Below are 57671 nucleotides of genomic sequence, written 5' to 3' on the forward strand. Positions count from 1 at the left end.
TTTTCCTGTCAGGTATTTCCAGTCATCAGGATTGGTATCAGGAGGGAAGGTTCCTGCCCAGATGATCATCTTTTGGAATGGGATTTTGGCATGAGCTGCATACCTGCCCATGGTAGCTGTGCCCTGGGAAAACCCAAAGTAGATCAGTTGTTTATCTGAAATATCCCCGACTTCTTTTAGCACTCCATCTATGTATGAATACTGATTTTCTATTTCAGTTAATCGGTCTTCTTTGGTCATCCAGCTCGCTCCCACACGTCCTCACCTTATCCATTTCTGTCAGATCTAGGGTTCTTATATTTGAACCATTTCGGGTTAAAGAGAAGCCTGTTATAGTATTGGGTTAGTGGGTCAATTTGATAGTATTACTCCAAATCAGAAAAATTACATAAGAGGGGGGAGAAGAAGTAATAATCAAATAAAGCAGGAACACATAAAGTACCCGTGCATATCTCTATTTTAGTATAAAGTTTTAAACAATGAAGACTATAGGAGTTTTTACTTCCGGAGGAGATGCACCTGGTATGAATGCCTGCGTACGGGCTGTGGTGAGATCCGGACTGAGCCTGGGACTAAATATCTATGGCATCCGCTATGGATACAATGGGATCATCAATGGAGACATGGAATTAATGAAATCCTATTCTGTAAGTAATATTCTTCAAAAAGGGGGCACCATCTTAAAATCCGCCCGAAGCGAGGAATTTAGAACGAAGGAAGGCCGAAAGAAAGCCTTCGAGCAGCTCAAAGCCAAAGGAATAGACGGGCTGGTGGCCATTGGCGGGGATGGGACTTTTACTGGTGCCAATATTTTCTATGAAGAATATGGCATCCCGACTGTAGGAGCGCCCGGTACCATTGATAATGACCTCTACGGCTCGGATTATACCATCGGATTTGATACGGCTGTGAATACTGCGCTTGAAGCGATCGATAAAATTCGTGATACGGCCAACTCCCATGATCGGGTGTTCTTTATCGAGGTGATGGGACGGCACTCCGGGCACATCGCCATCCATTGTGGCATTGGTGGGGGTGCCGAATTAGTAATGGTTCCAGAAACCTCCACTACCATTCAGGATGTGATTGATACCCTGAATAAGGGTAGGGACAAAGAAAAAACCTCTGCTATTGTGATTGTGGCTGAAGGGGATGAGCAGGGCAATGCCCATGAGATTGCCAACAAGGTGATGGACAAACTTCCCAAACTGGACATCCGGGTATCTACGCTCGGGCACCTGCAGCGGGGTGGATCACCTACTTCGCTGGACCGGATTTTGGCCTCCCGGCTCGGGCTGGCAGCCGTGGAGGGGCTCGTAGATGGCAAGGCCAATGTGATGGCGGGTATTATAGATGACAAGGTTACTTATACCAGCTTCAAGCTAGCTATAAGCAAAACCAAGCCGATCAATAGCGAACTGATGCGGCTGGTGGAGGTAATGAATCATTGATTTTCAGTAAGGCTGCTACTTTATGGTTAAATTGGCTCTATGAAGCACATTTTACTTTCAGCACCTGTCTTATGCTTGGCATTCCTAGCCATCCTATTTTTACAGTCCGGCCTTGACAAAGTGTTTAACTACAAGGGAAATAAGGAGTGGCTGACCAACCATTTCGCGAAAAGTCCGCTAAAGAGTACCGTGGGATTGCTCATGCCTGTGATCACGCTATTGGAGACAGCCGCCGGGGTGTTTAGCGCATTTGGGATCATTTTTTACCTAATGGATGGGAGCACCCAGATGGGCCTTATTGGGGCTCAGCTTTCCTCGCTTTCTATTTTGGCACTATTCTTTGGCCAGCGAGTGGCACAGAACTATGCCGGTGCAGCTACGCTCACAACCTATTTCATCATTAGCATCATGACGGTGTATCTTTTGTGGAGTTGATATACCTGTAATCCAATCAATAAGCACAACTGGAAGAGCATGCAGCTAATGACGGAAGTTGGGATATTTCAAGAAATACTTCCATTTTTTTGCCCATATATGAGTTTCTGAAACTGTATGAAAACATCAGGGAAACCAGTGAACCTAAATGGGAGGAAATCAAAGTCGAGGTTTCTTACAGGTTGAGAAATTAAAGTAGAAAACAAAAACTGCCTATACCGGAATACGAAGCGGCTTCCTCATATCCCTTGGATTTGTTCTAAAATTAAAAACTGGATATTTCCCATAATCCGGCATTATTGTCGGCTTTTTTTATGCTCACAAAATGATCTTTTGACCTCATGATTTCATAAAAATTGATTTTATATATTGCGATTTCGTGAACTAAAAACCCTAAAAAAGTAAGATGAAGAAAGTAGTATTGATGATGTTTTTGTTGGCTGGATATGGTGTTGCCAGCGCACAGGATGAAATTTCTTATAGTTATGAAGAGCTGGCTAAATATGCAACCGTGATGGTATGGGCTGAGCTTGAAAAAGGCCGAATGACTGATATTTACAATGAATGGATCAACAACGATGAGACCTTGGCGGCAGCTCGTTTCGTGGAGATTAAAAATGCAGGAGTGGACTCAATAAAGCTTGAAGAAATGAAAGTAGCTGATGATGAGATGGTGGCGTTCGAGATGATTCAGACTAATTATGATTCCATGACTTCTTCATTCAAAGAAGTGTACATCGAGAAAATCAAGAGTGATATTGGAGCAGGACTTTATAATTCACTCAAAAAAGAGCTTAGATCAGATAGTGAAGTAAAGGGACGATATAAGGCTATCTATGATGGCTTGCTTAAGGAGCAATCTGCCGAAGATGGTGATGAGAGTGAAGATTAGCAATATCTGATGAATTGGTTATAAGCCTCACTTTTAAGAGGCTTATAAACCCAGTCCTTATCTTAGCCCCATGCAACCCATTTTATTCATTGACCGTGATGGCACCATCATTCAGGAGACAGATGATGAGAAAATTGAAACCATCGAGAAATTGGATTTTCTTCCTGAGGCTCTTTATTACCTGAAAAAAATAAAAGAAGAGACCAACTTCCTATTTGTGATGGTCACCAATCAGGATGGATTGGGTACCGTGGCTTTTCCTGAGCATGAGTTTTGGCCCGTGCAAAATTTCATTATGAGATTGCTGGAAAGTGAGGGAATCCACTTTGATGCCGTGCACATTGACGAGCACTATGAAAGGGACAACCATCCCAATCGCAAACCGGGAACAGGAATGCTCACCAAATACATGAAAGGGGATTATGACTTGGAAAATTCCTATGTAATTGGGGATAGAGCTACAGATGTACAGCTTGCAAGAAATCTTGGATGCAAAGCAATTTATCTTACATCTGCATACTCAGATGCCGAAACACAGGCTGAACTTAAACCAAAAAATTGGAAGGAAATCTATGAGTTTCTAGTTGCTAGAAACTCATAATATTTATAGAATACTTCTACCAGGCATAGTAGCAAGGCCTACCAGCACAAGCAAAATTGAGATCCCGAAAAAGATCGTCTGAAATCTGAATTTCACCTGAGGGTCATTGGATTTCTTGCTAATGGAGCGGCCTATCTGAGCGGCTGCCACAGCCAAAATCATCAATGCAATGTGCTCTACTGACCAATACCTCTCCACAGGATTGCCCATATTATAAGTCACAAAAGGACTGTAGAAAAAGTATAGGATAAGGCCAAGCAATAGCTGTAGATGCATCAGTCCAACATAAGATGGTGCCAGGATTTTATCAAACTTGCTATAAGAAGAGCCTCCAAACCAGCCAATGAATGACTTGATAATGACAACTACGGCTGCCAGTAAAACAAGGTATCTTAAACCTGAGTGAGCATTGAGTAAGAAACTATACATGTGTGATTTTTTGCCAAATATAGTTAACACCCAAAAGACAATCCCATTATGGCATCAGGATATATCCATAAAGTAATAGCCCGGTAGCGATACCATCATATATGCTTCTGAATCGAAACTTAACCGAGTGATCACTTGCCTTCTTGCTAATGAATCTTCCCGCTTGTGTGAGGATGGTTGCTAAAATGATAAGCGCAAAGTGTCCCATGGCTATCAGGCTTTCTTCATAACGATAGGTGGAAGTGAAGAATATCCACCCCTCCAGCAGGGTCTGGGTGTAAAGGGCCAGCAAAAAGCTCACTCCCAATGAACGATCCATAATCCCATATTCCACTCCGGAAAAATTGCCGTAGAGCGAACGAACAGTGAGTACAATCCCCAGCGTTAGTGAGGCATGACTGATTACAAGAATCAGTTTACTTATGGTTATTTCCATTTTTAGATTGGTTATTTCTGCTATCAACAGATTTACCAATCTTTAAAATGTCATGAGCGCGCTCATTAGCTTAATTCCATACCATAAATTTCCGATTCGCATGTTTTCATCTGCTGCATGCTGGTTGTTGTCATGGTTTGCAATGGGGACAATGATGGCTGGTTTCTTTAGCTCGTCTGTGAAAAGATAAAGTGGGAGTGAGCCTCCGAGTGTTGGCAACAAAATCAAGTCATCACCAGCCACTTCTCTTGATCGTGTAATAACATCCTGAATGATTGGCAGGTCCATGGAGGTTCTGGCGGCCGGATACCCTCCAGATCTGGTCACTTTGGCAATTTTCGGATACTTCATTCGTGTCTCATGATCCGGATCTTCCCGAACAATGTGGAATCCTTGACTTCTAATGTGTGCTTCCACCAGATCCTTTTGCTTTTCAGGATCACATCCTTTCACCAGTCGCATCCCAATTGATGCGATGGCGGTAGCGGGCACTACATTCCTGGCAAGCTTCCCCGTATTTCCGCTGCTAAGCCCTTTGATGGTAAGAGATGGTCTCAAAAGCCGCTCATTATATGATTCTCTTCCTTCCGGATCATTGATGCCCAACTCCTTTTTAAGGTCTTCGTCAACTAGCGGTATGTTTGCCAAGGCCTCTTTTTCCAGATCGCTCAGTGGCTCCACATCATCATAAAAGCCTTTGATCACCACATTGCCTTCATCATCCTTCATGCTGGCTATCAATTCCGAAAGTAGCTGTCCGGGCACAGGAGCCCAGTTCCCATAATGTCCGCTGTGAAGGGGCCGATTTGGGCCGTAAGTGGTGATTTCCATTCCTGTGACCCCACGAACGCCAAATACCAATTGAGGTTTTTTTGACTGATGGATAGGCCCGTCACAGAATAACCACAAATCGATTTCATCAACCAAATTGCGATTGTCTGCCAGGTATTGTTGTAGCTGCATCGAGCCTGCTTCTTCCTGCCCTTCGAAAAAAAACACAAGGTTTGATGAGATTTTAAGCTTATTCGCCTTGATCATATCCAGCGCTGATAGGATGGTGATAATTGGTGCTTTGTCATCACCCGCTGACCTGGCATAAATCCGATGTTCTTCATTTATTTCCTCGCTTGAGTTCGGAAAGCCAATTTCTTCTCCACCTTCGTAAAGCGCTTTTGAATAGTACTTAGGATCCCACGGATCATTGGTCCAGTTGGTCTTGTCGGCGGGCTGTCCGTCATAGTGAACGTAGAAGGCAAGCGTGCGCCTGGCACCTTTTACCGGATAGTATCCATAAACAATGGGAGGGGTGCCAATCATTCTCAAAAGCTTGGATTCTATGCCACGTTTTTCCAGTTCAGATTTAATGTAGTCAGCATTTTTGTTGATGCTTGGCAGATCATAGGCCACATTTGGGATTTCAAGCAAGGTTTTGAAGTCCTGAATGATCTGAACGCCATTTTCCTGAATGTACTCATCAGTCAGTTGGTTGATGTCCTGAGCATATGAAAGAGTAGTGGCCAGCAGCACCAGTGAAAGCAGGGTTGAAATTCTCATGAGGTAGTTAAATTTGGGTCGTGGCTAAAATTATTAAAATACCGTCTGTTTATGTGTATGATACCAAGGTAGTGGGTGTCTCAATGACTAATGAAGACGGAATTTCCCGGCAGGATATCATCAAGAGGGAGGTGGAAGAGGAGGATAAACTCTATATTGAACCAGAGCCTGAGAATGAGCATGATCCAAATGCGGTAAGAGTTCTTTCCAGAAACAAAAACCAAATCGGCTACCTCAACAAGGAGATGGCTGAAACGCTTTTGCCAGCCATTCGAAATGAGACAGACATTCGTGTAAAAGCCAGCTGGGTGAGCGGCGAAAGGATGTTGGGTGTAGGATTACGAATTGAGGTAGTGAGCTAATTGCGGAAAATAGCTAAATTGGGAGGCAATCGACATCTACCTAAATGAGCTCAAATTCTAAATTTCCCTTATACATCGCCTTTTTAGTCATTTTATCCATCGTCGGATATCTTATATACAATGCGTTTGGCTTCAATAAATTCCACACTCAAAATGTAAAACTGTTTTGCAATGAGTGGGTGGAAAATATCGGGGTGACGAATACCAGATCGGTTGAAGCACTGAAAAACTACGTTGCTGACAGGGAAAAATTCAACCAAATGGATTCTTTCAAAATCAAAAATTTCTTTGCCGATACCGCTCGTGTGCCAGGCTGCTCAGACGCTATCCTGTTTTCCAAAAGATACAATGGAGCAAGAAGTGTGAAAGTAAAAATGCTGGATAGCGAAGAAGTAATTACGGTACTTAGCCAGCACGTGGAGATCATTGAGGAATAGCCACTAAGAAAACCAAGGCTCACGTATATACTCCTCATTTCTGGCAGCAGCCTCACGATTGTACATTTGATAATGGTATTTATCTACCGTCACACTCCGGTATCCAAATAAGTGAAAGATGTCTTTCGCCATAAACCGGGCAATGCGCTTATTCACCTGCAGGATGGATTTCTTCTCATCTATCCATTTCACGCCTGGCAGAAAAGCAAGCATTCGATCCAGACGATGCTTTCTGGCAAATGCAGATAGCCGGAGGAAAATCCGCTTTATTCTTCGAATTGTAAAAAAGCCATCAGTCCCTTTTGACTGGTACAGCGGCATAAAAATTCTTCCCTTGCCCCGAGATAATATGGGATTGCCGTTGCTATTGGCCAGGTGTTGATTTTTTCTAATGGACTGAAAATTGTAAAATCCCGGCTGCATGCTGAACGCCTCATTTTCCCTGATCTGATACCTGAAATATATCTCATAGGTGTATTTAATGTCACCAGTAGTTTTGGCAAGACGGTCATGACATCTGTGGTAGTCAATCTCACTTTTGTCCATCGCTCCGGTGTAGATCAGGGATAGGTAGATGAAATCAATGCAGTTTTCAATTGAGGCCATTCCGTCATGCTGACCAGCCTCAAAGCCGAAGGCCACATAACCTAGTTCGTTGATATAACTGAGGATGGGTCCATCCAGGTACTCCTCAATCCCCAAAATGGTTGGTAGGGGATATTGTGAGGTGAAGGCCCGGTTTAGCAAGCTGTCGTTTACCGTGAGAAAAGGAAGCGTTTCACTGGAGGTTGTGTGTATGTCAAAAAAGTAAAACGGCCCATCGTCATCTTCCAGAATCTGCTCAATGATTGCATTGATCTCAATCTGCTCTGCCACATCTTCATTTGCAGCATCTTCCTTTGTGGCAGGTAGCCGCAGCATTCGGGATTTCGTCCAAAGCCTATTCAGGTCTTCAGTTGTATACCTTTCGCCCTTCCTGAGCGCATGGAGATTTCCACTTATGGCATAGATATTTCCTCGCAATCTTTCCGGGTTTAGTTGAGATATGACTTTGCACAATGCAAATACCCCGGCAGGTTCATTTCCATGTATGCCTCCCATAAAGATGAGAGTAGGGCCTTTTTCTTTTCCCTTTTTTTCGCCGATCATCCTGCTGACCTCAATTGAAGTGTTTAATGCTTTGCTATACACTTCAACCTTGGTCATACTGGCCGATATCTTTGATAGTGACTATTCCAATGAGCTGACTATTATGTACAACAGGGAGGCAGCCGATTTCATGCTGCTTCATGATTTGTATGGCCTCAGTAATTGGCATATCCTGATCTGCGAGGATTACATCTTTAGTCATGATATCCCCAACACTTAGCATTTCCTCACCGTGGTTCGTTTCCTTGAACCGCTCCATATGGGTCCAGGTCAGCAGTCCGGTGATTTCCCCTGCTTTGTTTTCTACTGGCACGTGATGGATATTTTTCCATTCCATCAGTTGGGTAGCCATTTCGGCCAGGTCATCCTCGAAAACAGTGAAAAGGCGGGTGGTCATAACGTGACCAACGGTACTGGCGAATTCATGTGTGTTGGGGTGCTCTGGAGCCTCTTTCCATTCATGCACAGGCTTCCCTGTCTGCTGAAATTGATACATGGTTTTGGTGAGTGCCAATAGTGCATCATCTTGCCGCATATTTTTTCTCAGCTTTCGGTAATTAGCGATAGACCATTGTGCACCGGTATTTCCTGCAGCTCTTTCGTGAATGATTGAAAGGAGTTTGTTGGAGGTTTCAGGGTCGATTTTCACTTTGTCAAGTCCATGTTTTGCTATGGGCAAGAGTTCACGGGTGACCAGATCCCTTACTGATATTTTTCGATCCCTCCATCTCATCACCGATTCCTTTCCGGTGCGGGCAGCTTTGATAAAGTTGGACTTTACATCCCTGAAATCCATTTCGGACGAGATGTTTTCATACCCCTTTGGCTTGCCCATCATCAACCCCACCCAAAAGGCGAAATTGGCCATCTGGTCGATGATTGTAGGGCCGGCGGGCAAATATCTGTTTTCGATTCGCAGATGTGGTTTTCCCTTGCTGATGCCATAACAAGGCCTGTTCCATCGGTAAATGGTGCCATTGTGGATATTCAGGGCTTCCAGTTTTGGAATTCCTCCTTCTTCGAGTATCTGAAGGGAATCGGTCTCCAACTGACGTGCCAGTAGTACTTTATGCTGAAAAATGTCATTTTTGAAAACATCTGCAGCATTTCCGGTCTCCCATGACTCCCCAAAACTCACCCTTGGGAGCTGATCCTTGAGTGCATAGGAGGAGATGCGTGTATCAATACTCTGCTGAAAAAGTGCGATCCTTGTTTCATTCCACAGCTCGCGTCCCAGCAGGAGGGGAGAATTGGCACAGACACCCAATACCGGCCCGGAGATAGCCTGGGCCCAGTTGTAGCTTTCAACAAAATCATCAGGGTCCAACTGCAAGTGAAGCTGAAAGCTTGTATTGCAAGCCTCCATCAATACCGAGTCATGGGTGATGGATAGCTCGTCTACCCCTTTGATGTGGAGGTGAAAGTCAGTGCCCCTGATTCCTTTCACCATTTCGTTCAGTGCCCAATATCTGGGCTGTGGGGTCATGTACTCAAAGGCCAGCTCAGCTTTGCTGATGGTGGGAAGTATACCAGTTAAAAGGATAAGTGTATCCCTTCGATCAGCCTCCAGTTTGGCCATGGTGAGCAGTTTATTCAATTGGTTTTCAATGATGGAAAAACAATCACCGTTCAGTTCTACTGGGTCCAGGTTTACCTCCATATTGAAGCGGGCAAGCTCGGTGGTAAAGTGAGGGTCATTAATGGCCTGAAGGATTTCTTCAGCATTCTTTTCTGGTCTCCAGTTTTTGGAGATCAGGCAAAATTCCTGCTCAGCCCCAATCCTCCGGATATCTGATTCTATCATCCCTTTTTCAAGCATTAATTCTAATGCCTTTACATCGTTGAGAAGGTGCTGTATAAAATGAGTGCGAAGCGCTCTTTCGGTGGCAGACTTGGCAAGATGATCCCCCATGATGAACATTTTAGGATCATAAAGATTGATGAATCTTACCTGGATGAATATGACCAATGACAGAACTGTCAATGATATGGATCAATATGAAAAATAGGAATATCTAGTCTTCGATGTAAAATTCAAGCGTGGAAACAATCCGTACTTTCTTCATCACTCCCGAATTTGGATCCAGATCCATGATGGAAAAAAGACCCTGATTGGCGGACTTGATTTTCCCAACTTTGGAGCCTGAATCTCGGGCAAATTTCTCTGCTGCTTCGCGTGCATTTTTGGTTGCTTCCTCTATCATCTCAGGCTTGATGTCATTGAGTTTGGTGTAGATATATTGCACGGGTTGCCAGGTGTTTTTAGACCCAATGACAAGACCCTGTCCAATGATGGTGGGGATCTTATACATAGCCTCACTCATTTTATTTAGTTTCGTTGTTCGTAAATTAAAGTCTACCTTGGAGATGTAGCGATCCTGGTTGTAGGCGTTTTGCCCGCCATAGAGTAGTGCCCGATTGTCCTGAATAGTGGGTGCGCCTACGGTGAGTTCGTCTTGAGTAAATTCCAGGTCAGCAAAAAAATCCTCCAGAATTTTCGTTTGGGTTTCCAATGTTTTTTGAAGCTGCCCCAGTTCATTTCCTGAGACAGTAAGCTCCAGTGGCCAGGTGGCTATGTCTGCCTGAACCTCTCTCTCGGCGAGCCCTTTTACCGTCACAGTTCGGTCCAGCTTTTTACCAGCGACATACGTTTGTCCCACAAAGTATCCAGCAAGAATTACTGACACGGAGATTAGAATAGAGGGGAGGAGGCTTTGATTAGACATGGCATTTACGATTTGATGTGAAGCTACAAAAATTCAATTGAAGAACGAGTGATTGTAGTGCGAATTGCATTTCCATTTTGATTACATATAATCTTTGATTTTGGAAAAATTAAATAGAAGTGATCAATTTCAACTTGACATCTAACTAATTGAAAACAAGCTATTTATGAGTAAATTTTATTCTTTGCTAAAATATTTAGTTTTTCATCCCAATGCACTCTTGTAGGCCTCCAAGCACCGCTCTCTGGCTGCCTTGTGATCGACTATAGGTTTAGGGTAATATTGGGTGTCTACCTCTGGCACCCACTTGTTGATGTACTTTCTGTCCTTGTCAAATTTTTCTGTTTGTGAATAGGGATTGAAAATCCTGAAATACGGTTGGGCATCCACGCCTGTGCCTGCCGCCCATTGCCATCCGCCATTGTTGCTGGCCAGCTCATAGTCCAGTAGTTTTTCTGCGAAGTACGCCTCGCCCCATCGCCAGTCAATGAGTAAATGTTTAGTCAGAAAACTTGCCACAATCATCCGTACCCGATTGTGCATGAAGCCTGTTTCGTTAAGCTCCCGCATCCCGGCATCCACGATCGGATATCCGGTTTTTCCTTTCTTCCATTTTTCAAATTCTTCTTCATTATTTCGCCACTTTACTCCATCATATTTTCGATTGAAATTGGTGTCTACTACCTGAGGAAAATGCCATAAAATTGCCTGATAGAAATCTCGCCAAATCAGCTCATTTAAATATTTCTCATTTAGCTGTTTCGCATGGTTTACCAACTCCCGAATGCTGACTGTTCCAAAGCGAAGATGTAGACTCATTCTGCTTGTTCCCCTGACGCCCGGAATGTCTCTGGTTTGGTCGTATTTTGTGACAATCTTTTCATCCAATTCACGGGGTGGAAATTCGATTCCTGCCGGTTCAAAACCTAGTGCCTCGAGTGACGGGATTTCCTTTGGAGTGGTTTGATGCCAATTTTTTTCATCCTCGGATTTGTAAGCACTGAGGTGTCGGCTTTCCAGCGCACTCTTCCATTTTTTGCTGTAAGGGGTATAGACCACATACGGTTCACCATCGTCTTTCAGGATCTCGTCTTTTTCAAAAATGACATGGTCCTTCTTCGCCCGATATTCGATCCCTTTTTCTTTGAGCAAATCGTATACTTGCTTGTCCCGATCCCTAGCATACGGTTCATAGTCTTTGTTGGCCCATACTGCTTTTATGTCATAGTCCTCAGTAAGCTTTTTCCATATTTCTATCGGCTTCCCAATCCGCACATCCAATGTCCCTCCCTGATTTTTAATCTCTTCTTGTAATCTTTCAATCTCCTGATGAATGAATTCGACTCGCGCATCTTTTTTTGGTAGTTCATCAAGGATGTTAGTATCAAAAATGAATATGGGTTGTACCGGATATTCTTCCTGATGTGCGTGATATAAGCTTCGGTTGTCGTTTAGGCGCAGGTCTCTTCGAAACCAGAAAATTGTGACTTGAGGTTTGGACATATTATTCGGACTTAGATTTACTCCCCTCCTTGGATGGAATTAGTTTCTTGGAATGATATCAGATTCCTTGCCATGTTCTTGAAAATGAATCCATGAAAAGGCAATACCAGGTACCAATAGAGTCTACCCCATAGCCCCAATGGCCTGAAGGTAGCTGTTTGGATCAGGCAATATTCATCATCACTTTTTTTGATCCGAAATTCAAGCCAGGCGTCACCAGGTAGTTTCATCTCGGCAAATAATAGCAGTCGCATCTCTTCTTTATTTGCATACAGTACACGCCAAAAGTCCAGCGCATCTCCACCTTTTAAATCTGTGGGACTTCTCCTGCCACGCCTGAGTCCAACTCCACCAACGAGCTTGTCCATTAAGCCTCTGATTTTCCAAAGAAAATTTCCATAATACCACCCCCGGTCTCCACCAATCGCCCAGATATTTTCCATGACCTGACCAGGTGCCCGATCGAATGGGTAACTCCTCTGGTCAATGAAGCATCCATGACGAGGGGCCTCAAGCTGCTGCAAAAAAGAGTAGTTAAAGTCAGGATTGGAAAAGGAGTCCTTCCAACTGGATACCACCTGTTTTTGATTGATGCGAAGGAACGTACGTTCCAGCGATTGCTTATAGCTAAGCTTATCGATAGGAACGATTTTTTCAATGCGATGATCCCGTGCTACCACTTCGTTTTTCATGCTATCCACCAGATTGCGAGCCAGTCGGTAGGAGGTGGAGGTGACCAGATAGAGCCACAGCGAAGATAGCTTGATGGTAAGCACGGGCACGGTGATGATATAGCGTTTGAGTCCGCGTACTTCTGCAAACTGAAGGAGCATTTGCTTATAGGTGAGGATATCCCTTCCACCTATATCAAAGGTTTGATTGAGTGTTTTCTCATTTCCAAGAACCCCTTTTAGATATTCCATCACGTTATAGATGCCGATGGGTTGGCACTTGCTATTGAGCCACTTCGGAGCAATCATGACAGGAAGTTTTTCCACCAAATCCCGAATAATCTCAAAAGATGCCCCCCCTGATCCGATGATGATAGCTGACCTAAGTACAGTTAGCGGGACGTTGGATTCTGCCAATATGGTTTCGACGTTTCTTCGAGAGGATAGGTGAACCGAGAGTTCTTTATCATTGGCAATGCCGCCAAGATAGATGATCTGCCTGGCCGTAGTGGAGTCCATGTAGTTTTTGAAGTTACTGGCGGTTTCCGCTTCCAGTTTTGAAAAGGCCTGGCTATTGGAAGTAAGGGAATGGATGAAATAATAGGCAGCATCGATATCTTTTGGGAGTTGGTCCAGACTTTCCGAATCCAGAAAATCACATGCAATAACCTGCACAGAACGGAGGAATTTTTCATCAAAGTCTTCGTAATCAAAACGTCGATCGTCCCTGACAGGACATACAACTTCATGCCCTGCTTCCACAAGTTCAGGAAGTAGCCTTCGGCCTATGTAACCCGTGGAACCCGTGAGTAGAATTTTCATTATAGTGGGCGTATTGCAGACATTCCTCCATCCAGTCCAATGATCTGACCAGTCATCCAGCCGGAATCATCAGATAGTAGAAAGTTAGCCATTTTTGCCACCTCTTTAGCTGTCCCTACCCTATTAAGTGGGTGACGTTTTCCAGACGTCTCTTTTTTCTCGTCCGAAGAGAGAATCCTACTGGCCAGCGGAGTATCCGTGATGGAAGGTGCAATGCAATTGACACGTATTTTAGGAGCAAGCTCGGCTGCCAATGAGCGGGTGAGTCCCTCGATGGCCCCTTTACTTGCCGCAACGGATGAGTGAAATGGCATGCCCTGCTGCACTGCCACCGTACTGAAGAAGACGATGGATGCAGATTCACTTTTCTTCAGTTGCTTTAGGACAAACTGAAGCGTCTTAACAGCACCTAATACATTCACCTCAAAATCTTGCTGAAAGTCGTGAGACTTCAATCCATGAAAAGGTTTTAGGTTGATGGTGCCCGGGCAATAGGCAATGCCATCGATGGTATCCATCTCTATTTTAGGGTCTTCATTCGCCGTAACATCATATTCGATATAATGAACGTTGCTGAGTGTGCCCAGCTCACCTTTACTTCTTGAGAGAACCGTCACCTGATGTCCAACCTCGGCCAATTGTTTGGTTAATTCGAATCCAATGCCAGAGCTACCTCCGACTACTATGTAATTTTTTGCCATGCAAACTAAACCAATGAGAGGAAGTAAAGTTTGAAGAATTGCTCAATCTAATGTGGATTTAAATTCGTGCTTGGCGAGAAATACAATAACCATAATTTCAATAATGAAATACGCTAAACCGTATAGGGTTAGTTCATCAAAAAATAGGATCATCAATACCAGAGTGATCACGCAATAGAGAAGATTAGCGATCGCAATGGTTCTCAATTTGACTGCTGCATTGGTTGGATTTACCATGAAACATGAAAATGAATAGATCATGAAAAGGGCAGCAATGCCTGCTAAAATGCGCAGGATATGAACTGGAAGCCCTATCATAGGTTGGAATTGAACCAGGACAATACCCAGAAGTACAGCTGATAGCATAGCGCCAATGGCGTCAATCAGGAATAATGTTTTGAAGTTGCTCAATTTTATGCTTTAATAATAAACGAAATAACCAGCAAGATAGCAGAGGTACTGCCAACGCACCTTTATGTTAATACATAATGTCATTCCCAAGTACTACCTGGCATGCTTATTTAACATAAATATTGAATAAATTATCGAACCATTTAAAGGTAAACACTCAGCTATGACAAAGACCATTCGCTCCACGTATCCTCGTGATGTTAGTATTGGTATGCTAATCATTGTTTTCGGGTTGGTATTTTTTCTTGCGGGGCAGCTTTTTGAGAAGAATCAACCAGACAATGGATTCACTGGTTTCTACCTCGGTGAGTTTCTGGTGAGTGTAGCGGTTCTTGTTATGATTTTGATCCTGTGGGAGGAGATTTTGTTTCCTGTGAAAATCAAACCGATGGATGATGGGCTGATCTTTCGAAATCATCGATCTAAGCTGAAGATACAGGCAATCATCTATCTGATCATACCTGTCATTGTGACTTTCCTCTATTTGACCCATGAAGTTAATCTATATCGTTTCTTACCTTTTGCAGCAGTATGTCTGGCACTTCCGGTAATTGGTAAGCTTGTTTCAGGGATAAACAACTATAATGATTTTCTTACGCTTACTGGCAGCTATATCGACTTCAAAGACAATGAGCATGAAGGTAAGATTCCGAAAGCAAGCATTAGCCGGGTGGAGATGATCAAAGAAGAGGGCGAGCTACACCAGCTAAAGGTCGAACTAAAAGATGGAGATCTGGTTGTCATAGAAGTACACCAGATGGAGTTGGAAGTTTTCTTTGAATCTATCGAGGAATACATCAATGAGCACTATAAGAATCTTCTGAAGTAGACTATCGCTCATTCCACCCTTTTCCTTCGAAGATTTTAGTTTTTGCTTTTTCTATCCTGGAAGATCGGGTGGCTGATTGCTTTGCGGATGAAAAGTGAAGGTTCCAGCTCCTTTGTCTCCCTGGAGTTAGCTTTTCGAAGGCATGTTTGAAGGAAGGATCTTCGTCCATTTTTTGAATAAGCTCCTCAGGAAATTCCAGCTCATCTTTTTGTTTGAAATCTACTTTTGCACCAGACTTCTCCAGCTCGATGGCTTCCTGAATGTAGGCTCTGATTAGCTTCTCCTGTTTCTTTACCTGATCGGTTTTCGTGAATCTAAGTTGACGAGCAGCCTGCGAATTTTCACCGGGCGTGACCATCACTTTCCCCGGATCTTTCATTAGCGAACCCTTAAAGAAGGCTAAGCAGCAATAGTCTTTGAATGCGGTAAGAATTAGCACATTCTTGTCATTCAGGGTGTAGGTGGGTTGCTTCCATTTATAATCTTCCTGCAGTTCGGTCTCAAGCAGCATCCTTCTCAGGTGCTCCATTGGTTCCACATAGCTGTGAACTTTGCACTGGGGAGTCTGGTAGAGTTCACATCGGCCACAGCCTTCCGCGAAATAGGTGTCTATTTTTGGGTTCATAGTGTTTATTTCTGATTCATAAATGCAAGCCGAATACCGAGCAGGATCATAATACTGCCGGAAATCTTATTGATCCACTTGGATGTCGATCGTTTTGTCATTAGGTAGTTTCCTGCTACTCCTGAAAAATAGCTTAGGGCGAGTAAGAAGATTAGCGTGGAAAGCGCAAATACAAAACCTAGCGTGACAAATGGCATTGGAGTTGTAGCAGATTCACTTCGGATAAACTGAGGTAAGAAGGCCATGAAGAAGAGTGCCACTTTTGGATTTAGTGTGTTTGTAATCAATCCCCGTGTAAATAGCTTCCTGCCAGATGTTTCTCCTGCCTTACCAAGTTTCAGTTCACTCTTATCGAGTATTGATTTCACTCCCAGATAAATGAGATAACCGGCTCCAATGAGCTTTACTGCTGAGAATGCTACTGCCGAAGTTTTTAGGATTATGGATAACCCCAGAGCTGCAAAAAGAGTGTGAACGAGAATGCCCAGAGTAACCCCAGTCGCTGAAATGTAAGCAGCTCGTTTACCCGTGGAAATTCCCTGGGTCATCACATAAATGGAGTCAGGTCCCGGGGTAATGATGAGTACCCATGAAAGAGTGAGAAATAATCCGAAGTTTTGAATGTCTGTCATATAATTAGTTGATTTTCTAGCTTTAACAACTTGTTATGTAATTTCCTAATATCCCAGAAGCCTATTTCCCCCCGATCTACTTTATCCAGTCAAGGAATTATAATATTAACCAAATTCAAAATATTCCCCACCGTTAATTGGTTGAGGCATGAATAGAACAGCAGCCCGGTATTAAAGCCGGCTATTTTATTTCTTGAATTGCTAACCTTACCGTACTCTCCTCACCAACTTCTGTCCAGGCAAAGTAGAGGGTATTGTTAACCAATTCCATTTGTGGAAAACCACTTCCTCGTGCTTCGGATGTCTCCGATACGGCTCTTTCTGAAGACATGGAACCATTGCGGTTTACCATTCTGTATTTGATGGCTGGCTTGTCTCCTCCGTCCAGCCAACTAACGAAAGCCGAGTCTTCGTTGATCATCACTACATCGACTCTACCCATTGGATTGGTGTCATCGATGATTGTAGATTCCAGAAAATTGTCTGGATTCAAAAAAGCAACTTTCACGGTAGGTCTTCCAAGTGCGCTCGTATACCACGCAACAACAGCGGTCTTTTTGTAAGATGCGATTCTTGGGCCATTGACTGGGCATCCGGCAATGTTCCAGTTGTCATGGGCTACAACTTTGGGTGTGCTCCATGTTCCTTCTGTTTTCGTGACAAATGCCATATCGCGGATTTCATCTTCTGATCGGTCTCGATACACGATCATTGGCGTATCACTAATTATCTGGCCTCCGGTCTGGCAGCAGTCACAAACATGTTCGTCGAGTTCCCCTTCTTCACTTAGATTTCCTTCCATATCCAGCACTGCGGATCGCAAAGTCATGGCTCCACTGGTGTGCCCATGATCACCAGCCCCTGTCTTTCGCCCATCCAGCCAGGCAAGTAAAAAAGTGCCATCATTTTGTGGCAGCATAGTCACAAATCCATGCTCGGTTGGAGTGCCATCGGTATGGGGAATGATTGGGTCAGACCAAGTACTATCTCCGGTAGATTTAAGAACCACATTTACATCATAGGAGTAGGTGCCGGATGAGCTCTTTGCCAAATAGTGGGCACTCATGTTGCCCATGTTATCCACTGCAATCATGGGGTAGTCCGCCCAGTTTACAAACCAATCATTGCCGGAAGCGATCAATTGAGGCTCAGTCCATTCATCACCTTCCAGTGTCGCATAGTAGAAACTTGTCAGGTTGGAATCACCCTGCTCTACCCAGCTGATGTAGAGTTTATTGTCATTGCCTTTGATTAAATGGGGGAGGCTTGCGTTTCCCCTCGCCGGACTGACCATGAATGTTGGGGAGGTGCTGGTTTCTTCAGGTTTCTCCTTTTGTGGTTGGGAGCAAAAAGTTAGTAAAGTAAGGAGGATCAGGTATAGCCATTTCATGGGATCGAAATTACCACATCCTCCAATTCAATCAGGGATAATTCTTCGAGTTTACCGTCCACAAAAGCCTGATCAATTTCCTCCAAAGGCACACTGCCCTTAACTTTTGGTTTAAGATTTCTATAATCCTGAATGATCACACCATTAATCTCTCTTGGATTGTAGGCGACCCTGAAGCGCATCCCTGTGCCTTCATCTTCCTCATTGTAGCTATAGGCCAGGTAGTCCATACTGTAGTCCTCGGTATCAAACCAATAAATGAAAACATCCTCATAATCTTCCCCTCCACCGTCAGCATCGAAGGTGACTTTGATCTTATAATAGTCCTTGCCTTCAAGACTCACTTCTCCCAGGAAGGTTTTATTCACTGCTTCATCATTGAGCCAAAGAGGCAGGAAGGCAAAGTAGATCACAGAGTTTACCGAACTGGTATAGGCGGCCCTTTTTTCTTCGGAAATGTTGGAAATCTCTTCATTGATGTAGCGAAACAGGCCATCATTGCTCAGCACATCTTTCACTTCATTCCCCAGTGTATCTATCTGCGTGCGGGAATAAATGAAGCGGCCATCTTCCATGATATACTTATAGGTGATATTCCGAAAGTTGAAGGATGCCTGCGCATTTCTTAGTTGCTCAGTGCCGGAAAATTCAATCGCTTTGTCCACAATGCTCTGAGCTGTAGGAGTGGGAGCACTGCATGCAGTGATAATACAAAAAACAGCTAATAACTTTTTCATCAACTCCCAAACGTAGAAGAGGTAGGAAAAGGTTTGTCATTCCAGAGTCAATCGGGTAAAAAATTATTGTGCCATTTGCTGGCGTTCCTGAGCTTGCTGCATCATGTCTGAGATAATGCCGTTGAGCTTATTTACCAAGTCTGTGATCCCTTCCTCTTTGTCTTCTTCCAAGAGCTCTACATGATTTAGGAAAAGGGTTATTTGTTTGGAGAGCTCGGTTTTCCATACCACCACTTGGGGTGTTTCCCCGATGGAGCCGTCATTCATTTTGTCGTGATATACCTGGTTAAAATTTTCATGGGCATTGAGCATCTCTTCCAGCAGGTCTGCCACCCCGGCATAGGAGATCTCTGGTGCCAGGGTATTGAGATCATCCACAAGGCTTCTCATGGCCTCACTCTGCGCAATATACCCCAGATTGTAAAGGCTGAATCCCCGCTTCCTCACCACTTCCACCAGCCTTTCCCCGGCTTGCTTGATGGATGGTTCCGTGCGATAGGATGCAGAAAGCACACCGTACTTAAATGCCTGAAAAGCATCGTCGCGGAGCAAATCAGCCTGCTGCACGCGGGAGGCATAAACATTAGACAAGCTCTCGGTGAGTGCTTCGGACAATACGCTGGAAGCTTCTGTGGTTTTCTTTATTCTTTTCTCCAATATTGCTTTGAGGGGGGAGGAGTTTACGGTCTGGATCATTCGCTCGGAGATGACCACAAGTTCTTCGGAGGTTAATAGTGAGTGTGAAAATTGCTTCAGCATGGTTCGTTGGTGTTAATTGTAATTAGGTTCTTGCTACCAAGAAAGCACCTTCTTATTAAATGTGAAATTAAACTTCGACAAGGGTGAAGATTTTGAGGATGGAATAAATTCAAATCAATTTTTTCACTCCCCACACGTTATCTCGTAAGCAATCTCGCTCCCTACAAATTCATTCCACTCTTCCTTGGTCAGGTTTCTGTCTATCATTGCGCAAATGCGGAAAGCAAAATAGGCCGGGTCGATGGGCCAGGTGCGGATATACTCATCGGCACCTCCGGTGATGATCTTGGTACCTGAAGGATCAAAACTCCCGGTAAATACCCAGTCATCATGGTCATCGAGGATGATAGGTAGCTTGCGCGAATCAGTAAGGTCCCAAATGCGGGCTGTGCCGTCCCTGCTGGTGGTCAGCAGCAGGTCGCCTTTCGCGTTGTACTGGATGTCGGTAACGGTGCTTTGATGGCCGGATATGATCCGGATCAATTGCTTATTGGGAATATCCCACAGGATCACATCCCCACGATCCCGACCGATGGCCAATGTGTTTCCATCCGGGCTGATGTCGAGGCATTTAATGGCGAAGCTGCCAAGCTCATACCCAAAGTAGGACTGCTTCCGCCAGTTTTCCATGATGTCTTCGATCGGGCTTTCTTTCACTTCATAGGGCTTTTCCCACGCTTCCAAAACGCCCTGATCTGTGCCGGCATAGATAGTGCCGTCCTGCTCGTCTACCTTGAGCTGATTTACCTTAAGTGCCGTTTTACCCACATTTTCGGCTTGAGCATTGAATCCTTTCAAAATCAAATCCCCTGCCTTAGTTACACTGAGATATCTTCTTTCACCAGGGATAAAGGTGGCAGTCTGCACGGGTTGAGGGTCTTCCAGCACTCCCAGGTCTTCCTGCTGGTTTTTTTCGGTGGGGATCAGGGCAAGTCCTTTCTGATAGAAGATGGCCATAAGTATCTTCCCGTCATTGGACATCTCTATGGACTGGATGATTTTGTCGGATGCATATACAGTTTTCGGGATTTTTTGTGGATCAGACATACTCCACTTGTAGATTTTGCCATCTGTGGAAGAAGAGTAGTAGGAGTCTGGATCTGCCCCGAAGACGACTGACGTCACAGTATTAGAATGAAACCCTACCTGGTTGTAAGCCAGCCCTCGGATGGAATCATAGCCAAGGTATTTGTTGGCTTCATATAGTGCCTGGTACACGTTTAGGTGGGAGACGTAGGGTTCAACATTTCCTTCTTTCCAGAATATGTAGGCTTGTTGTGCTACGAGAGCTTTGAGTTCAGTCAGGTATCCCGGCATCACCAGTGAGCGCTGCGACATGGACATTACCAGCTCCGTGGTGGTAGGGTTGCTGCTGGTTTGGGCTTTCAGGCTTATAAAAGCAGCCAGAAGGAAGGTAAGAATAAGTTGACGCATACCACAAGTTACGAAAAAACCGGATGATATCAGATGCCTTCCAAAATAGAATTGATATTGCTTCTTGGTTAGAGGCAAGGTTAATTATCATCGGCCCTGAGAGTTGGAAGTTTTGCTTGCATTTAAGAAAATGTTACGGTCAAATCAAGAAATGAGAATAGCGTAAAATCACTCCATCTCACATAGTGAGATTGATGAAATTTTCAACTTCTTTTGACCTCAGATAACCAGCGACCATGATTAATACAAAAGTCCCCTCTCACCAGTCTGAGCTTAGGAAAGCTATCAAAAAACTCACGAATGATTTGCATGAATTTAGTGAGGAAAGAGGGGACGCGCTAGCCGACAATGCAGAGTCTGTCGCAGGGTATGTCTGCAAGCTGAACGAGGAAAAACTCAACAGGTCATTTCTTGACTATTGCATAGCGGCCCGTCGGTATGTCAACCTGAAATAGTTGCTAATTGCCATCCTTCTTAGGTTGAAGAGGAACCTGAGGAACGGGCGTACCATGTGATCCATCCTTGCAACACATCGGAAGCTTTTCATAAGAAATGGGATTGCGTGCTAAGGTATCTGCATGATAGCCTACCATGGTAATTCGCTCCCTTAATGTCTGAGCATCTGTTTTGCTTGGGTTATAAACAATGGTCATCACCTTGTCTTCCAGATTGAGTGTAGCTTCTTTTACTCCCTTTTCGAAAGCTAAATCCTTCTCCAAAGTATACTGACACATCTCACAGATGGCAGAGGTTTGTATCTCCACTTTGAAGCCACCATCTACTTCTAATGGCTCTTTTTGGCTAAAGGATTGTATTGATGCTAATAGTAAAATGATTGGCATTAAAGTCCCCTTTCTTAAGCTGAATTTCTCTCTATTGTGATTCATTGTTAATTCTAAATTATTCATTGTCAATTCTTAATCTTATATCTAAATCCTGCATATATCATCCGCCCAGCAATAGGTGCCCAAACCAATGATGCATCAAAATTATCACTGAAAGGATTATCTGAATCAATGATAGGGTCATCCTGGGTGAAACCAAGCAAATTTTCAGACCCTAGGTAGATGTTTCCCCATCTAAACCCCCGGCTTATCTGCGCATTGAGCAAGAAGAAATCAGGGGAGGAGACACCTCGCTGGAATTCTGCCGGCTTATCTGAAGTGTTTGGAAGTCGCTTGGCACCAAACCATTGTAAGGTGGCGTCCGCTTCCCATTTATCAAATCTGGTTGAGTAGGAGGTGTTCAGGAAAAAGCGGTCACGAGCATTAAAGGGTACTTCTCTTAGCTCTCCGTTGATGGTTGCTCTCACGTCATAAAATTTGTATGCTGCTTTTGCACTCAGACGATCTGAAAACTGATAATTCCCTTCCAACTGGAAACTATGTGCATAGGATTTTCCCCTGAGGTTATACACCCTCAACTGACTTGAGTTGGCATCCATGTCATAGATCAGCTGATTTTCAAAAGTGGTATAGAAGTAGTCTGCTATCAGGTTCAGCTTTTTGTCTCCGATTTTTATGGCTGTCACCAGACTACCGCCCATGTTCCATGAAACTTCAGGCTCGGGATTCTCCTCAATGATTAGCTGTCGGGATGAAACCAGAATGTTGCTATTTTCCACGATGGTATTTGGTGTCCTATACCCGCGCCCGATCGCTGCTCTCAGGGTTGTGTTTTCAGAAAACTGAAATCGGGAATGTAGCCTTGGGGTGAAGTATGTTCCGTACAGATTATGGAAATCCGTTCGTGCTCCGGCGAGTAGGGTGAATTTTTCGCCGGGAGAGTAAGTGTACTCGTAATAAAGCCCGGGCACCACTTCCTGACGACTGAATGCCGAATCTGCGTAAATTTCATCAAAGTCATCATAGAGCATGCTCAAACCGGTTTTATATTGGTGAAATGAATTCCCAATAATATTTTGGAAGATGACATTTCCATATAGTGTCTTCTCCGTTCCCTCATAATTGTCCCGACCAAATCCTCCGTCGATATCCAGGTAAGATGCGGAGTAGATGAAACCCCAGCCTTTGTATGGCTTGGAGGGAAACAGTAAGCCGGTCTTTCCAAAGACCTCTATACGTGTGGTATTGTTCATAAATCCGTATTCGGAAGAGGTACGAAAGTCATCTCCGAAATCAAAACCCGATTGGCCTCCCGCTTTTTCATCCCGCATGAAAGTAAAACCTACCTGAGAAACCATTTTTTCTCCCTGATATTTATATCGGTTCATCACGTTGACTTGGCGACCTTTAGGAAGATCCATAAACCCATCGTCATTTTGATCTATCTCATTGTTGAAATAGTTGGAGTGAAAGAGTAGCCCTGTACTCCATCTGTCATTAATTTCTTTGGCATGATTTGCATTTACTTCAAATCGACCAAACGAATTGGCATAGGCGTTTAAATAAAGCTTCTCGCTATTTTCCGGTTTTTTTAGCTCTACGTTGATTTGACCGGTCATGGATTCAAATCCATTCACCACGGTTCCGGCTCCTTTGCCTACATCGATAGACTGCACCCACGTGCCTGGCACATATGATAGGCCATATCTGCCTGACAGTCCGCGCACATTTGGCACATTCTCCCGGTTGATCTGAACGTAGCGTCCATCCAATCCCAGCATACGAATAGTCTTCGCACCGCTCACGGCATCTGTAAAGGAGACATCTACTGATGCATTGGTTTCGAAACTCTCAGAGAGGTTACAGCAGGGGGCTTTGGTGAGCTCAGCTTCCGTAATGACTTCAATATGTTTTGACTCCAGGTTGTCCATGAATGTGCTACTTGCCTGCACTACCACTTCGTCTAGCTCAGCAGCATTTTCCTGAAGCATTATGTGCATCATTTTGGAGAGGTCTGCATCAAGCGTATCGGCAAGAAATCCGGAATAGGATATCGCAAGTTTGCTGTCGCGTGAAGAAAGCTTGAGCGAGAAGTCTCCGTTGACTCCAGTCACTACCCCGTTTTGGGTGCCCAGTTCCATGACTGTAGCGCCGATTAGAGGTTGATGACTTTGATCCGCAACCATGCCGCGTACTGTTTGTGATTCGGCATTAAATACGATCATAATTGATAATATGAATAGAAATGTATGTTTCATTTATAGAGCATTTAAATTTTAAGTCACCCTGAATTTATTTCAGGGTCTTTCGATTTAATAGATGCTGAAACTAGTGCGGACGGCTAGTCTCAGCATGACATCACTCTATATAAGGAAGGACTGAACAAAGATCGGTATGTCCCGGTCGGGGAGTGGGGGCGAATAATGTTGAAAATGAGGTTTGGTTTCTTCTACTGCGAATGCAATATTCTTAAGCAACGAAAAATCAATTGCTGCTACCTGGAATAGTAGGGGTTGTGCGTCAAAGTTGAAGGCAATCGTTGTAATTTCTTCGACCTTCAGCTCCTGGCTGGTATCCTCACAGCATGGCATGGGATCCTGCATGTCGGTTCCGGTGCTGTTTTTTGCGTGCTCAAAAACAGCAATAGACATCAGCCTACCCATGCAATAGTGCTTATTGAGGGTAATCCCTGTCGTGGCTACCAGAAGTGTAATTGCCAGAAGTGTGTTTGCTATGTTTTTAGCTATTCTCACTGTTGCAAAGATACGTATATCAGATACTTATGGTTCATCTATTGGTTCAAATTCAGAGAAAAGCTGTTGAAATTCGTCAATATCTATAGGTTTTACATATTCACACACCTCAGCATACTCTCCCCACATTTTTTTGACCTTTTCATTAGTATGAGCTTGCTCGATAGCTTCCTTTGATTTCCATTCAAAAACTTCAACAATTGAGCCATCAGTCGCTCTCATTACGATTGGTTTTCTTTTGGTCACAAGTTCCTCCGAAAGTAACCGATCATGATGGGTTTTGGTGAGTTCTTCCAATTCACTTTCTTTCCCTAGCTTGGGACGATAACAGGCGATAACGATTCTTCCCATATCTAAATTTACCTCAACCTCAAGCTATTTCCAATCACCGAAACAGAGCTTAAACTCATGGCCAGTGCTGCAAGCATTGGACTGAGTAGTATCCCAAACCACGGAAATAGAATTCCTGCTGCAATTGGTACACCGAGCATGTTATAACCAAACGCGAAGAAGAGATTCTGTTTGATGTTTTTCATTACATCCTCACTGAGTTTTCTGGCTCTCACAATACCATCCAGTTCGCCTTTTACCAGAGTAATGCCTGCACTTTCAATGGCGACATCCGTTCCGGTTCCCATGGCAATGCCGACATTAGCCTGAGCCAGGGCAGGGGCATCATTGATGCCGTCACCAGCCATGGCAACTACTTTTCCTTCCTGCTGCAGCTTTTCTACATAGCTATGTTTGTCTTCGGGCAGCAGCTCAGCTTCGAATCCATCCAGTGATAGTTTCTCTGCAACACCCTGTGCTGTTTTGCGATTATCTCCGGTGAGCATAATCACTTCGATACCTAAATCCTGAAGGGACTTGATGGCCTCTGCAGATGTTGTTTTGATGGCATCAGCAACACTTATGAAACCTTCAATCTTCTCATCTCTGATCAGGATCATGACCGTTTCACCCTGGCTTTGCCTTTTCTCTATGACTTCTTTTTGATCAGGATTGAGTTGAAGGTTAAATACCTCTAAAAGCTTTTCGTTTCCGATCGCAATCTCACTTCCTTCGATTTTACCTTTCACTCCTTTGCCGGTAATGGAGTCAAAATCTTTCACCTCTATCAGTTTTAAATCTTCTTGTTCAGCAGCCTGCACAATAGCCTGAGCGAGCGGGTGTTCACTACTGTTTTCCAGTGATGCTGCCCATTGAAGGATTTCATCTTTTTTACTTGAACCGAAGGGCTCAATATGCTGTAAGGAAGGTTTACCCTCAGTGATGGTGCCAGTCTTATCGACCACCAACGTGGTGACTTTGTGCATCTCCTCCAGTGCCTGGGCATCTTTGATCAGTACGCCCTGTTTGGCGCCTTTTCCGGTTCCAACCATAATAGACATGGGGGTGGCCAATCCCAACGCGCAAGGACAAGCGATGATCAGCACGGTGACCGCACTGGTAAAAGCATAAACCATAGCAGGATCAGGTCCCCATAAAGCCCATACGATGAATGAAATAATAGCGATCGATACGACCGTAGGGACAAAGTAACTGGAGATTTTATCTGCCAGATTTTGAATGGGCGCTTTGGTTCTGCTCGCTTTATTTACCATTTCGATTATCTGAGAGAGGAGGGTATCACTTCCCACTTTAGTCGCTTTCATCAGGAAGCTGTTGGTACCATTGATGGTACCACCGATTACTTCATCACCCGTGTTTTTCTCTACTGGGTTAGGTTCTCCGGTAATCATGGATTCATCAATGGAGCTTTTGCCCTCTGTGATTTCTCCATCAACAGGGATTTTTTCGCCTGGTTTGATTTTTATAATGTCATCGATTTCTACTTCCTCCAGTGGAATTTTTTTCTCATTTCCATCGCGAATGACAATGACTTCCTGTGGGACAAGATTTAGAAGCTCCCGAACGGCGGAGTTAGTTTGACTTCTGGCTTTCAGTTCCAGTACCTGACCCAATAAAATGAGTGTAAGAATCACAGCGGCTGATTCGAAGTAAAGGTGTACGTTTCCATTTTCGGTCTTGAACTGCTCAGGAAACATATCAGGGAACAGAAGTCCAATGATGCTAAATAAATACGCTGCTCCGGCACCCAATGAAATCAATGTCCACATGTTTGGAGACTTATTGATGATGGACTTATAACCTCTCACGAAGAATTCACCGGAGGTATAGAAAATTACTGGTGTGGAAAGGATGAACTGTACCCATGCCCATGATCTTTCACTGAGAATATTTGTAAGAGAGACACCCACCATATCACTCATTGCGATAAAGAAAACCGGCAGGGTAAATACCACTGACCAGATGAACTTCTTACGCATGTTGAGATAGGCTTTCTTTTCGCTGGAGCCTTGCTCATTGGAAACAGACTTAGGTTCCAAATCCATCCCGCATTTCGGACAGCTGCCCGGCTCATCCTGCTCCACTTCAGGGTGCATGGGGCAGGTATAGATGGTCTTCTTAGTACCGCTTACTGATTGCTCCTGTTCGAGATCCATTCCGCATTTTGGACAATCTCCCGGTTCATCATATTTTTTATCTCCTTCACACAGCATCGGGCAGTAATACTTTCCTCCAGTATCATGCTGTTTTTTTGATGCTGCCTGATGGTGATGGTCATGTTTATGATATTCTGAGTGGATGTCATATCGATCACCGTGTGCATGAAGAGTCTCCTTTAATTCATCGATGGATACTTCTTCCTGCATGGTGAGTGAAGCCTTGCCGGCAGCTAAATCCACTGCTGCAGCTTCTACCTTGTCATGTGATAGCAAAGCATCTGCCACATGACTTTTACATCCCTCACATGACATCCCGGAAATAGTATAGGTCTTTTTCATAATTCAATAATATGGATACAAAAATGCAACCTATACTATATGGAAGTGTTACAGAATTTTTGGAAACTGTTATATGATTTTGCCTACTCAAATTTTATCTATCGACTTCCTTTTTGGCTGTCGCTGCTTTTTGAAGGAGGAGGGGGTAAGCCCTGTTTCTTTTTTAAATTGCGCGGATAGGTGAGCAACCGAACTATAATTCATCGTGTGTGCAATTTGGGAGAGTGTCAGTTGATTATAGAATAGTAGTTCTTTTACTCTTTCTATTTTTTGTGAGGTAATGAATTTCTCAATTGTAATGCTTTCAACTGAAGAGAATAGCTTGCTGAGACTGGAGTAATCCTTATGAAGTTTTTCAGATAGGAAGGTGGAGAAATTGACTTTCAGCGGTTGCTCAGTGTGATGAATCTGCTCCACAATCAAACCCTTGATGTTGCTGATAATCGCTGAGGTCTTATCCTCCAGTAGTTCAAAGCCTTTTGATTTCAGCAAAGAAGATAGATTTGTTTTTTGCTCCTTATCCAGTGATTTTTTTAGTTACACTTCTCCGAGAGCCACTTTTTCAAATCCAATATTTGCTTCATCCAGAGATTTCTTCACTGCCTCAATACATCGCGGGCAGACCATATTTTTGATGTGGATCACTACGGACATACTCAGGTTAATCTACAATATAATCATGAGGAATGTTTTCAGACATTGGGCTTATTCCAATAATAATGAGTCATGATAAAGTCCGAAATGATCATAGCCATCCCTTGCGCCGGAAGTAGTAGAGCATTGAGGCGGCCGTGACAATGAGGATGCCCCAAAAGATGCCATAGGAGTACTTAAAGTGTAGCTCCGGAAGATAATCGAAATTGGTCCCATATACACCCGCGATAAACGTAAGCGGAATGAAAACCACGGAGAAGACTGTGAGCACTCGCAGGATGTCGTTAAGCTTATTGGATATCCGGGTCTGGTAGATGTAGAGCTGATCGTTGAGCATGATCTGATACGTTTCGATAGCCTCAGTAGCATGGGCCATATGATCAACCAGGCTCTTGAGGTAAGGCACGGTCTTGTCATCGATGATTTCGGATTCGGATTTCTCCAGTAAGACGGCAAGCTCTCTTACCGGACGGATGGTCTTTCTGAGAAAGTTGATCTCCATCTTGTATTCATAGATGTCATCCAGGATATTGTCGGTCTGGTTTCCACGAAACTTTCGTTCGACTAATTCGATGCGCTCACCAAATCGTTCAATGATGGAGATGTAGTTATCAATGATCACATCCAGAATGGCATAGGTGAGGTAGTCCGTGCCGTTCATCCGTAGCTTGGATTTTGGGCGGCTCATTCGTTCCCGGATGGGATTAAATACATCACCTGCTAGTCCTTCCTGAAAGGTGATAAGGTAATATTTACCCACCACAATGCTCAAATGCTCTGTAAGGATTTTGTCGGTCACCGGATCACAACTTAGCATTTTGACTGTGATGTAAATGTATTCGTCAAACTCCTCAAACTTGGGTCGCTGGCTCACATCCTGGATCTCCTCCAACAGAAGAGGATGAAGCTCAAACAATTCGTAAATGCAGCGGAGCAATTCCTTGTCCTGAAGCCCGTCTATATTGATCCATGAAGTAGTGGATGGATTTTTGAGCGCATGGAGTTTGTCTATGGAACTGAAGTCAATTTGCCTGAAATGGTCCTGCGAGTAGTCAAAAGCCTCCAGGATTACCTCGTTTTTTTGCATGGTGAGTTGGGGATTGTGAGGAAATTTAAGCAATTATCGGCTGGATTTCACCTTCACCACCTGCTGAAAGAAGATATTATTTGGGACGGTGATGATGCCATCTTCATCTTCCAATTTTGTATATATCAGCCCAATATCAATCACTTTTCCGGTTACTTCTTTCTCCAGCAGTGTAATTGTGTCCGTGATTTTAAAAGGATTGATGGTGTAAATGATGATGCCTGCCACTATGTTGCTCAGGATGCTCCATATTGCAAAAAAGCCTATGGCTATTACACCGAGGATACTTCCTAGCGATACCCACAGATTGTTCAGGTTTCCACCCCAAATAATGATGAGGATGGTGATGCAAACAGTGTACAGCGAGAATAGAAGTATTCGCTTAGTAGCAGCCGTTCGGTTGGGGTCGTAGCTAAATTTCTTACCTAAACGATTGATGCTCTTTCGAATTACCCAGCGGGAGATAACAAATCCAAAGACAATAACTAATGTGAGTGCCGCCTGAATGAAGTAGTTTTCATTAATGGCAGCAAGAAACGCCTCTATTTGGTTCATATATCAAATTTAGGGGATAGGAGTCCTACAACCATTTTTTTCGCTTGAAGTAAACCAACATTCCTATGAATATGGCAATCATCACACCCCAGATGACAAAATACCCATTTCTATACTGTAGCTCGGGCATATACTCAAAGTTCATCCCGTAGATGCCGGCGATGAACGTAAGCGGGATAAAGATGGTAGCCACGGTGGTCAGCACCTTCATTGTTTCATTCATCTTCTGGCTCAAGGATGCATAGTAGATATTAGCAAGACTTTCCAGCGAGCGGGCCGTGGAGTCCGCCTCTTCCAGCGCGTTGGCGCAGCTCATGCGCAGATCGTTGATGTATTTGATGTTAGGTTTTTGAAAGAAGGATGTTCGGTTATTCAGAATGTAGTTGATCGATTCCATGAATGGAGTAAGGGATTTTTTGATTAGGTCTGCCCGCTTCTTACTTTTCTCTAGGGCCAAAAGGGTTTTTTGCTGTGGGTTTTTATAGACCTCTTCCTCCAGCTCGGTAATGTCTTCATTGATGTCTTCAATGGTTTCAAAATAATTGTCAAGGATGGCATCCAGCAACTGGATGATCAGGTAGTCGGAGGTTCGTTTTCGTACAAACCCGATCCCTTCCCGGATTTTGTAGCGGATATCATCAAAGTGGTCACTTTCTTTTTCCTGAAATGAGATCACATAGTTTTTTCCCAGCACGAAGGATAGCTGCTCCACGTCCAGTTGATCATCCTCGTCCAGCAGCATCGAGCGGATGTTAAAGAATAGGTAATTGTCAAACTCCTCCACTTTCGGGCGCTGTGTAGTATCCAGCAAATGCCTTACAGAGAGGCGATCCAGATTCATAGTCTCAGCCAGTTTCTGGATCAGTTCTACATCGTGTAGTCCATGGATATTGAGCCAGTGAATGTGCGAATTATTTAGATTCTCCATCACAGAAAAATCTTTTTCATTGGATTCCTCTATATCCTCCCCATTAAAAGAAAACAGTTGAACCTTTACTTCTTCCAGTTTTTTCTCCCCGATAAAAGTGATCTCCGCCTTTCCCTTGGATTGCGACTTCAGATCCGCATACATATTTCGTGGAGTAAGGGTGAGATCGCTCAAAGTTTTTAATCCTTTGAAAAGCAGCTTGTCCGGTCGGGCCAGGTCCATGGGATTGATTTTTTTAAGATTCTTTCTCATACCTACAAATTACTGGATGGATGCGTAAAAAAGAAAACAGAACGTAGACGCAAGGAAAGCATGCTTGCGTTGAAACATTGAATATGGATGTAATGTTAAAGTAAGCGTATATGAGTGAAAGGGAAATAGTACAGGAGCGGTTGCTGGAAAAGCAGCGAATGATCAATGCCGGCAAGCATATGACCAAACTTTTCATCGTCACCAGCTCGCTCATATTCGTGACATTGCTGGTGGTGTGGCTTCTTCAAAATCTTCCGGAGCTTGTGATCCCTACCATCTATGAGGTGGGCACTTGGTTTATGCTGGTGAGTAGTGGCCTGATTGTGATGGGGCAGATGAAGATACGGGAAGACGAGATTGAGCAGGCCTTCCGGTTTACGGGATTAGGGTTGTTTTTTGGGCTGCTTTTTTCCGTTCTTCAGGTCATCGGCTGGCAAGAACTGCTCCATGCCAACCTCACTTTTAGGAACATCCTTTTTCCTTTCTCTCTCATCCATTTCCTTCATGTTCTCGTGGGAATGATCCTGTTGATCTCTGTCTTTCGCCAAATCAGGGAATACCGTGTACATTCAAAGTCTCGCCAGTATGCCTACAATGTGTTTTTGTTTTGGCATTTCTTAGGGGGGGTGTGGTTGTTGTTTATTGGATTGGGGTAGAGCGGGAAGATTGGTTACTCATACGCACTTGCATGCCGCACAATCCCTCGTGAATGCTTTGCATTCGAACTAACTAGCTCTAATCCGACATCTAAAGCGTAAATCCAGACAAATGCTTGGCTAAAGTGGGAAGTACTGGATTCGAACCAGCGACCCCCGCCCTGTCAAGGCGGTGCTCTAAACCAACTGAGCTAACTTCCCATAAAGGATGCAAAAGTAGAAAAATCAATAGTTTTTATAACATAAAAAAGCCCTCATATTCATCATATGAAGGCTTCAGTTAGTCGGGGTAGTAGGATTCGAACCTACGACCCCCTGCTCCCAAAGCAGGTACGCTAACCGGACTGCGCTATACCCCGAACAGTTCCGTTTCTGAAAACGGAACGCAAATGTAGAAATTCAATTTTTAAATTTTAGTATTGAGTTCGATTTTTTTGGAAAAGAAAAATCCAGGGTAGCAATCTTGGATTTTGAATTGGAATTCATATAATGATTATCTGTTTTGTTTTACATTTATCGGCGATTCAATCAACTAAAAACATTTATGAAAAAGATCAAATATTTCGTTTTTATCGGTGCGTTGACTATCGCTTCTTTTGGAGCTACTGCGAATGAGACCGATCCTAAAAAAGCAACGGATCCGCAAGTGCGGGTAGAGCAGTTGGAGAACAGAGTTCACGAAATCTGGGAGATGGACTTCTCAGATATGGACAAAGAAGAAAAGCAGGTGCTCAAGCTGGAGGTGAAGGAGATTAAAAAGGAATTGAAGCAGGCGGGTCTGGATAGCAAAGTTTCCATTTCCATTGGCGCAATTATCATCATTTTGTTGCTGCTCATCCTGCTGACATAATTAATGCCCAATACAAAACCATCCAGATATCCAAGTAGGGGTACCGATGACAAAGAGACCTTATATCAGATACTTGATGAAGGTCTTTTTTGTACCATCGCCTTCATGCGTGAGGGCATTCCTCACCAAATCCCAACCGGCTTTGCAAGAGTTGAGGATCATCTTTACATCCATGCCTCGGCCAAAAGCCACTTCATGGAAAGCATTATAGGGACAGAGGTAAGCTTTTCAGTCACACACATGGATGCTCTGGTGCTGGCTCCTACGGCCTTTGATCATTCTTTCAATTACCGGTCAGTGATTGGATTTTCCATTGTAGAAGAGATTGTGAATCCAAAAGAAAAACTTAAGTTTTTCAACTTGTTCACAGACCGATACATTCCTGGAAGAATTGCCGATATCGGAGAACCTACGCCAGAACAGGTATCCATCACCAGAATTGCCAGACTTACTTTGGCCAATGCTGCTGCAAAGATCAGAACGGGGGATGTAAATGTAAAAATGGATGAAAATACGCCGTGGTGTGGGCTGGTACCCATAGAACAGAGGTATGGAAATCCCGAAAAAGACCATCAGCAAGATCAATCACTTCCTCTGCCGGAATACATCAAAGTGTTGATAAATGGATCTCGCTAGCCTTAAAACCGTAAAAAATGAGTCGGAGAGCCGGTTCGAACTATTTATAGGTGAGGATCGTGCGATCATTGATTTTAAGGTGGGTAAGAGCGGCGCGATTTACCTTGTACACACGGAAGTGCCAGATAAGCTAGAGGGGCAGGGCGTAGGACACAAGTTGGTCAGGGAGTCGCTGGATATTCTTGAGCACGAGGGAGCAAAGATCATCCCACTATGCCCGTTTGTCCGATCATTCCTGAAAGACAATCTGGATGATTATAAGCATATGTTCGCCGAAGGAGTTAAATTGTAGCTATGGCTGAAAAAATCAAAGAATACGAAAGCAAAGAGCTCACTGTAATCTGGCAACCGGAAAAATGCATCCACTCGGAAAATTGTTTCAAAGGCTTGCCCAAGGTGTTTAATCCTAACCAAAGACCATGGGTAAATGTGGACGGAGCGGCTGACCAGACAATTAAAAATCAAATTGACAAATGTCCCTCCGGGGCATTGTCTTACAGGCTACACGCAGGATCTGACGAAGATCAGATAGACGAGGAGCAGATTGTGGAGGTGGCGAAAAATGGCCCGTTGATGGTGTATGGTAATATTAAAGTCAAGCATCATGATGGTGCGGAAACATCGAAGCATCGAGTGACAGCTTTTTGCAGATGCGGGGCTTCAGGCAATAAGCCCTATTGCGACGGGAGCCATAAGAAGATAAATTTCGAAGGATAAAGTAATTTTATCCCAACCTGATCGAAACCATGAAAATCAAAAAACCTAATCTCAACTGGGGAGATATCCTGGCGAATCTCCTGGCTCTATGTGCTTTCATCGCAATCGGTCTGGGACTGTGGCTTTGCTACATCTTCATCATCAAAATGAATGGTTTTGATGAAGAGGTCTGGCAGGATCGAAACCTCCTGGGAATGGCCGGAGAGTTTCTGGGCGGAACAGTAGGGCCTATCTGGGCACTGGCGGGGGTGATCCTGTTTTTTCTTGCACTCATTTATCAAAAGCGTGAGCTTGTCCTCCAGCGAATGGAGCTTCACGAGAGCAGGAAAATCATGGAAGATCAATCCAAAACTATTGCTATCCAGCAATTTGAAAATACCTTTTTCCAGCTTCTCAATTTTCATATTAATGCAGCCAATCACATCCGCAATACCAAAATCAACGCAAAGGCCAAATCAAATAATGCCTTTGACGAATTGTATATGGAATTTAAAAGGGAAACGGACAAGCTGAAGAAAAGACGGAAAGCGGACGCTGGAGGCATGAGCCCTTCTGATGAGTCTTTTGAAAATACGTTTATTGCGGTTTTCGAAGGTTATAAAAACACCTTTCAGCACTATCTGGAAAATTATAAAGCGTTGCTCATGTTCATCAAAAACAAGAGCCATGATCCATCCTTTTATTACAACATCGTAAAGTCACACTTTACCGAGCAGGAAGTTCAGGTTCATTTCTTCTACATCATTCTGGTTTCTAAAAATAAAGAGCTCATTGAGGTAATAGAAAAGTACCATTTATTCCAAAAGCTAAATGAGCGTGCAGTGGCTGATGTAGATCCATATCATCTGAAGAAGGTGGATGGTATGGCATTTAAGAAGGAGGATTAAATAAGTAGCGAGGAGGGGAGTTGAACCCCTGACCTCCGGGTTATGAATCCGACGCTCTAACCAACTGAGCTACCTCGCCATTGGTGTTTTTTCGGGAAGTATTTTTGAAGCCCTCCTGAAAAAGGAACGCAAATCTATAAAAGATTTCTTTTCTGCCATCGGCTTGCCGAAATAGATTTTTTTTTTACCTTATCGAAAATTTCACGCGTATGGCAAAGTATAAGTATGTAGGTGAGTTTGAGTTCAACGCTTCTAAGAAGATGCTTTATCCATATTTCAGTACAGCCTCTGGTTTAGCTCAGTGGTTTGCGGATGACGTGAATATCAATAATGAAGACAAGGTTTACACATTTATCTGGGATGGAGATGAATCCAGAGCCAGACTTACTTCAAACCGCACCAACCATCACGTTCGCTTTGATGTGATAGACGAGGACGATGAAGATAATAACTTCTTTGAGTTTAAAATTGACATGAACGAACTGACCCAATCAGTGTATGTGCGCATCACCGACTACTCCGATATGGACGAAGAGGAGGCGAGTGAACTTTGGGAAAGTCTGATTCATGATCTGAAGGAGATTGTGGGGGGCTGATTGCTACTACCCTGGTATCTTTCTTGCTAACATCCAATTTTCTAATTTTGCCCCTATGAAGAAGTTGGATGTCCTGATGCTTAAGTCTTTCATAGCACCCTTCGTGCTTACAACTGCAGTTGCCAATTTCATTCTGCTTCTTCAGTACATGCTCAAGTACTTCGATGATTTTGTAGGAAAGAACTTGGGGTTTACAGTGTTTGCTGAGCTGCTTTTTTACTTCTCACTCAATATGCTCCAAATCGCACTTCCTCTGGGTGTTTTACTAGCATCTCTGATGACCTTTGGAAATCTGGGTGAACATTTCGAACTAACAGCAATCAAGAGTTCCGGAATTACGATTCTTAGAGCATTAAGGCCCATATTTCTGTTCGTAATCGTATTGTCAATAGGTGCATATTTTTTTAATAATTATACAATACCTGCCGCCAATCTTAAAGCATACAGCCTACTCTATGACATAAAGCACACCAAGCCAGCATTGGATATAAAGGCTGGCGCATTCTACAATGGAATACCAGATTACAGCATCAAGGCGAAGGATAAGTTGCCAGATGGCAAAACATTGATTGACGTGATTATATACGATCATGCAATAGGAAGGGGCAACAAAACGGTGATTTTGGCAGATTCCAGTCTGATGTACACCATTATGGATGACCGCTATCTTAAATTGGAATTGTATAATGGGCATTATTATTCTGAGGAAGCAGAATCTGAAAGTGAAATAGATCGGTTTTATCGCACCGAATACGATAAGATGGATATGGTATTCAGCCTTGCATCCTTTGATTTGAAAAGGCGAAAGGAGGAGCTATTCCAGAACAACAGGCAAATGAAAAATATTGATGAGTTGAGGCATGATATTGATTCTTTTCAAAATGCAACACTAAGTCAAAAAGCAAATTTTATTAGAGGTATAAGTCAATATTTGGGTTATCATTTTCAAAAAAAGAAAGGAATTATTGATAGAATTCAGCTTGCGGATTCAATTAATGGAGGTAGTTTCAACCTCATCGAAGCTTCATTTTTATCATTTGACTTTGGTCAGACATATGTGAAAAAGGAATCTCAGAAAAAGTTTGACGGTAATAAGAAAGACAAAAGGATTCTTCCTGAGAACAATCCAAGCGTTATGAATTTTACGGATAGCTTGAAAAGTGAAGGAGTACTTATGAAGAGGGCATTGAAGGCTCAAAAGATTGATACTTTTACTTGGAGTTACATTGAATCTTATGTCAATATTGTCTGGAAATCAAAAAAGGTGCTCTATACCGAAGCTCTAAACAAGGCCCGTAACGTCAAAGTAGCCATCAATTCCGCAAAGACCAGAAGAGATCAATTAACTCGTGAGATCAACCTCTATACTATTGAAATGCAGAAAAAATATGCACAGGCTTTAGCATGTATTTTAATGTTTTTGATAGGCGCACCACTTGGAGCCATCATCAAGAAAGGAGGGCTGGGCGTCCCTACGATCATTGCTATTTTCTTTTTCATCATATATTATGCGTTTACTAGCATTGGTGAAAAACAAGCAAAGACAGGCGTCATGGATCCATACCTGGCATCCTGGATGTCAGATTTGGTTTTGTTGCCATTTGGCCTATTCTTTTTACGTCAGGCTCGTATAGATGCTCGTCTATTTGATATTGACATCTATACTATCTGGATAGAAAAGCTTAAGCGTAGATTTGCTCGGAATCATAACAAAGCCTAAATTTGCGCTTCATTAAAAAGAGGTAGACGATTTTAGAATGTATCTAGCAAAAGAAAAAAAGGAAGAAATTTTTAAAGAGCACGGTAAGTCAGCTACAGACACAGGGTCTGCAGAAGGTCAAATCGCGTTGTTCACTCACCGAATCAACCACCTGACTGACCACCTTAAAACTCAGAAAAAAGACCATGCATCAAGATTGGGTCTTTTGAAGCTGGTAGGTAAAAGAAGAAGACTTCTTGACTATCTACACAAAAATGATATCGAAAGATATCGTAGCATCATTGCGAAGCTCAACATCAGAAAATAAAAAACAAGGGGATCAAATTTCTGATTCCCTTTTTTGATTGTAAACACCAGAGGACAAACCGTGTCCTCTTTATCCATTTATTATGAACGTAATTACTAAAACTTTCCAACTATCTGACGGCAGGGAAGTATCCATCGAAACAGGAAAATTAGCTAAACAAGCGGATGGATCTGTCGTAGTGACAATGGGAAATGCCAAACTTTTGGCAACTGTGGTTTCTTCGAAGGAAGCCAAAGAAGGAGTGGATTTCTTGCCACTCTCCGTAGACTATCAGGAAAAATTTGCAGCAGCAGGAAAAATCCCAGGCGGCTTTTTGAAAAGAGAAGGAAAACTCTCAGACTATGAAGTGCTGATCTGCCGACTGGTAGATAGAGCTCTCAGACCACTCTTCCCTGAGGACTATCACGCAGACACTCAGGTATTCATCCAATTGATTTCAGCGGACAAGGATGTGATGCCGGATGCGCTTGCAGCTTTGGCAGCTTCATCTGCTATTTCCGTATCAGACATTCCATTTGGTGGCCCGATTTCGGAGGTACGGGTGATTAAACTAGAGGATAAATACATCATTAATCCGAAAACTGAAGACCTTGCAAAAGCATCTCTTGATCTGATTGTAGCAGGGACGATGGACAACATCATGATGGTGGAAGGCGAGTCTAAAGAAGTAGATGAGTCTGAGATGCTTGATGCTATCAAGGCAGCACATGCAGAAATTAAGATCCAATGTCAGGCTCAAATTGAGCTGGCTAAGGAAGCTGGAACAACAGAAAAACGCGAGTATAATCACGAACCAAAGGATGAAGAACTGAAAGCATCTATGCATAAAGCCATGTACCAGAAGCTTTATGATGTAGCGGCTAAAAAGAACCCGAATAAGTCAGAGCGAAAAGAAGCTTTCAAGGCTGTGTATGAGGAATGGATTGCTCAGTTTTCGGAAGAGCAACTTGAGGAGATGGATAATTTCCTTCTCGGGAAATACTTCCATGATATTGAGAAGGAAGCAGTGCGAAACTTCGTGTTGGATACGCAGGAGCGAATAGACGGTCGTAAGCCGGATGAGATCAGACCGATCTGGACAGAGGTTGACTACCTTCCATCTGCACACGGATCAGCCTTATTCACCCGTGGTGAGACGCAATCTTTGACATCCGTAACACTCGGAACGAAGCTGGATGAGCAGATGATCGACGGAGCAATGATCTCCGGATATAACAAATTTATCCTTCATTATAACTTCCCAGGCTTTTCTACAGGAGAAGTAAGGCCAAACAGAGGCCCTGGACGAAGAGAAGTGGGACATGGAAACCTGGCCATGAGGGCATTGAAACCAATGATTCCAACCGAAGATGAGGGTAACCCTTACACGCTTCGTGTGGTTTCAGATATTCTTGAGTCCAATGGTTCATCTTCCATGGCAACTGTTTGTGCAGGAACGATGGCTATCATGGATGCAGGTATCAAATTGAAAAGGCCGGTTTCCGGGATTGCAATGGGAATGATCTCAGATAGTAAGTCTGGAAAGTACGCTATCCTTTCGGACATTCTTGGAGATGAAGATCACCTTGGTGACATGGACTTCAAAGTGACAGGTACTACCGAGGGGATTACAGCATGCCAGATGGATATCAAAGTGGACGGACTTTCTTACGAAGTGCTGGCGAAAGCATTGAACCAGGCTAAAGAAGGAAGAATGCACATCCTTGGAGAGATGGCCAAGTCTATCACACAGCCCAGGGCTGAGTTGAAATCGCATGCACCGAGAATGGAGCAATTGCGGATTGATCGTGAGTTGATCGGTGCGGTGATTGGGCCTGGTGGAAAAATCATTCAGGAAATTCAGAAAGAGTCAGGTGCTACGGTAAACATTGAAGAAGATGAGCGTGGAGGAAAAGTGAGCATCTTCGCTGTAGATGGCGATTCACTAAATAATGCCATGGCGCGAATCAAGGCAATCGTACAGCAGCCTGAAATTGGCGAAGTATACGATGGCAAAGTGAAGTCAATTATGCCATTTGGAGCGTTTGTTGAATTCCTTCCAGGAAAAGACGGATTACTACATATCTCGGAGATAAAGTGGGAGCGGGTAGAAAATGTGGCAGATGTGATGGAAGAAGGAGAGGAGATCAAGGTAAAGTTGATTGACATTGATAAGAAGACAGGAAAGTTCAAGCTTTCAAGAAAAGTATTGTTACCTCGTCCTCCTAAGCCGGAACCAGCGGAAAAGACCGAAGAGTAATCCTCAGGACACTTTAAAATTTTATATAGCCCATCGGGCACAAAAGCTAATAAGATGGTGTTCTGATTCGGAACACCATTTTTTTGTAAAAGAACTTAAAAGAACATGCCAACAGAAAGAGTAAAAGTATTAATCATTGGATCTGGACCTGCTGGCTTTACAGCTGCCATCTATGCCGCCAGGGCAGGGATGAAGCCAGTCCTTTATCAAGGCGGCCAGCCGGGCGGCCAGCTTACCATTACGAACGACGTGGAAAATTATCCCGGCTATCCGGATGGAGTGATTGGGCCACAGATGATGGTGGATTTCCAGAAACAGGCGGAGCGGTTTGGAACAGACGTACGCAGCGGGATGATTACCTCGGTGGACTTTAGCGGATGGCCACACAAAGTAACGGTGGATGAAAGAACCGAGATTGAAGCAGAGGCAGTAATTATATCTACCGGAGCATCAGCAAAATGGCTGGGGATTGAAAGCGAGCAGCGACTCAATGGCAAAGGTGTTTCTGCATGCGCAGTGTGTGATGGCTTTTTCTTCAGAGGCCAGGATGTGGTGATTGTAGGTGCAGGAGATACAGCCGCAGAAGAGGCTAGCTATCTTTCTAAGATTGTGAATAAAGTATATATGCTGGTGCGAAGAGACGAGATGCGAGCTTCCAAGATCATGCAGCAGAGAGTGAAGAATGCTCCGAATATTGAAATCCTTTGGAACACTGAAACCAAGGAAGTATTGGGTGATGAAGAGGTGAATGGTGTGAAGGTAGTAAACACTCAGACAGGAGAAGAGCAAGTGCTGGAGGCCCAGGGATTTTTCGTAGCGATTGGGCACAAGCCAAACACAGACATCTTTAAAGGATGGCTGGATATGGATGAGCAGGGCTACATCAAGACCATCCCCGGAACATCCAAAACCAACATCCCCGGAGTATTTGCAACGGGTGATGCCCAGGACAAAATCTACCGTCAGGCGGTGACTGCTGCTGGTTCAGGCTGTATGGGGGCACTGGATGCGGAGAAGTGGATTGCAGAGAAAGAGGTGGAAATGCAAGAGGCGAATGCCTGATTAGAAAACCAAAATACAAAAAGCCTTGCGAGATTACTCGCAAGGCTTTTTAATTTGTCTGTCAGTTAGTTAAAGTTCACTTCCAGTGCTGCTATGTCAGCAGGATTGTAAGGGGTTAAGTCCTGAAGGCGATCAGCAAACTGATCAAAAAGTGGATCGGGTGATTCCCCTCCCTGGATAAACCCATCAGAGTTAAAATATCCTGGTGCTTCTGTGTTTTGTAGGTAAGCATCAATCTGCTCCTGAGGCAAACCAGGGAATGCTGTTTGAATTTGTTCGGTGAAGACATTTTTCAAAGAGTTTTCTACCAACAACACGGTTCGATCATTTGAATCAAGGTTTCCACTCGGAAGACCTACTTCAGCTACACCAATACTTCCTTTATGTATTCCTGAAGCGACAAATGCCCAGTCGAATCCCTGAGAGTCAGTAAAGAAAGTAGCATTGGGATGGTAGGAGTTTCCATACACATCTATTACTTCCCCTTTTTTACCTACAAACATTTTCAAGGTGCTGATGGAATATGGATCAACCTCAGGGTCTTCAAGTGGCAGGTTGTCAATGGTGACGATCATATGGGCATCATAGTTCCCAGCATCTTCTGAATATTCGATTCTGTAAATGGCGTCACCAGCTTCCGCATCCTTGATCCTGTCGATGTTATAAGGCTTTAAGATAGCCACACCTTTGATCACTTCTTTGTTCCAAAATACCTGCATGGCCTTTCCTCCATCATCATTGCCTTCTGATTCTGCATCGGTTATGGTAATAGACCACTCAAATTCCTGCCCTTCGTAGGTAGCACCCTCTTCCACCACCATGTTTTTGATTCGTCCATCATCATCGCTCTCATAGCTTAGGAAAAATGCCTTGCTGATTTTAAAGCTGTTTAATCCACCCAATATGGCTTCATTAAGGTCACCTGCACCTTCGCCAATTGCGATAAAAAGAGAAAGCAATTCATAAATTTCATTTCCATTCAATTCATCCTCTGCAGTACGACCTGCCTTTCTACCGTTAGCCGCATCAGGGTTGGCCAGTGGATCAGGCACATCGATAGAGAATCGATCCGGTAAAACACTCTCCTCAGTTGGAGGAGTGTCAATGGAGTCATCGCATGAGACTGCAAAAAGCATCAGCACTATCAGTGATAGCAGGGCTACTAGGTTTATCTTTTTCATTGTGTTTTTCGTTTTCATGATTGATACATGTTTGTGTTTGATCTTATCACACGTCCTTTTGTCCTTACCCTGGATTATTTTTTAAAATTCTTCAGAATTAATTGTAACTATCTGAAAATCAATAGTAAAAAACAATTCATTATTCTACACTGGTGGAGTCTGAATCAACCATTGAGACAAAGAAATACCCCACAGCACCTTCGGAAAGATTGGTCAGGACATTGCCGGGTGCAGCATCAAATACACCACCTCGCCAGTCTACTTCTGATAAGAACGAACGAAGAAAGTTTTGATGGCTCGGCGTGAGGGAATACTTTTTTCGGAAAAGAGTGGATCCCTTTGGAAAGGTGAACGGGTCTTTTTCCGGGGCAAAGGTTTGAGTGATGTCCACCACATCCAACGTATAGAAGAATGCTTCCTTTGAGATTACTTCTCCATCTTCCTCCCAGGTGGCGTCTACCAGTGTCATAGAGGGCACAGTCTCAGAGTGGATATATTCCAGGGTTCCATCTTCGGTTTCTTCCACCAGCAAGGGTGGCAGGGAGGTGCCTACTTCCGATGCTGCCACTGCAAAATACTCCTTTCCCTCATATTCAATAAAAAGCACATAGGCTTTACCAAAAAGGGCAGTCAGAGTATTGTTTTGATAGGTGCCAGGCCTATCCTCATCATGTGTGAAAAAATGATTGATTTCCCCGTCATTGACCACTACAAAAGCATCTGTGACAGGAGGTGGCTGCTGCCCCACGTCTTCAAAGGTCAATGAAAGCTTGATTTCCTGATTGGTAAATTCATTTGTAATGCCTCCATCTACAACAAGCAATGATTCATTTCTTATGTCAAGGCCCTGATCAGACACCTCTTCGCACCGAAACAATAGGAGCATAAATAGCAATATGTACACTGGTTTTTTCATAAGTGAAACGAATAAGAGATGGATGGGACCATTCGGTAGACAAATGTATGAGTGCTTTTAAGCGCTTCCGGAGTGTTTATGGTCGTGGGCACCACGATATCCCCATCATCCTGGATGATTTTATTGAAACTTCTGAGCACAGAATTTTTTTGTCCATAAAAATTGAAGATGGAGACGGAAATAAAGTGGTTGTATTTTCGCTCCATTTTATTCAGGCGATGCGACCATCCCAAATCCAGCCGGTGATAGGTGGGGAGCCGGTCGTTGTTTTTCTCGGCATAGATGGGTACGGTGCGTCCTGCATATTGATAGAAGGAAGTGGGGGTGGTCACCGGGGAACCTGAAGCCACAATCAGGGTTCCTGAAAAATGGGTACGTTCATTCTTGCTCATCACAGCGTTGATGGAAAATTGTGCCGGGCGATCAGAGAGGGCTGTATACGAATTTCCATTGTTGATCCCTTCAATTTTCCGGGTTGACCTTGCAATGGTATAAGCAAGGCTTCCAGTCAGCTTCCCGGTCTTTTTCGTCAAGATGGCCTCCAGTCCATAGGCCGTCCCCGCTCCGGAGCGGATCTCTGCCTCAAACTGTGGGTTCAGCAACAGTTCCGCCTGATTGGCATAGTCGATCTGGTTTTGCAGGGCTTTATAATACCCTTCAATATTCAATTGCCACTTTTCCCTGTTGTGTATCCAGCCAAGGGAAAGCTGGTCTGCAAGCTGCGGCTTGATATTGACACTCGCAGGGAGCCACACTTCCAGGTTATTGAATGGGCTGATGGAGTTGCTTATCAGGTTGATGTATTGTGCTGATCGGGTGTAATTCACGTTGAGAAAGTTGCGTTCATTTAGAATGTGCGTCAGCTTGATTCGGGGCTCCAGGTTAGCGTATTCATTATAGCTGCTGCGGTCTTCGTAAGTTGTGGTGTCAGTAACTGCATAATCCTCATCTATGGTGTATTCAATCGTCCTTCCGTAATTGGTCCAGGTACTGAGCCTCACCCCATAGGTTAGGAGCCAGCGCCTAGATAGTTGCTTTTCGTTGCTGTAGTAGAGGGAAAATTCGGTCGCATTTCTTTTTGGGACAAACGGGGCATTTTCATTTCCTTCCAGGTTGCCGGGATTGAAATTGTGGCCACTCAGCTTAAACCCAAACCTGAGGGTGCTTTCAGGTTTTTTATAAAAGGTGAAGTCTGTTTTCAAACTGGCATTGGCAATGTGGTTGGCCCATGTCTGGGTGGGGGATGTGATGAGCCGGTATTCATACTTGCTGGAATAGAACGTGGTGTTGGAAAACAGACGGTCATTAAAGGTGTGGTTCCACCGGATGGTACCGGCGATGTTTTCCCAGGCAAGCCCCTCTTCACCCAGGTACTGATCCTTACTGGAAAACACCGAGAGGAAGAGGCGGTTATTTTGATTGAGCCTGAGATTTACTTTTCCCGTAAGGTCAGAAAAGAAGAATTCATCAAAATCCTCGCTGCTTACCAGAGGTTTTATATGGGAGCGCCTACCAAATACGAAAAAGGAACTATGGTTTTTCCTGATGGGGCCATCTACCGAAAGCCGGGTAGTCACCAGCCCTAGCCGTCCATTTATGTGGTGCTTTTTCATGTTCCCATCTTTGGTGTGGATGTCCATCACTGAAGAAACCCGCCCGCCAAATTCCGCACCGGCATTTCCCTTATAGATTTTGATGTCTTTGATCGCTTCTGGCATGAATGAGCTAAACAAGCCTAAAAGGTGTGCAGGATTGTAGATGGGGGCTTCATCCACCAGGATTTGGTTTTGATCCCTGTTTCCACCCCTTACGTGGAAAAATGTGGAGCCGTCATTGAAAAGCTGAATGCCCGGAAGGATGTCCAATGACTTGATCACATCCGGCTCGCCTAAAACTGCGGGCTTTTGGAGGATGGTGCTATTGCTTAGCTCTGCAATATTTGAATGCACCTGACCTACAGTTTTCACCGAGTCGCTTACGGTCACCACCACCTCTTCCAGCATGGATGTGCTTGCCTTCAGGTCTATGTCCAAGCCAAGGTTGCCCGAAAGCCTGATCTCCCGGGTGGTGCTTTCATAGCCTAGGTAGGAGCACTTGAGGACATAAATTCCTGCGGGTAGCGTAATCGAATAAAAGCCATAAGCATTGGTGATGGTGCCAAGCCCCGGTCTTTCTACCCATACGGTTGCACCGATGAGCGTTTCCCCGTCTTCACTGCCTCGCAGGTAGCCACTGATGGTGAAGCTTTGCCCTGCCCTCCCGCTATTTTCTGATTTCCTCAAGACCACCTTACCCTCCACAATCACGTATTCCACGCTCATCCCCAGCAGCAAATCGTCCAAAGCAGCCTTCAAGGACTTTGGTGAAGAAGTGATTCGCACTTGTTGATCCACGGGGATACTTCGGGGGCTGTAGGAAAAGGTTATCCCTGTCTGGCGGGTGATTTCATCGAGTGCCTCTGACAGCCTCATATCCTGTGGGCGCAAGCTAACTTTGGTATCCAAAATGCCTGATTGCCCTGCCGTCTTTAATGCCAGCAGGCATAAGGTTAAACAAACGAAAATAAGGCGCAAAAGGGACATTTGACTGTCAATATCAACAACCCTGGCCACTTATCAGAATTTCTGTCTTGGTTTTTTGTATAGATAAGCCAAGGGTGGCTTTTAAGATTTCCAGGATGGAATCCAGTGATTGGTTTTCGAATGAAACGGTAACCGGGCATCCTGTGGGGCTAGGTTCCTTCAATGTTATTTTCTCGGTGAATGCATTGTCCAGGACGTTGATCACTTCGCTTAGGGGGGTATTGGCAAATGTGAATTTGCCTGTTTTCCAGGAGAGAAAATTGGGGTCATTGTTCACCAGCTTAAATAAGCGGCCGGATTCCTTGTCTAAAATGCCTTTTTCCCCTACCTCCAGCCGGATTTTGTCCCCCCGATGGCTTACCTCTACTGATCCTGAAGCAACCACTACAGTGGCCGTTTTTTCACTTTCCCTGGCCCTTACGGTGAAGGAGGTACCCAGCACTGCAACTGCAACGGAGGAGGTGCGGATGATAAATGGTTTTTCCGGGTTTCGCTCCACTTCAAAAAAAGCTTCCCCTTTCAATTGTACTTCTCTGGTTTCCCCGGAAAATGTTGCAGGATAGTTTAGCTCACTTTGTGCATTGAGCGTGACCATGGAGCCGTCATTCAGGGTTTGGGTTTGTACCTGTCCTGCTATCAGGTATTCCTGGTCGGCCCTGTTGGTAAAGTAAAAAGCAATGCCGATCACAGCGATCAAGGCGATGGAAGCAGCGATTTTGAGGAAAGGGAATGATGGACGTTTTGCCAGTCTCATTTCACCCCTCAACCTTAACCATTCCTCATTTATATCATCTTGCGTGATTCCAGCAACTTTTCCTGTCCCATTCCACACCTTTTCCAGTTCGGAGAAAAACTGACTATTCCCTTTATCGGCAAGTAGCTCTTCTAAACGAGCCAATTCTTCAGGAGAAGCTTCTCCTGCAAATCGCTGGCTTGCCAGGTGTATGAGTTCGCTATGGTTTGTGTTTTCTTTCACGTCTGTTTTGTCACACATCAGGACTCTAAAACCCTGGAAAAAATTGAATAAAAATGTAAATAATTAAATAGTCCTTCAACTTTTCCCGGAGTAATCTCAATGCTTTCGACATCTGGTCCTCTACGGTTTTTACTGAAATACCTTCAATTTCGGCGATTTCAAGGTATTTTTTTCCTTCAAACCTGCTCAGCTTAAAAATCCTTTTGGTCTTTTCAGGTAGTGCGTCTACTGCGTCTACAATTCGGGCCTGTAGCTCAGATTCCTCAAGATAATCCCTTGATTCGATGTAGGCGGTCACTTTTTCATTATCTATTTCTATTTCATGGCTTACAATTTTCTTTCGGTCTCGCAGGTGGTTCAAACATCGATTGTGCACCGACTTGAAGAGGTAGGGTTTTAGGGAGGTGGTCAGGTCAATTTCATCCTGCCTCTGCCAGAGATTGATAAAAACATTGTGCACTATGTCTTTGCAATCATCCAGGTCATCCACATATTTTTTAGCAAAGGAGCATAGGTAAGGGAAGTACTCCTTAAATATTTTCTCAAAGTCCTGCTCTGTAAAATTCATTGTACAGGGTGATCGAATTTGTAGACCTTATAAGCAATATAGGGCTTCTACTTGTTCTTGATTACAATTCAATTTCCATCTTTTTCACATAATCGTACCCGATATCAAAAATTTCCTGGGCATGTTTGGTATCCATGATGTCGTAATTGCACAGCTCAGTGGGCTCAATGAATATGTCGCATTTGCGTTTTAGGGCTCCATTACCAGGGTTCACTGCTAACTGAAACATACGGGTAGTCACCTGGATCAGGTTATTCAGACTGTCAATTTGCTGGATGGGGCTGATGCTCACACCAATGACCTTTTTGCATATCTTCTTCAATGGCTTTACCGGCACATTGTCAAAGATGCCACCGTCTGAGTATAGCTTTCCATTGATTTCTACCGGACTGAAAAGTACCGGAATGGAAGCTGATGCCTGAACAATATCTGCCAGAGGTCCTTCAGTTAGGTACTCGGGTTTGCCTTCAAGCATGTTGCTCACGCATACTATCAAAGGGATTTGCAGATCTTCCAATTTTTTGATGGGTATCTTTTTTAGCATTCTGGATTTCATCTTAGCCGAGCTTAGCAAGCCGGTCTTGGGAATGTTTAGCTCAGAGATGGCGGTGAAACGGTATTCCTTGATGATGTCAAATGCTTCTTTTGGCGAATGTCCTGAAGCAATAAAAGCTCCGGCAATTGCCCCAGCACTTACCCCAGAAATCACATCGGGCTTGATGCCCCGTTCTTCCAATGCCTGAAGCACGCCTAAATGAGCAAAACCCCTGGCGCCTCCACCTCCAAGTGCTATTCCGATCTTGTATTTCTTTGATTTTGACATGTTTCTAAAATTAATCAGCTTCCAACAAAAAAGGCACCTCAAATCTGAGATGCCTTTTAAGCCTATATTGTTTTCGTGTTACTTTTCTGCTCCGGGAGCTCGCTCCAAGTACTCTTCATACAGCTGGGTATGCCTGCTCACCATCGGGATATTCCATCCATCGATGAATACATATTTCACCTGCGTTCGTGTCTCGAATGGATCGCCATCTGTTACAAATAGATTAGCAACTTTCCCTTTCTCCAAAGAGCCATACCTGTCAGCCACTCCAAAAATCTCCGCCGGGATAATGGTGACAGCCTTTAGCGCCTCCTCTTTCCCCATGCCATAGGCAGCAGCAAATCCTGCATGATAGGGGAGGTTGCGGGTGTTTTCCATATCGTTGGTACGTACTGCCACTTTTACGCCAGCCTTTTGCATTGCACCTGCATTAGCATATGGGCGATCGTACCGATCATAGTCCCGGGTAGGGTTGCTTAGCACCGGACCGGTAATTACCGGAATTCCAGCCTCCGCAATTTCCTTAGCCACTCTCCAGCCTTCAGCTACGCCGCATAGCACCGCATCTGCCCCCTTTTCTTCAATCCACTTAAGCGCGGATTTGATGTCGTTGGCAGCATCCACGTTGATGAGGAGCTTCATTTCACCCCTTACGGCAGGAAGCAAAGCCTCCATTTCCGGGTAATATGGTTGATCTTTTCCGCCCGTTGCAGAATCGATTTTATGATACTGTACGGCTTTAGCCCACACATCATTCAATTGCTCCAGCGCTTTGTCCGCAGCTTTTTTGATATCCTCATCAGACCTGCGATCCCATCGTCCTCTTCTGCCTGTTGCAGGAAAGTTTACCACAATCCCTTTAAATCCGGCATACATCTGGTCAGGGGTGTAGCCGTGAAGGTTGATCAGGGCAGCCGTGCCCGGAAATAACCCACCGGATGGCATGGTCAATGCAGTAGTCACCCCATTCACCCGGGTTACTGGAAGAATGACTGAGCTCGGATTTACCGCCGTTAGTGCCTGAATGTGCGGAATCACTTCTCCAATCTCATTGTTGTCCCTCGTCCTTGGATCAGAGCTAACCTCAACAAGACCCACCTGAGTACCTCCGTCAATCATGCCCGGATAGATAGTAAGGCCTGAACAATCAATGGTTTTGGCTCCTGAGGGGATGGAAACGCTCGCTCCAATATCTGCGATTTTGCCGTCAGCAATGATCAATGTCCCATTCTGAATGGTGCCTTTAGTTATGGTTTGAATGGTTGCATTAGTCAATGCAAACGTTCCTGTTTCTGCACTTGGTATTTGGGCAGATGCCAAGCACGCCATCATCAGCAGAAACAATAGGAATGTATATTTTATCTTTTTCATTTTTAAAAAGTTTTGAGTCGTGAGTTTTGAGCTACTAGTTTGATTCAATTTCGAAGGAAGAGCGGGCACGGGTTACCTGCCAAATCATCAATTGCTTAAAATTCTTCATGATTGAAACTTGTAACTGATATCTCGCAACTATTTATGAAACAAAAATTCTGTGTTCTGCATGCATCGATCGTGATCTTCAGCTTCCCAAAGGGTCACATCGATTTTCTCCTCTGGATCAGGATAGATTCTCATGTCTGCAGGATCATTTTCACGATCGAATCGCACGATACCATCCACAATAGTGACCATAGGAATGGTGTATATGGAAAGTGGGTGATTCTTGAAAATCGCCACATCACCTTCTTTGCCCACTTCCAATGAACCGACCCGATCTGCAATGCCCAGCTGCTTAGCGGGATTGATCGTGATCAATGAAAGCGCCTCATCGTCTGACAATCCTCCGTACTTCTGAGACTTTGCAGCCTCGTGGTAGAGGTGACGGATGAGCTCTCCTGAATCTGAATTGATGGAGGTAGTTACCCCATTTTTGGTTAGGATGGTGGCATTGTATGCTGTACTGTAATACACCTCAAATTTGTATGCCCACCAGTCTGCAAAGACAGATGCACCTGCACCAAACTCCGCAAGCTCAGGGGCTACTTTAAAACCTTCATTCACGTGCTGGAAAACCAGCTTTGTTATACCGAAATCCTTACAAACCTGCATCAGCATGTAAATCTCATCTGCGCGATAGGAGTGACAATGAATGATGATATTCCCTTTAAGGATATCAGCCAGTGTCTCCAATCGAAGGTCGTATACAGGGGCTTTTCCTTTGAATCGCTTGTCATTCTTTTTGGCATTGTATTCATTCCAGGCTTCCATGTATTCTTTAGCTTCCTGGAAGGAGCTTCTGATCACATGTTCCACACCCATTCGGGTACGAGGGAGAATCCCATTGCCACTTCCGTGCACTCTGGTTGGGTTTTCTCCCAACGCAAACTTGATGGTGCGGGGGGCACCTGCCATCCGCATTTTGTCCGGGTCTATTTCACCATATCGAAACTTCACTGTCTCGCACTGCCCGCCAATCGCATTGGCAGATCCGTGCATGGAATGTGCTGCGGTAACACCACCTGCCAAAGCCTGATAGATGCCTACATCCAGCGGATCCATTGCATCACCCACCCACACTTCTGCGGTCACTGGGTTGGTGGCTTCATTCACTGCATCCAGTGCCAGGTGCGAATGCGCATCGATAATCCCCGGCATTACATACATGCCACTTGCATCGATGGTTTTTGCGCCACTTGGAGCGCTCAGACCTTTTCCGATTTGGGAAATTTTCCCATCCCGAATCAAGACATCCGTATTCTCAAGTGTGCCCTTCGTTACCGTTAAAACTGTTCCGTTTTTGATGAGCACACTGCCTTTGTCCTGCGCCATCACAAGGGAGGCGGTCAGGAGGAATAGTACGAGTATTTGTAATTTCTTCATGTCTAATGTCATTTTTGAGGTTCTCTGGATCCTTCCATCGGGAAGCTTCCAAACTGTGCCACAGATAAGGTGCCTTCAAAAGAGTCACCGTCGATATCCATGCTGATATCCACCGTGATCTCTTCCCCCATGTTCAGCTTAAAGGAGAAGGTCACGTTGCTTCCATCTACCACTACATTTTCAATGTCGTTGGTACTGCCATTATAGCTCACCGAAATGGTGCCGCTGTAATCTCCCGGCGTTCCCTTGATGGTAATCACACCGCTTCCGTTTCCTTGTGGAGTTTCCGTGGTGTAGTTCCACACACCAGCAGCATCCACCGCTTCTTCGCCGTTATCTTTTTTCTTTTTCTTCTTTTTTGCTTCGTATTCATACTTCACTCCATCCACAAACACATATCGTACGTTTGCGTCTTTCGTGAAATAGGCGGTATCCGATAAGACCAGGTTGGCCATCTTACCAGGTTCAATGGTTCCCATCAGGTTAGAAACGCCAAGAATACTTGCGGGCTCAGTGGTTAAGGCAGCAAGTGCCTTGTCTTCAGAAAGGCCATTCTCTATCACTTTCAATAGGTTAGTTCGGAAGTCTTTTGACTTCACCTCCAGTGTGGAGAATCCGAACTTCACTCCATTGCTGCTGAATTTACCAGCCTGGGTGTAGTAGTTTTTGATCATGGCATTTTGCCGCTCGGTCAAAGCTTTCTCTTCCAGCTCTTCTTCGGTGGGCTCTTTCTTTTCCTCTTCTTTTTCCTCCTCAGCCTTCTCCTCTTTCCACTCAGGAAGGTCTAGTGAAAGGAATATAGGAGCTCCGACCGACTTAATCGCTGGAATAGCATCCCATCCTTGCTTCACTTCAGCAAGCATTAATTTAAACCCTAGATCTCGCTGAAGGGCGATAACCCGCATGATATCTTTCACACCCTCAGCACGGTAGGCCACCATCATCTGCTTGGATACCACCGGATAGAGTGCTTCCAATGTTGCGTCAGTAGTTGGTCGCTCCATACCGTTGGGATCGCTATTGTACTTATACTGGTAATCTCTTGCCTGGCTGGCCTTTCGGTACAAATCCCGGTACTTGGCCATCACACCAATTACTGTATTTGGATATACACCATCAGCGCCGGATAGCTGTGCATACATAGTGGTCTCGTCTTTCACTACCATGCTCTCACCATCTTTCCCACCCAGGAGAATGATAGCACCTTTTCCCGGAAGCATGCCATTGTGGGGTACACTTTGGGAAGCGGTAAATCCCAGACCTCTAAAATCCTCAACAGATTTATCTCCTGGATTGAGCATTGATCTTGCCGAATTGCCAGGGGTGATTCCGGCCCGCTCGTAAGATGGGTTTCCTGTTAGTTTACGATCATCATTCTGCTCTTCATCTTTTGGTTTTTCCACACCAATATTGGAAAGTCCGCTTATGAATCCGGCATAAACAAACATGGAATCTGCATCTACGACCCAGGCATCTGCCGGGATAGAGACACTTGATCCCACTGCTTTGATAATTCCGTTTTCGATAAGAACCGTACCATTGGAAATGGTCTTTCCTGGTGCCTGCACAATCGTTGCATTTTTAATTGCATACTTATTGGTTACAGGCTTCAGGTCACTATCCTGCGCTATTCCCAGCCATGGCACCAGGCCAATAAGCAGGAGCAGAACAGCTCTGAATAAGCTGTCACGTTTTTGCATAGGTTATTTACTTTAGGTTTAAAATGGAGATTGAAGATAGGAAATTATTGGTGGCTCAAAACCAATATTATATGAATGGTGTTTCTTTGCAGCTTTCGGCTTGTCTTATGATTATGTTTCCCCTTGAGGGGGATGAGAGGGGTGAATTTGAGGATTACCAATTTACCCCACATGACCTCCCTTAAGGAGGAATTAAATTTGGAAAATGCTAACTCTATGAAACTGGATATACTCGCCATAGTTGCTCACCCTGATGATGTGGAATTATCTTTTGGTGGCACACTGCTGGCTCACGAAAAACAAGGCCATAAAACAGGAGTCTTGGATCTTACAAAGGGGGAGCTTGGAACCCGGGGAAACCCGGAGATACGAGCCAAAGAAGCTGCTGATGCTGCCAGGATCATGAAGCTTTCTTTGAGGGAGAATTTGGGACTACCAGATGGCTTTTTTGAGAATAGCAAGGAAAATCAACTGAAGGTGGTAGAGCAGATTCGTCGGTTCAAGCCACGGCTGGTCATTACTAATGCCATCTATGACCGCCATCCAGATCATGGGAGAGGTGCAGCCCTAGTAGAGACAGCTTGCTTCATTGCCGGGCTAAAAGCTGTAGAGACAAGCTGGAAAGGAAAAACACAGCAAGCTTACCGGCCGGAGAAGTTGTATTTTGCAATCCAGAGTGTATCGCAGGAGCCGGACATATTGGTGGATATCTCTGAGGTAATGGAAGAACGAAGGGCAGCAATCCAGGCTTTCAAGTCACAATTCTACAATCCTGATAGCAGTGAGCCTGAAACCTACATAAGCTCAAAGGGCTTCATGAATATGCTGGAGGCGCGCACCATCGAGTGGGGCCAGCGACTAGGAGTGGCTCATGCCGAAGGCTTCAAAGTGAAACACTTCCTTGGTGTGAAGAGCTTGTTTGATTTGGTGTGATTAGATTCTAGTCTCCCGATCCAAATACCTCAACTGCACCAAATAAGACTCCTTCGACCCCTTCACAAAAAGGTGTTTTGATCTGAGCCATTCCAGTGCTTCTTCAAGCTCTACATTCTGGTAGAATTCGTCCCGGCAGAAGTGCACAAACTTTAAAATTTTGAAAGCATCAAACCAATGGAAAAATCGTTTCCGGAACTGCTCCTGCGAACTTACCTTCCCTTTCAGGGTTTGGATTTGTGCCTGCCAGTCGTCTTCCAGAAAAGTGGAAATGGTTCTTGGCACTTTCCATTCATCCTTTGTCCAGAAGTCATCTACCTTTTGAAAGAAAAGCCTCAAGTCTTCAAATGTATTGGGGTGGTACACTGAGTACTCTTCCGTTGCATTGAGGAGGTCATTTACTGCCTTTCCAGTGCCAAATGGTACCCGGTCAGAAACCCGATCAGACGGACGAATTGTAGTATTGTTTATTTCCACAAACCCACCCTGAGGGATGGTCTTGTTGAGGAAATAGAAATCCTCGCCTGCCTTGCGGGTATTCATGCCACCTACTTTTTCATACATAGATGCTCGCACGGTGATGCAGGATCCCAGCGTCTGATGGGCATAAGGAAATCCCGCATAGCGAAGCGCATCGATATAGTATCTGAGGTAGAGTTCATAGTCTACAATCGCCTCGTGATTGTCCCTGTGCAGCCGGTGCTCATAAAACACTATCCCAGCTTGTGCATCAGGATTTTCATAGATTCTTTCAATTTCTTCCAGGTAATTAGTATCACAGCGGCAGTCAGCATCATAGCAAACGATAGGGCCATCTTTTCCGACCTTACGGAATAACCGCACTGCCTCGTCCATCCCAATCTTTCTAGCCATACCAACCCCTGCTTTTTTTTCTGGTAGCCTTTGCCGGGTTACCAGCAGTGGATAATTGCACCGGAAGGCCTGAAGTTCTTTCAGTGTTTGCTCATTGGCTTGTCGGATTTCCTTCGATGCATTTTCGGGTTCGTTTAGCACTACCAATACTATCAGCTTCCCATTCGGATATTGGCAATCACTTATCGACTCCAGTGCTCCAACCAAATCCGGCTCTTTGAAGCATGGGATCACCACAATCTGAGCCAGATCTTTATGCGGCTGATAGGAAGGGAAAAGCTCCTGTGGCCAAGCGTAACGCTCCAGATATAGCGAAGGCATCAGGGAGAAAGGCGACTAATGTTCCACGAATTTTCAGCTTCTTTTTGGTAGAATATCCGGTCGTGCAGACGATTGGGTCTCCCTTGCCAAAACTCGATGGAATCAGGAACTACTCTATATCCTCCCCAATGGTCTGGCAGAGGAACTTTACCCTCTTTGAATTTTCTCTTCATCTCTGCCAGCTTGGTTTCAAGAATGCTTCGGGAGGTGATTACCTCGCTCTGATGGGATACCCAAGCACCGAGCTGACTACCTCTCGGGCGTGATAGGAAGTATTTTAATGACTCAGAGGTTGATACCTTTTTCACCGATCCTGTAATAGCCACTTGTCGCTCCAGCATATACCAGGGAAAAAGCAGGGATACCTTAGGGTTGCTCTCCATTTGTTTGGACTTTCTACTCTCATAATTGGTAAAAAAAACAAAGCCTCCTGTATCAAAGGACTTCAGCAGGACTGTCCGTTGAAAGGGTTGCCCTTCCCGATTAGTCGTGCCGAGGATCATGGCTGTTGGTTCTATGATCTCGCTCTTCAGAGCTTCCTGAAACCATTTTTCAAATTGCCCGAAAGGATTCCTATTCACCGAGCTTTCATCCAGCTCGGCTTGCGTGTATTCTTTTCGTATCGAGGCAATATCTTCTCTCATGTTCTTAGTTTTGGAGCCTGATGGGACAACAATCAAAGTTAGATGAAGTTTAGAATTGACCTGACTGTAGACTCAAAAAAAGAGTGGGTGGATGCTGTGATGAATGATTTCGATGCATTCCTTCAGGATCATGCGGATTGTGAGCGAAAAGCCTCCGGAATGGCACTCAGCCTGGTAGCAAAATACCCGAATAGGACAGAGATCATTCCAGAGTTGATAGATACCTCTGTGGAGGAACTGGAGCATTTTCGGGATGTCTACTCCATCATGCAAAGGCGTGGAATCCAGCTCAATCACGAAATCCCCAAGGATCATTACATTCAGGATTTATTGAAAATATGCAGGGATGGCAGGGAAGAGCGGTTCATGGATCGTTTACTGCTGGCTTCATTAGTTGAAACGCGAGGAGCGGAACGTTTCAGGTTGGTCTATGAGGCACTGGGGGAAGGGGATCTTAAGCAGTTTTATCACCGACTTTGGGCATCTGAAGCCAGACATGGAGAAGTGTTTGTGAGAATGGCTCTCAATTATTTTGAAGACGAGGAGGTATACAATAGATTGGAGCAAATGAAACAAGAGGAGGGAGTAATATTGGAAACACTTCCCATCAGACCAGCATTGCATTAATGGATTATTTTTCATCAGATAAAATTCTAGAGCCGGAGCGGGGCGACTTGTTGCTCTCAGAACCGTACTTGCCAGATCCTAATTTTGAGCGGACAGTCATTTTTCTATGCGAGCACGATGAAAACGGTACGTTTGGATTTGTACTAAACAGGAGTGCCAATATAGAACTGAAAGAAGTAATTGATGAGGCCGGAAACTATCCGGCCAAGCTTTGCATAGGTGGCCCGGTGGAGCATGATACCCTTCATTTTATTCACCGTGACCCCACGTTGGCCAGTTCATCCCGTCAGGTGATTGATGGGACATATTGGGGTGGAGATTTCAATAAGCTGACAGAAATGATGAATACACGCACCATTCAGCCGGAAGATATTCGATTTTTCATAGGGTATTCTGGTTGGGCTCCCGGGCAGCTCATGGATGAAATGAAAGCCAAATCATGGATCGTGCTCAAGAAACCCACCCCCGAGATGATTTTTGATTGGGACAACCAAGACCTATGGAAAGCGTGTCTACAAACCATGGGTGGAAAATTCCGCCTCATGTCTAACTATCCAAAAGATCCCCGCATGAATTAGGGTATTTGGTTAGCTTTGTGTCATAGAAAAAAGTAATAGGTTCCATAATGGATAACGCAGAGAAATTGCAGGACGTTTCTGAAGAAACTAATAATGAAACGCCTGAGGAAGTTCAGAATCAAGCTGAATTACGAAACGAAGAACCGGAAGTAGGGGAGGAAAAAACGGAAGGTGACGTGGCGAACGAGCAACCTCAGGACGAAGAAAAGGAGGAAAAACCAATCGAAGAGGCAAAAGCTGAGGAGGAGAAGGAGGTTGTGAAAGCGGAGGAAAATAACCCCGAACCTTCATCCGCAGAATCGGAAGAGGAGGATAAACCTGCCGACGATGAGGAGCATGAAGAAGAGGAGGAGGTATTAGACTTTGAGCACGCCGATAAAGAAGAGCTGGTAGCCAAAATTCGGGAGATTAAAAATGAAGAAAACATCCGGTCTCTCGACCGTGTGCTAAAAGCCATTAAGCCCCGATTTGATGAGCTCTATGAAGTCTCCAAAAATGAGGCACTCCAAAAATTTGTAACTGATGGCAATGAGGCAGATGCCTTTGAGTACCACGGTGATGAATTAGATAAAGAATTTACTACCCTTTACGGCCAACTGAGGGCCAGACGAAACAAGCACTACAAAGATCTTGAGAATCAGAAAGAGGACAACCTAAAGAAAAAGGAACGACTGCTGGATCAGCTGCGGGATATAGTAGATGGGGAAGAGTCATCCGATAGCATCAATTCCATTCGGGAGCTTCAGAACGAATGGAAGAAAACCGGCCCTGTTCCTGGCGCACAGAATAAAACACTTTGGGCCAACTACAATGCCCTGCTAGACCGATACTACGACAACAGAAGTATCTACTTTGAGCTCAAGGATCTGGACAGAAAGAAAAATATGCAGCTCAAGGAAGAGCTTTGTGAGAAAGCTGAAGCCTTGAATGAGATGGAGGATATGAAGGAAGCTATCATCCAACTCAATGAGCTTCACGATGAATACAAGCATATTGGCCCTGTGCCAAAAGAAAATCAAGAGCCACTATGGCAAAGATTTAAAGCGGCTTCCGATGCGATTTATGCAAAGCGCAAGGAATACTTTGATCACCTGAAGGTGGAGTTTGAAGCTAACCTGATCAAAAAGCAGGAGTTGATCAAAGAAGTAGAGACATTCACGCAATTCAACTCTGATCGCATCACTGAGTGGAATGATAAAACCAAGGCGATCTTGGATATTCAGAAAAAATGGGAAGCAATAGGAGGAGTGCCCAGAGAAAAGGCGAAGGAAATAAATAAGGCATTTTGGAATTCGTTTAAGGGGTTCTTTGCCAGCAAAAACCAATTCTTCAAAGAGCTGGAATCTAAGCGGGATGAGAACCTGCAGAAGAAGCTCGAACTAGTGCAAAAAGCGGAGGAGCTGAAAGATAGTGACGATTGGAATTCTACAGCGGATAAACTCAAGCACCTGCAGGGATTGTGGAAAGATATTGGGCCTGTACCGGAAAAAGTTCGCAACGAAACCTATAAG

At 44.3% G+C, this 57671-nt stretch carries 59 protein-coding genes, 3 tRNA genes and 1 pseudogene (1 of these 63 running past the window's edge); 23 read left to right on the plus strand and 40 right to left on the minus strand.

Going from position 1 to position 57671, the window contains the following annotated elements:
• A pseudogene (locus RLN88_RS12445) lies at positions 1-240 on the minus strand (alpha/beta hydrolase); the annotation flags it as partial.
• Positions 241-479: 239 nt separating this feature from the next.
• Between RLN88_RS12445 and pfkA the strand changes: the two are divergent.
• The 4 genes from pfkA (at position 480) to hisB (ending at position 3379) form a co-directional block, all read left to right on the plus strand.
• Positions 480-1451, plus strand: a complete 972-nt coding sequence (gene pfkA / locus RLN88_RS12450) for a 6-phosphofructokinase (RefSeq protein ID WP_350221736.1) — start codon at positions 480-482, stop codon at positions 1449-1451.
• Between the two features lie 39 nt (positions 1452-1490).
• Positions 1491-1886 (plus strand): DoxX family protein, encoded by a 396-nt coding sequence (locus RLN88_RS12455; protein WP_350221737.1) that lies wholly within the window; start codon positions 1491-1493, stop codon positions 1884-1886.
• 406 nt (positions 1887-2292) lie between these two features.
• A complete protein-coding gene (locus tag RLN88_RS12460; RefSeq protein ID WP_350221738.1) occupies positions 2293-2778 on the plus strand; it encodes a hypothetical protein in 486 nt (161 codons plus the stop codon).
• 70 nt (positions 2779-2848) lie between these two features.
• Positions 2849-3379 carry a histidinol-phosphatase gene (gene hisB, locus RLN88_RS12465; protein ID WP_350221739.1) on the plus strand — a complete coding sequence of 177 codons (531 nt, stop codon included), beginning with the start codon at positions 2849-2851 and terminating at the stop codon, positions 3377-3379.
• 3 nt (positions 3380-3382) lie between these two features.
• On the opposite strand, the gene RLN88_RS12470 is transcribed toward hisB, so the two are convergent.
• The 3 genes from RLN88_RS12470 to RLN88_RS12480 are packed head-to-tail and all read right to left on the minus strand — an operon-like array spanning position 3383 to position 5798.
• Entirely contained in the window at positions 3383-3808 is a 426-nt protein-coding gene (locus RLN88_RS12470; protein ID WP_350221740.1) for a hypothetical protein, read from the minus strand.
• Between the two features lie 46 nt (positions 3809-3854).
• Positions 3855-4244 carry a hypothetical protein gene (locus tag RLN88_RS12475; RefSeq protein WP_350221741.1) on the minus strand — a complete coding sequence of 130 codons (390 nt, stop codon included), beginning with the start codon at positions 4242-4244 and terminating at the stop codon, positions 3855-3857.
• 42 nt (positions 4245-4286) lie between these two features.
• Positions 4287-5798 (minus strand): M20/M25/M40 family metallo-hydrolase, encoded by a 1512-nt coding sequence (locus RLN88_RS12480; RefSeq protein WP_350221742.1) that lies wholly within the window; start codon positions 5796-5798, stop codon positions 4287-4289.
• 20 nt (positions 5799-5818) lie between these two features.
• Here RLN88_RS12480 and RLN88_RS12485 point away from each other — a divergent pair, with 20 nt between their 5' ends.
• Positions 5819-6160: an HIRAN domain-containing protein gene (locus tag RLN88_RS12485; protein WP_350221743.1), complete on the plus strand. Its 342-nt coding sequence runs from the start codon at positions 5819-5821 to the stop codon at positions 6158-6160.
• A 44-nt stretch (positions 6161-6204) separates the two neighbouring features.
• Positions 6205-6597 carry a hypothetical protein gene (locus RLN88_RS12490; protein WP_350221744.1) on the plus strand — a complete coding sequence of 131 codons (393 nt, stop codon included), beginning with the start codon at positions 6205-6207 and terminating at the stop codon, positions 6595-6597.
• A 3-nt stretch (positions 6598-6600) separates the two neighbouring features.
• On the opposite strand, the gene RLN88_RS12495 is transcribed toward RLN88_RS12490, so the two are convergent.
• The 7 genes from RLN88_RS12495 to RLN88_RS12525 form a co-directional block, all read right to left on the minus strand.
• Positions 6601-7803 (minus strand): succinylglutamate desuccinylase/aspartoacylase family protein, encoded by a 1203-nt coding sequence (locus RLN88_RS12495; RefSeq protein WP_350221745.1) that lies wholly within the window; start codon positions 7801-7803, stop codon positions 6601-6603.
• Complete coding sequence (locus RLN88_RS12500) at positions 7790-9730, minus strand: CBS domain-containing protein (protein WP_350221746.1); 1941 nt, start codon at positions 9728-9730, stop codon at positions 7790-7792. The genes RLN88_RS12495 and RLN88_RS12500 overlap by 14 nt, the downstream gene beginning before the upstream one ends.
• 31 nt (positions 9731-9761) lie before the next feature.
• Positions 9762-10472 carry an SIMPL domain-containing protein gene (locus tag RLN88_RS12505; protein WP_350221747.1) on the minus strand — a complete coding sequence of 237 codons (711 nt, stop codon included), beginning with the start codon at positions 10470-10472 and terminating at the stop codon, positions 9762-9764.
• A 204-nt stretch (positions 10473-10676) separates the two neighbouring features.
• Positions 10677-11975, minus strand: coding sequence for a cryptochrome/photolyase family protein (locus tag RLN88_RS12510; RefSeq protein WP_350221748.1), 1299 nt, complete (start codon positions 11973-11975; stop codon positions 10677-10679).
• Positions 11976-11992: 17 nt separating this feature from the next.
• Positions 11993-13468, minus strand: a complete 1476-nt coding sequence (locus tag RLN88_RS12515; protein WP_350221749.1) for an SDR family oxidoreductase — start codon at positions 13466-13468, stop codon at positions 11993-11995.
• Positions 13468-14169, minus strand: coding sequence for an SDR family NAD(P)-dependent oxidoreductase (locus RLN88_RS12520; protein WP_350221750.1), 702 nt, complete (start codon positions 14167-14169; stop codon positions 13468-13470). The genes RLN88_RS12515 and RLN88_RS12520 overlap by 1 nt, the downstream gene beginning before the upstream one ends.
• A gap of 42 nt (positions 14170-14211) precedes the next feature.
• Positions 14212-14580, minus strand: coding sequence for a hypothetical protein (locus RLN88_RS12525; RefSeq protein WP_350221751.1), 369 nt, complete (start codon positions 14578-14580; stop codon positions 14212-14214).
• A gap of 163 nt (positions 14581-14743) precedes the next feature.
• Between RLN88_RS12525 and RLN88_RS12530 the strand changes: the two genes are divergently transcribed.
• Positions 14744-15409, plus strand: coding sequence for a heavy metal transporter (locus RLN88_RS12530; RefSeq protein WP_350221752.1), 666 nt, complete (start codon positions 14744-14746; stop codon positions 15407-15409).
• A 1-nt stretch (position 15410) separates the two neighbouring features.
• Here the strand turns inward: RLN88_RS12530 and RLN88_RS12535 are convergent, their stop codons facing one another.
• The 6 genes from RLN88_RS12535 to RLN88_RS12560 all read right to left on the minus strand — a co-directional run bounded on the left by RLN88_RS12535 (position 15411) and on the right by RLN88_RS12560 (position 20986).
• Positions 15411-16034, minus strand: coding sequence for a YdeI/OmpD-associated family protein (locus tag RLN88_RS12535; RefSeq protein ID WP_350221753.1), 624 nt, complete (start codon positions 16032-16034; stop codon positions 15411-15413).
• A 5-nt stretch (positions 16035-16039) separates the two neighbouring features.
• Positions 16040-16666 carry a LysE family translocator gene (locus RLN88_RS12540; protein WP_350221754.1) on the minus strand — a complete coding sequence of 209 codons (627 nt, stop codon included), beginning with the start codon at positions 16664-16666 and terminating at the stop codon, positions 16040-16042.
• Between the two features lie 181 nt (positions 16667-16847).
• Entirely contained in the window at positions 16848-18056 is a 1209-nt protein-coding gene (locus RLN88_RS12545) for an exo-alpha-sialidase (protein ID WP_350221755.1), read from the minus strand.
• Positions 18053-18793, minus strand: coding sequence for a DUF6503 family protein (locus RLN88_RS12550; RefSeq protein ID WP_350221756.1), 741 nt, complete (start codon positions 18791-18793; stop codon positions 18053-18055). Before RLN88_RS12550 ends, RLN88_RS12545 begins: the two co-directional genes overlap by 4 nt.
• 63 nt (positions 18794-18856) lie before the next feature.
• A complete protein-coding gene (locus RLN88_RS12555; RefSeq protein WP_350221757.1) occupies positions 18857-19552 on the minus strand; it encodes a DUF6261 family protein in 696 nt (231 codons plus the stop codon).
• A 123-nt stretch (positions 19553-19675) separates the two neighbouring features.
• Positions 19676-20986 (minus strand): WD40 repeat domain-containing protein, encoded by a 1311-nt coding sequence (locus RLN88_RS12560; RefSeq protein ID WP_350221758.1) that lies wholly within the window; start codon positions 20984-20986, stop codon positions 19676-19678.
• A gap of 236 nt (positions 20987-21222) precedes the next feature.
• Here RLN88_RS12560 and RLN88_RS12565 point away from each other — a divergent pair, with 236 nt between their 5' ends.
• Positions 21223-21441 (plus strand): hypothetical protein, encoded by a 219-nt coding sequence (locus tag RLN88_RS12565; protein WP_350221759.1) that lies wholly within the window; start codon positions 21223-21225, stop codon positions 21439-21441.
• A gap of 3 nt (positions 21442-21444) precedes the next feature.
• Here the strand turns inward: RLN88_RS12565 and RLN88_RS12570 are convergent, their stop codons facing one another.
• From RLN88_RS12570 to corA (RLN88_RS12610), 9 genes are all read right to left on the minus strand, one after another.
• Positions 21445-21873 carry a heavy-metal-associated domain-containing protein gene (locus RLN88_RS12570; RefSeq protein WP_350221760.1) on the minus strand — a complete coding sequence of 143 codons (429 nt, stop codon included), beginning with the start codon at positions 21871-21873 and terminating at the stop codon, positions 21445-21447.
• Positions 21874-21896: 23 nt separating this feature from the next.
• The gene (locus RLN88_RS12575; RefSeq protein ID WP_350221761.1) at positions 21897-24089 is read right to left on the minus strand and encodes a TonB-dependent receptor; all 2193 of its coding nucleotides are present in this window, start codon (positions 24087-24089) and stop codon (positions 21897-21899) included.
• A gap of 105 nt (positions 24090-24194) precedes the next feature.
• The gene (locus tag RLN88_RS12580) at positions 24195-24584 is read right to left on the minus strand and encodes an HYC_CC_PP family protein (protein WP_350221762.1); all 390 of its coding nucleotides are present in this window, start codon (positions 24582-24584) and stop codon (positions 24195-24197) included.
• A gap of 27 nt (positions 24585-24611) precedes the next feature.
• A complete protein-coding gene (locus tag RLN88_RS12585; RefSeq protein ID WP_350221763.1) occupies positions 24612-24935 on the minus strand; it encodes a hypothetical protein in 324 nt (107 codons plus the stop codon).
• An 8-nt stretch (positions 24936-24943) separates the two neighbouring features.
• On the minus strand, positions 24944-27433 hold the full coding sequence (locus tag RLN88_RS12590; RefSeq protein ID WP_350221764.1) for a heavy metal translocating P-type ATPase: 2490 nt from the start codon (positions 27431-27433) through the stop codon (positions 24944-24946).
• A gap of 87 nt (positions 27434-27520) precedes the next feature.
• On the minus strand, positions 27521-27925 hold the full coding sequence (locus RLN88_RS12595; RefSeq protein WP_350221765.1) for a helix-turn-helix domain-containing protein: 405 nt from the start codon (positions 27923-27925) through the stop codon (positions 27521-27523).
• 253 nt (positions 27926-28178) lie between these two features.
• Complete coding sequence (gene corA / locus RLN88_RS12600) at positions 28179-29174, minus strand: magnesium/cobalt transporter CorA (RefSeq protein WP_350221766.1); 996 nt, start codon at positions 29172-29174, stop codon at positions 28179-28181.
• A 33-nt stretch (positions 29175-29207) separates the two neighbouring features.
• Entirely contained in the window at positions 29208-29729 is a 522-nt protein-coding gene (locus RLN88_RS12605) for a mechanosensitive ion channel domain-containing protein (RefSeq protein ID WP_350221767.1), read from the minus strand.
• 25 nt (positions 29730-29754) lie between these two features.
• Positions 29755-30909 (minus strand): magnesium/cobalt transporter CorA, encoded by a 1155-nt coding sequence (corA, locus tag RLN88_RS12610; protein WP_350221768.1) that lies wholly within the window; start codon positions 30907-30909, stop codon positions 29755-29757.
• 110 nt (positions 30910-31019) lie between these two features.
• Between corA (RLN88_RS12610) and RLN88_RS12615 the strand changes: the two genes are divergently transcribed.
• Positions 31020-31565, plus strand: a complete 546-nt coding sequence (locus RLN88_RS12615) for a hypothetical protein (protein ID WP_350221769.1) — start codon at positions 31020-31022, stop codon at positions 31563-31565.
• Between the two features lie 126 nt (positions 31566-31691).
• Here the strand turns inward: RLN88_RS12615 and RLN88_RS12620 are convergent.
• Both RLN88_RS12620 and RLN88_RS12625 read right to left on the minus strand, forming a co-directional pair.
• A tRNA-Val gene (locus RLN88_RS12620) sits at positions 31692-31766 on the minus strand.
• A gap of 83 nt (positions 31767-31849) precedes the next feature.
• Positions 31850-31924 (minus strand) — tRNA-Pro (locus RLN88_RS12625).
• Between the two features lie 185 nt (positions 31925-32109).
• Between RLN88_RS12625 and RLN88_RS12630 the strand changes: the two genes are divergently transcribed.
• From RLN88_RS12630 to RLN88_RS12650, 5 genes are read left to right on the plus strand one after another with little or no spacing between them, the layout of a single operon-like run.
• Complete coding sequence (locus RLN88_RS12630) at positions 32110-32415, plus strand: hypothetical protein (RefSeq protein ID WP_350221770.1); 306 nt, start codon at positions 32110-32112, stop codon at positions 32413-32415.
• 3 nt (positions 32416-32418) lie between these two features.
• The gene (locus tag RLN88_RS12635) at positions 32419-33051 is read left to right on the plus strand and encodes a pyridoxamine 5'-phosphate oxidase family protein (RefSeq protein ID WP_350221771.1); all 633 of its coding nucleotides are present in this window, start codon (positions 32419-32421) and stop codon (positions 33049-33051) included.
• Complete coding sequence (locus tag RLN88_RS12640; protein WP_350221772.1) at positions 33038-33343, plus strand: GNAT family N-acetyltransferase; 306 nt, start codon at positions 33038-33040, stop codon at positions 33341-33343. Before RLN88_RS12635 ends, RLN88_RS12640 begins: the two co-directional genes overlap by 14 nt.
• A gap of 2 nt (positions 33344-33345) precedes the next feature.
• Complete coding sequence (locus RLN88_RS12645) at positions 33346-33768, plus strand: (4Fe-4S)-binding protein (protein ID WP_350221773.1); 423 nt, start codon at positions 33346-33348, stop codon at positions 33766-33768.
• Positions 33769-33797: 29 nt separating this feature from the next.
• Positions 33798-34655, plus strand: coding sequence for a putative phage abortive infection protein (locus RLN88_RS12650; protein ID WP_350221774.1), 858 nt, complete (start codon positions 33798-33800; stop codon positions 34653-34655).
• A gap of 5 nt (positions 34656-34660) precedes the next feature.
• Here the strand turns inward: RLN88_RS12650 and RLN88_RS12655 are convergent.
• A tRNA-Met gene (locus RLN88_RS12655) sits at positions 34661-34734 on the minus strand.
• 130 nt (positions 34735-34864) lie between these two features.
• On the opposite strand from RLN88_RS12655, the gene RLN88_RS12660 reads away from it, so the two are divergent.
• The 5 genes from RLN88_RS12660 (at position 34865) to trxB (ending at position 40579) form a co-directional block, all read left to right on the plus strand.
• Positions 34865-35251, plus strand: coding sequence for an START-like domain-containing protein (locus RLN88_RS12660; protein ID WP_350221775.1), 387 nt, complete (start codon positions 34865-34867; stop codon positions 35249-35251).
• A gap of 55 nt (positions 35252-35306) precedes the next feature.
• On the plus strand, positions 35307-36971 hold the full coding sequence (locus RLN88_RS12665) for an LptF/LptG family permease (RefSeq protein ID WP_350221776.1): 1665 nt from the start codon (positions 35307-35309) through the stop codon (positions 36969-36971).
• A 37-nt stretch (positions 36972-37008) separates the two neighbouring features.
• The gene (gene rpsO / locus RLN88_RS12670) at positions 37009-37278 is read left to right on the plus strand and encodes a 30S ribosomal protein S15 (RefSeq protein WP_350221777.1); all 270 of its coding nucleotides are present in this window, start codon (positions 37009-37011) and stop codon (positions 37276-37278) included.
• Positions 37279-37360: 82 nt separating this feature from the next.
• A complete protein-coding gene (pnp, locus tag RLN88_RS12675; protein ID WP_350221778.1) occupies positions 37361-39517 on the plus strand; it encodes a polyribonucleotide nucleotidyltransferase in 2157 nt (718 codons plus the stop codon).
• 105 nt (positions 39518-39622) lie between these two features.
• Positions 39623-40579: a thioredoxin-disulfide reductase gene (trxB, locus tag RLN88_RS12680; protein ID WP_350221779.1), complete on the plus strand. Its 957-nt coding sequence runs from the start codon at positions 39623-39625 to the stop codon at positions 40577-40579.
• A gap of 65 nt (positions 40580-40644) precedes the next feature.
• Here trxB and RLN88_RS12685 read toward each other — a convergent pair whose 3' ends face one another.
• The 9 genes from RLN88_RS12685 to RLN88_RS12725 form a co-directional block, all read right to left on the minus strand.
• A complete protein-coding gene (locus RLN88_RS12685) occupies positions 40645-41760 on the minus strand; it encodes a hypothetical protein (RefSeq protein ID WP_350221780.1) in 1116 nt (371 codons plus the stop codon).
• A 139-nt stretch (positions 41761-41899) separates the two neighbouring features.
• Complete coding sequence (locus RLN88_RS12690) at positions 41900-42676, minus strand: DUF4249 family protein (protein ID WP_350221781.1); 777 nt, start codon at positions 42674-42676, stop codon at positions 41900-41902.
• On the minus strand, positions 42673-45180 hold the full coding sequence (locus RLN88_RS12695) for a TonB-dependent receptor (RefSeq protein WP_350221782.1): 2508 nt from the start codon (positions 45178-45180) through the stop codon (positions 42673-42675). Before RLN88_RS12695 ends, RLN88_RS12690 begins: the two co-directional genes overlap by 4 nt.
• A 91-nt stretch (positions 45181-45271) precedes the next feature.
• Complete coding sequence (locus tag RLN88_RS12700) at positions 45272-46234, minus strand: FecR family protein (protein ID WP_350221783.1); 963 nt, start codon at positions 46232-46234, stop codon at positions 45272-45274.
• A gap of 25 nt (positions 46235-46259) precedes the next feature.
• The gene (locus RLN88_RS12705; RefSeq protein ID WP_350221784.1) at positions 46260-46802 is read right to left on the minus strand and encodes an RNA polymerase sigma-70 factor; all 543 of its coding nucleotides are present in this window, start codon (positions 46800-46802) and stop codon (positions 46260-46262) included.
• 61 nt (positions 46803-46863) lie between these two features.
• Entirely contained in the window at positions 46864-47625 is a 762-nt protein-coding gene (locus tag RLN88_RS12710) for a patatin-like phospholipase family protein (RefSeq protein ID WP_350221785.1), read from the minus strand.
• Positions 47626-47703: 78 nt separating this feature from the next.
• Complete coding sequence (locus RLN88_RS12715; RefSeq protein ID WP_350221786.1) at positions 47704-48996, minus strand: amidohydrolase family protein; 1293 nt, start codon at positions 48994-48996, stop codon at positions 47704-47706.
• Positions 48997-49134: 138 nt separating this feature from the next.
• On the minus strand, positions 49135-50484 hold the full coding sequence (locus RLN88_RS12720; RefSeq protein WP_350221787.1) for an amidohydrolase: 1350 nt from the start codon (positions 50482-50484) through the stop codon (positions 49135-49137).
• 8 nt (positions 50485-50492) lie between these two features.
• Positions 50493-52184, minus strand: a complete 1692-nt coding sequence (locus tag RLN88_RS12725; RefSeq protein WP_350221788.1) for an amidohydrolase family protein — start codon at positions 52182-52184, stop codon at positions 50493-50495.
• Between the two features lie 171 nt (positions 52185-52355).
• Here RLN88_RS12725 and bshB1 point away from each other — a divergent pair, with 171 nt between their 5' ends.
• Complete coding sequence (gene bshB1 / locus RLN88_RS12730) at positions 52356-53117, plus strand: bacillithiol biosynthesis deacetylase BshB1 (protein ID WP_350221789.1); 762 nt, start codon at positions 52356-52358, stop codon at positions 53115-53117.
• Here bshB1 and RLN88_RS12735 read toward each other — a convergent pair whose 3' ends face one another.
• Complete coding sequence (locus RLN88_RS12735) at positions 53118-54311, minus strand: glycosyltransferase family 2 protein (protein WP_350221790.1); 1194 nt, start codon at positions 54309-54311, stop codon at positions 53118-53120.
• A complete protein-coding gene (gene pdxH / locus RLN88_RS12740) occupies positions 54311-54955 on the minus strand; it encodes a pyridoxamine 5'-phosphate oxidase (protein ID WP_350221791.1) in 645 nt (214 codons plus the stop codon). The genes RLN88_RS12735 and pdxH overlap by 1 nt, the downstream gene beginning before the upstream one ends.
• Positions 54956-54997: 42 nt before the next feature.
• Between pdxH and RLN88_RS12745 the strand changes: the two genes are divergently transcribed.
• The 3 genes in view from RLN88_RS12745 to RLN88_RS12755 are tightly spaced (at most 47 nt apart) and all read left to right on the plus strand, a layout consistent with a single transcriptional unit that may run on beyond the window.
• A complete protein-coding gene (locus RLN88_RS12745) occupies positions 54998-55582 on the plus strand; it encodes a MiaE family protein (RefSeq protein ID WP_350221792.1) in 585 nt (194 codons plus the stop codon).
• Positions 55582-56160, plus strand: coding sequence for a YqgE/AlgH family protein (locus RLN88_RS12750; protein WP_350221793.1), 579 nt, complete (start codon positions 55582-55584; stop codon positions 56158-56160). Before RLN88_RS12745 ends, RLN88_RS12750 begins: the two co-directional genes overlap by 1 nt.
• 47 nt (positions 56161-56207) lie before the next feature.
• Positions 56208-57671, plus strand: the 5' portion of a protein-coding gene (locus RLN88_RS12755) for a DUF349 domain-containing protein (RefSeq protein WP_350221794.1). Its footprint extends 552 nt past the window's final position; the window shows 1464 of its 2016 coding nt (coding positions 1-1464); it begins with the start codon at positions 56208-56210; the stop codon falls past the right edge of the window.

Origin of the sequence: Ekhidna sp. (genome assembly GCF_040223195.1) — a bacterium.
GTDB lineage: Bacteria > Bacteroidota > Bacteroidia > Cytophagales > Cyclobacteriaceae > Ekhidna.

Bases quoted from the DNA above. Each gene is read 5' to 3' on its own strand.
- RLN88_RS12590 (WP_350221764.1), bottom strand. From the start codon at position 27,433: ATGAAAAAGACCTATACTATTTCCGGGATGTCATGTGAGGGATGTAAA.
- RLN88_RS12585 (WP_350221763.1), bottom strand. From the start codon at position 24,935: ATGGGAAGAATCGTTATCGCCTGTTATCGTCCCAAGCTAGGGAAAGAA.
- RLN88_RS12530 (WP_350221752.1), top strand. From the start codon at position 14,744: ATGACAAAGACCATTCGCTCCACGTATCCTCGTGATGTTAGTATTGGT.
- RLN88_RS12710 (WP_350221785.1), bottom strand. From the start codon at position 47,625: ATGTCAAAATCAAAGAAATACAAGATCGGAATAGCACTTGGAGGTGGA.
- RLN88_RS12720 (WP_350221787.1), bottom strand. From the start codon at position 50,484: ATGAAGAAATTACAAATACTCGTACTATTCCTCCTGACCGCCTCCCTT.
- RLN88_RS12570 (WP_350221760.1), bottom strand. From the start codon at position 21,873: ATGAATCACAATAGAGAGAAATTCAGCTTAAGAAAGGGGACTTTAATG.
- pnp (WP_350221778.1), top strand. From the start codon at position 37,361: ATGAACGTAATTACTAAAACTTTCCAACTATCTGACGGCAGGGAAGTA.
- RLN88_RS12685 (WP_350221780.1), bottom strand. From the start codon at position 41,760: ATGAAAAAGATAAACCTAGTAGCCCTGCTATCACTGATAGTGCTGATG.
- RLN88_RS12635 (WP_350221771.1), top strand. From the start codon at position 32,419: ATGCCCAATACAAAACCATCCAGATATCCAAGTAGGGGTACCGATGAC.
- RLN88_RS12640 (WP_350221772.1), top strand. From the start codon at position 33,038: ATGGATCTCGCTAGCCTTAAAACCGTAAAAAATGAGTCGGAGAGCCGG.
- RLN88_RS12460 (WP_350221738.1), top strand. From the start codon at position 2,293: ATGAAGAAAGTAGTATTGATGATGTTTTTGTTGGCTGGATATGGTGTT.
- pdxH (WP_350221791.1), bottom strand. From the start codon at position 54,955: ATGAGAGAAGATATTGCCTCGATACGAAAAGAATACACGCAAGCCGAG.
- RLN88_RS12495 (WP_350221745.1), bottom strand. From the start codon at position 7,803: ATGACCAAGGTTGAAGTGTATAGCAAAGCATTAAACACTTCAATTGAG.
- RLN88_RS12505 (WP_350221747.1), bottom strand. From the start codon at position 10,472: ATGTCTAATCAAAGCCTCCTCCCCTCTATTCTAATCTCCGTGTCAGTA.
- RLN88_RS12475 (WP_350221741.1), bottom strand. From the start codon at position 4,244: ATGGAAATAACCATAAGTAAACTGATTCTTGTAATCAGTCATGCCTCA.
- RLN88_RS12715 (WP_350221786.1), bottom strand. From the start codon at position 48,996: ATGAAAAAGATAAAATATACATTCCTATTGTTTCTGCTGATGATGGCG.
- RLN88_RS12725 (WP_350221788.1), bottom strand. From the start codon at position 52,184: ATGCAAAAACGTGACAGCTTATTCAGAGCTGTTCTGCTCCTGCTTATT.
- pfkA (WP_350221736.1), top strand. From the start codon at position 480: ATGAAGACTATAGGAGTTTTTACTTCCGGAGGAGATGCACCTGGTATG.
- RLN88_RS12615 (WP_350221769.1), top strand. From the start codon at position 31,020: ATGAGTGAAAGGGAAATAGTACAGGAGCGGTTGCTGGAAAAGCAGCGA.
- RLN88_RS12555 (WP_350221757.1), bottom strand. From the start codon at position 19,552: ATGCTGAAGCAATTTTCACACTCACTATTAACCTCCGAAGAACTTGTG.
- RLN88_RS12550 (WP_350221756.1), bottom strand. From the start codon at position 18,793: ATGAAAAAGTTATTAGCTGTTTTTTGTATTATCACTGCATGCAGTGCT.
- corA (WP_350221768.1), bottom strand. From the start codon at position 30,909: ATGAGAAAGAATCTTAAAAAAATCAATCCCATGGACCTGGCCCGACCG.
- RLN88_RS12750 (WP_350221793.1), top strand. From the start codon at position 55,582: ATGGATTATTTTTCATCAGATAAAATTCTAGAGCCGGAGCGGGGCGAC.
- RLN88_RS12665 (WP_350221776.1), top strand. From the start codon at position 35,307: ATGAAGAAGTTGGATGTCCTGATGCTTAAGTCTTTCATAGCACCCTTC.
- bshB1 (WP_350221789.1), top strand. From the start codon at position 52,356: ATGACCTCCCTTAAGGAGGAATTAAATTTGGAAAATGCTAACTCTATG.
- RLN88_RS12520 (WP_350221750.1), bottom strand. From the start codon at position 14,169: ATGGCAAAAAATTACATAGTAGTCGGAGGTAGCTCTGGCATTGGATTC.
- RLN88_RS12660 (WP_350221775.1), top strand. From the start codon at position 34,865: ATGGCAAAGTATAAGTATGTAGGTGAGTTTGAGTTCAACGCTTCTAAG.
- RLN88_RS12630 (WP_350221770.1), top strand. From the start codon at position 32,110: ATGAAAAAGATCAAATATTTCGTTTTTATCGGTGCGTTGACTATCGCT.
- RLN88_RS12605 (WP_350221767.1), bottom strand. From the start codon at position 29,729: ATGAACCAAATAGAGGCGTTTCTTGCTGCCATTAATGAAAACTACTTC.
- RLN88_RS12480 (WP_350221742.1), bottom strand. From the start codon at position 5,798: ATGAGAATTTCAACCCTGCTTTCACTGGTGCTGCTGGCCACTACTCTT.
- RLN88_RS12545 (WP_350221755.1), bottom strand. From the start codon at position 18,056: ATGAAATGGCTATACCTGATCCTCCTTACTTTACTAACTTTTTGCTCC.
- RLN88_RS12535 (WP_350221753.1), bottom strand. From the start codon at position 16,034: ATGAACCCAAAAATAGACACCTATTTCGCGGAAGGCTGTGGCCGATGT.
- trxB (WP_350221779.1), top strand. From the start codon at position 39,623: ATGCCAACAGAAAGAGTAAAAGTATTAATCATTGGATCTGGACCTGCT.
- RLN88_RS12745 (WP_350221792.1), top strand. From the start codon at position 54,998: ATGAAGTTTAGAATTGACCTGACTGTAGACTCAAAAAAAGAGTGGGTG.
- RLN88_RS12510 (WP_350221748.1), bottom strand. From the start codon at position 11,975: ATGTCCAAACCTCAAGTCACAATTTTCTGGTTTCGAAGAGACCTGCGC.
- RLN88_RS12470 (WP_350221740.1), bottom strand. From the start codon at position 3,808: ATGTATAGTTTCTTACTCAATGCTCACTCAGGTTTAAGATACCTTGTT.
- RLN88_RS12650 (WP_350221774.1), top strand. From the start codon at position 33,798: ATGAAAATCAAAAAACCTAATCTCAACTGGGGAGATATCCTGGCGAAT.
- RLN88_RS12560 (WP_350221758.1), bottom strand. From the start codon at position 20,986: ATGCGTCAACTTATTCTTACCTTCCTTCTGGCTGCTTTTATAAGCCTG.
- RLN88_RS12565 (WP_350221759.1), top strand. From the start codon at position 21,223: ATGATTAATACAAAAGTCCCCTCTCACCAGTCTGAGCTTAGGAAAGCT.
- RLN88_RS12705 (WP_350221784.1), bottom strand. From the start codon at position 46,802: ATGAATTTTACAGAGCAGGACTTTGAGAAAATATTTAAGGAGTACTTC.
- rpsO (WP_350221777.1), top strand. From the start codon at position 37,009: ATGTATCTAGCAAAAGAAAAAAAGGAAGAAATTTTTAAAGAGCACGGT.
- RLN88_RS12735 (WP_350221790.1), bottom strand. From the start codon at position 54,311: ATGCCTTCGCTATATCTGGAGCGTTACGCTTGGCCACAGGAGCTTTTC.
- RLN88_RS12575 (WP_350221761.1), bottom strand. From the start codon at position 24,089: ATGAAACATACATTTCTATTCATATTATCAATTATGATCGTATTTAAT.
- hisB (WP_350221739.1), top strand. From the start codon at position 2,849: ATGCAACCCATTTTATTCATTGACCGTGATGGCACCATCATTCAGGAG.
- RLN88_RS12515 (WP_350221749.1), bottom strand. From the start codon at position 13,468: ATGAAAATTCTACTCACGGGTTCCACGGGTTACATAGGCCGAAGGCTA.
- RLN88_RS12490 (WP_350221744.1), top strand. From the start codon at position 6,205: ATGAGCTCAAATTCTAAATTTCCCTTATACATCGCCTTTTTAGTCATT.
- RLN88_RS12645 (WP_350221773.1), top strand. From the start codon at position 33,346: ATGGCTGAAAAAATCAAAGAATACGAAAGCAAAGAGCTCACTGTAATC.
- corA (WP_350221766.1), bottom strand. From the start codon at position 29,174: ATGCAAAAAAACGAGGTAATCCTGGAGGCTTTTGACTACTCGCAGGAC.
- RLN88_RS12690 (WP_350221781.1), bottom strand. From the start codon at position 42,676: ATGAAAAAACCAGTGTACATATTGCTATTTATGCTCCTATTGTTTCGG.
- RLN88_RS12455 (WP_350221737.1), top strand. From the start codon at position 1,491: ATGAAGCACATTTTACTTTCAGCACCTGTCTTATGCTTGGCATTCCTA.
- RLN88_RS12540 (WP_350221754.1), bottom strand. From the start codon at position 16,666: ATGACAGACATTCAAAACTTCGGATTATTTCTCACTCTTTCATGGGTA.